Raw genomic sequence first — 56579 nt, 5'->3', positions numbered from 1 at the left:
GGCCGCTGGAGGATGAAGGCAAGCCGTTGCCGTTGACGGCGCTGGCCGATGCGCCCTTGATCGGGCTGTCCAGCGCCGACCCGCTGTCGGTCCGCCTCGACAGCTACCTGAAGGCGGTCGAACCGCCACCACGGGTGAGCATTGCGGTGCAGACCTATTCACTGGCCAGGGCGATGGTCGAGTCCGGCGCCGGGCTGGCAGTCATCGACCCGTTCACCGCACTTGGCGCATCACCCGGGGCCACCGCCATCCGCCCGCTGGCCCCGGCGTTGCCGATCACCCTGTATGCGGTGACCCGCACCGCTGAACCGCCACCGCATACCCTGCGCGAGCTGCTGGGCCTCTTCAGCAGCCGGGCGCAGGGGCAGCTGGATCGTTGGCGCTGATGGGAGGCTGAAATCGCAGGCACAAAAAAACCGACCATAAGGTCGGTTTTTCCGGATCTTGGTGCCCCGAGGGAGACTCGAACTCCCACTCCTTTCGAAAACGGATTTTGAATCCGCCGCGTCTACCAATTCCGCCATCAGGGCTTGTGGCGCGCAGTATAGAGAGGCGCCGCTGGTCGGTCAATCGGCTTTCATGGTCAATTTTCACGCATTGGGCTAAACTTCCCGGCCCTGCCGAACCGAACATCATCATGCGTGTCGCCGATTTTTCCTTCGAACTCCCTGATTCCCTGATCGCCCGCCACCCGTTGGCCGAGCGCCATGGCAGCCGTCTGCTGGTGCTCGATGGGCCAACCGGCGCGCTGGCGCACCGGCAATTTCCCGACCTGCTCGAGTACCTGCGCCCGGGCGACCTGATGGTGTTCAACAACACCCGGGTCATCCCGGCGCGCCTGTTCGGCCAGAAAGCTTCCGGCGGCAAGCTGGAAGTGCTGGTCGAGCGTGTGCTCGACAGCCACCGGGTGCTGGCGCATGTGCGTGCCAGCAAGGCGCCGAAAGAAGGCGCAGTGATCCTCATCGATGGCGGCGGCGAAGCCGAAATGGTCGCGCGCCATGACACGCTGTTCGAGCTGCGCTTCACCGAAGAGGTGTTGCCGCTGCTCGACCGTGTCGGCCATATGCCGCTGCCGCCTTACATCGACCGCCCCGACGAGGGCGCCGACCGTGAGCGCTACCAGACCGTGTACGCCCAGCGCGCCGGTGCGGTTGCCGCACCCACGGCGGGCCTGCACTTCGATGAAGCGCTGCTGGAAAAGATTGCCGGCAAAGGCGTCGAGCGGGCTTTCGTTACCTTGCACGTAGGGGCGGGCACCTTCCAGCCGGTGCGGGTCGACAAGATCGAAGACCACCACATGCATAAAGAGTGGCTCGAAGTGGGCCAGGATGTGGTCGATGCCATCGAAGCCTGCCGCGCCCGTGGCGGCCGGGTGATCGCCGTCGGCACCACCAGCGTGCGTTCGCTGGAAAGTGCGGCGCGCGATGGCGTGCTCAAGGCCTTCAGCGGCGACACCGACATCTTCATCTACCCAGGCCGGCCGTTCCATGTGGTCGACGCCCTGGTCACCAACTTCCACCTGCCCGAGTCCACGCTGCTGATGCTGGTCTCGGCGTTCGCCGGCTACCCCGAGACCATGGCCGCCTATGCGGCGGCGGTCGAGCAGGGGTACCGCTTCTTCAGTTACGGTGATGCCATGTTCATCACCCGCAATCCGGCGCCACGCGGGCCCGAGGATCAAGCATGAGTCGCACCTGTCGAATGTCCTTCGAACTGCTGGCCACCGACGGCAAGGCCCGTCGTGGTCGCATCACCTTCCCACGGGGCACCGTGGAAACCCCGGCGTTCATGCCGGTGGGCACCTATGGCACGGTCAAGGGCATGCTGCCACGCGATATCGAGGCCATCGGCGCCGAGATGATCCTCGGCAACACCTTCCACCTGTGGCTGCGCCCGGGCACCGAGGTGATCAAGAAGCACAACGGCCTGCACGACTTCATGCAGTGGAAAGGCCCGATCCTCACCGATTCCGGTGGTTTCCAGGTGTTCAGCCTGGGCGCCATGCGCAAGATCAAGGAAGAAGGCGTGACTTTCGCCTCGCCGGTCGATGGCGCCAAGGTGTTCATGGGCCCGGAAGAGTCGATGCAGGTCCAGCGTGACCTGGGCTCGGACGTGGTGATGATCTTCGACGAATGCACGCCGTACCCGGCCGAGCACGATGTCGCGCGGGCCTCCATGGAGCTGTCGCTGCGCTGGGCCCAGCGCTCGAAGAACGCCCACGCCGACAACACGGCGGCGCTGTTCGGTATCGTCCAGGGCGGTATGTACCAGGACCTGCGCATGCGCTCGCTGGAAGGCCTGGAAAACATCGGCTTCGACGGCCTGGCCATTGGCGGCCTGTCGGTGGGCGAACCCAAGCACGAGATGATCAAGGTGCTGGATTACCTGCCTGGCCAGATGCCTGCTGACAAACCTCGTTACCTTATGGGGGTAGGCAAACCGGAAGATCTCGTTGAGGGTGTGCGCCGCGGCGTCGACATGTTCGACTGCGTGATGCCGACGCGTAACGCGCGCAACGGTCATCTGTTCGTCGATACAGGGGTGATCAAGATCCGCAACGCGTTCCATCGCCACGATGATTCGCCGCTGGATCCGACCTGTGATTGCTACACCTGCAGCAACTTCTCGCGCGCCTATCTGCATCACCTGGACAAATGCGGTGAAATGCTGAGCAGCATGCTGAATACCATCCACAACTTGCGCCATTACCAGCGCTTGATGGCCGGTTTACGCGAGGCTATTCAACAAGGTAAATTGGCCGCCTTTGTCGACGCCTTCTACGCCAAGCGCGGGCTTCCCGTACCGCCTTTGGACTGACTGTCTGCATCCATTATTAGAAAATTACATTAGGAGTGCCCAATGAGCTTCTTGATCCCCGCCGCCTACGCGGACGCTGCAGCACCTGCCGCCGGCCCAGCCGGTACCGGCTTCGAGTGGATTTTCCTGGTCGGTTTCCTGGTCATCTTCTACCTGATGATCTGGCGCCCGCAGGCCAAGCGTGCCAAAGAGCAGAAGAACCTGCTGAGCAACTTGCAGAAGGGTGACGAAGTTGTCACCAACGGCGGTATCGCCGGCAAGATCGTCAAGGTTTCCGATGATTTCGTTGTGCTGGAAGTTTCCGACAGCGTCGAACTGAAGTTCCAGAAGGGTGCCATCGCGGCCACCCTGCCGAAAGGTACGCTCAAGGCTATCTGAGTTACCGGTTTTTCTTTCCAGTCGGGGCGCGCAACGCGCCCCGCGTCTTGAACGGGCGGCGTGATGCTGAACAAATACCCTCTGTGGAAATACGCACTGATCCTGGTGGTACTGGCGATCGGTTTTATTTATTCCGCTCCCAACCTCTATCCGGATGATCCGGCGGTGCAGATCAGCGGTGCCAGCTCGGCGCTGCAGGTTAACCAGGCCGACCTCGACCGCGTCAGCAAGGCGCTGGGCGATGCCAACATCGCCGTGAAGGGCGTGAGCCTGGGTGAGAAGGGCAGCGGGCTGATCCGCCTGACCAGTCAGGAAGACCAGCTGCCAGCCAAGGATGTAGTGCGCAAGGCACTGGGCGATGATTACGTCGTGGCCCTGAACCTGGCCCAGACTACCCCGCAATGGTTGCGCAACCTGGGTGCAAGCCCGATGAAGCTGGGCCTGGACCTGTCCGGTGGTGTGCACTTCCTGCTGGAAGTGGACATGGACAAGGCCATGAGTGCCCGCATGAAAGTCTACGAAGGCGAGGTCAAGACCTTGCTGCGCAAAGAGCGCATCCGCTACCGCAGCCTGCCTCAGCAGGATGGCGGCATCATGCTGGGCTTCGCTGACGATGCTACCCGCGAGCAGGCACGTGCCCTGATCCGCAAGAATTTCAATGATTTCGACCTGACCACCACCGAGCGTAACGAGCTGGCGGTGCTGCGTCTGGCGCTGACCCAGGCGAAAGTCGCCGAGATCCGCGAATACTCGATCAAGCAGAACCTCACCACCGTCCGCAACCGTGTCAACGAGCTGGGCGTGGCCGAGCCGCTGGTCCAGCGCCAGGGCGCCAACCGTATCGTGGTCGAGCTGCCAGGCGTGCAGGACACTGCCGAAGCCAAGCGTATTCTCGGCAAAACCGCCAACCTGGAGTTCCGTTTCGGTGCTGAGCCTGGCGCGTCCAAGGCCACCACCGAGGTGTTCGAGTTCCGTGAAGGCGGCCGTTCCGCCGCTGTCGAGCGCGGCCTGATCATCACCGGTGACCAGGTGACCGACGCCCAGGCCAGCTTCGACGAGCAGGGCCGCCCGCAGGTGAACATCCGCCTGGATGGCCACGGCGGCGAGCTGATGACCCGTGCCACCCGCAGCAACGTCGGCCGCAGCATGGCGGTGATCTTCATCGAGCAGAAGCCGATCACCCGCTACGTCAAGCAGACCGTCGATGGCGTCGAGAAGGACGTTGCCGTACAGAGCTTCCAGGAAGAGAAGAAGATCATCAGCCTGGCGACCATCCAGTCGCCACTGGGCAGCCAGTTCCGCATCACCGGCCTGAACGGCCAGGGCGAATCGTCTGAACTGGCCCTGCTGCTGCGTGCCGGTGGCCTGGCTGCACCGATGTACTTCGCTGAAGAACGTACCATCGGCCCAAGCCTGGGTGCCGACAACATCACCAAGGGTATCGATGCGTCGCTGTGGGGGATGCTGTTCGTCTCGCTGTTCATCATCGCCATCTACCGCGCCTTCGGTGTGATCGCCACCATCGCCCTGGCGGGCAACATGGTCCTGCTGCTGGCGCTGATGTCGCTGCTGGGCGCCACCCTGACCCTGCCGGGTATTGCCGGTATCGTGTTGACCATGGGTATGGCGGTGGACGCCAACGTGCTGATCTTCTCGCGTATTCGCGAAGAGCTGAACGCCGGCATGTCGGTGCAGCGCGCCATCCACGAAGGCTTCAACCGCGCCTACACCGCGATCATCGACGCCAACCTGACAAGCCTGCTGGTCGGCGGCATCCTGTTCGCCATGGGAACCGGCCCGGTCAAGGGCTTTGCGGTCACCATGTCCCTCGGGATTTTCACCTCGATGTTCACCGCCGTCATGGTGACCCGTGCAATGGTCAACCTGACCTGCGGCGGGCGTGACATCAAGAAGCTGTGGGTTTGAGGGAGCTGCGATGAAAACCATCAATTTCATGGGCGTGCGCAATGTCGCGTTCGCCATTACCGTGCTCCTCACCGTGCTGGCGCTGTTCAGCTGGTGGCAGAAGGGCCTGAACTTCGGCCTGGACTTCACCGGCGGTACGCTGATCGAGCTGACCTACGAGCGCCCGGCCGACCTCAAGGCGGTGCGTGCCGAGCTGGTCAATTCCGGCTTCCACGAGGCGGTGGTGCAGAGCTTCGGCGCCACTACCGACTTGCTGGTGCGCATGCCGGGCGATGACCCGCAGCTGGGCAACAAGGTGGCTGAAGCCCTGCAGAGGGCTGGCGGCGACAACCCGGCCAAGGTCAAGCGTGTCGAGTTCGTCGGGCCGCAGGTGGGTGAAGAACTGCGCGACCAGGGTGGCATGGGCATGCTCCTGGCACTGGGCGGCATCCTCATCTACCTGGCCTTCCGCTTCCAGTGGAAGTTCGCCGTGGGCGCGATCGTTTCGCTGATCCACGACGTGGTGGTGACCCTGGGTATCCTGTCGTTCTTCCAGATCACCTTCGACCTGACGGTACTGGCGGCAGTGCTGGCGATCATCGGCTACTCGCTGAACGACACCATCGTCGTGTTCGACCGGGTGCGCGAGAACTTCCGCGTCATGCGCAAGGCCTCGCTGATCGAGAACATCAACGTTTCCACCACCCAGACCCTGCTGCGCACCATCGCCACCTCGGTTTCGACCTTGCTGGCCATCGCCGCGCTGCTGTTCTTCGGTGGTGACAACCTGTTCGGTTTCTCGCTGGCGCTGTTCATCGGCGTCATGGCCGGTACCTACTCGTCGATCTACATCGCCAACGTGGTACTGATCTGGCTGAACCTGAGCAGCGAAGACCTGATTCCGCCGGCCAAGACCGACGGTGTGGACGACCGTCCGTAAGGCTTGCCTCACGCCGTTTGGCGGCAACCAAGGCGCAAGTGTTGAACTTGCGCCTTTTTTTTTGCTCCAAGGCTGGGAGAAGGCGGGTCGGACCCGCGGGTTGTGATCAGGAGGTTCATGTGAACAAATCAATGCTGGTGGGTGCGGTACTGGGTGCTGTCGGTGTGACTGCCGGAGGTGCTGTCGCGACCTACAGCTTGGTCAACAAGGGGCCTGAATATGCGCAGGTCACCGACGTGCAACCGATCAAACAGCAGGTGAAAACCCCTCGTGAGGTGTGCAAGGACGTCGCCGTGACGCGGCAGGCGCCGGTCAAAGACCAGCACCAGATCGCCGGCACCGTAGTGGGTGCCATTGCCGGTGGCCTGCTTGGTAACCAGATCGGTGGTGGCACCGGCAAGAAGATCGCCACCGTAGCCGGTGCGGTGGGTGGTGGTTATGCCGGTAACAAGGTGCAGGAAGGCATGCAGGAGCGTGACACCTACACCACCACGCAAACCCGCTGCAATACGGTCAACGACATCAGTGAGAAAGTGGTCGGCTACAACGTCAAGTACACCCTTGGCGACCAGGTAGGGCAGGTGAAGATGGACCGCGAGCCCGGGTCGACCATTCCGGTGGACAAGAATGGCAAGCTGATCCTGAGTGAAGCCGGCCAGTAATTTGAGTTGCCTGTACCGGCCTCTTCGCGGGTGAACCCGCTCCCACAGTGATCGCACAATCCTGTGGGAGCGGGTTTCCCCGCGAAGAGGCCGGTACAGGCAATGCAAAACTGTCAGGCACAAAAAAGCACCCCGAGGGGCCCCCGAGGGGTGCTTTTCTGTTTGCCGGCAATCCGCGCTTAGCGCTTCATGTTTTCTGGCAGGTGCGGCTGGATGGCCGTCAGCACAGCCTTGAAGCACTTGATGTTGCCCGCAACGATGTGGCCCTTCTCGAGGAAGTCGTGGCCACCGTTGAAGTCGCTCACCAAGCCGCCCGCTTCCTGGATCAGCAGCACGCCGGCGGCCATGTCCCATTCGGACAGGCCCGACTCCCAGAAGGCGTCGAAACGGCCAGCGGCGACGTAGGCCAGGTCCAGGCTGGCGGAACCGGCGCGACGGATGCCGGCGGTCTGGCCGGTCAGGGCGCGGAACATGCCCAGGTAGTTGTCCAGTTCGGCCATCTGGCTGTCACGGAACGGGAAGCCGGTGCCCAGCAGGGCGCCTTCCAGGCTGGTGCGCGAGCTTACACGCAGGCGGCGGCCGTTGAGTTGGGCGCCACGGCCACGGCTGGCGGTGAATTCTTCCTGGCGAACCGGGTCGACGATGACGGCGTGTTCAAGGCGGCCACGGTATTTGCAGGCGATGCTGACCGCGAAGTGGGGGATGCCGCGCAAGAAGTTGGTGGTGCCGTCCAGCGGGTCGATGATCCACAGGTAGTCCTTGCCTTCTTCGCCGCTACCCGCGTGCAGGCCGGTTTCCTCGCCCTGGATGGAGTGGTTCGGGTAGGCCTTGCGCAGGGCATTGACGATGCTCTGCTCGGCGGCGCGATCGACTTCGGAAACGTAATCCTTGGCCTCTTTCTCATCGACCTTGATGCTATCCAGGCGTTCGATGGAGCGGAAAATCAGTTCACTGGCGCTGCGAGCGGCGCGCAGGGCGATATTCAGCATAGGCTGCATGGGCGGGTCACCTGGAGATGTTAAAGAAGAAAGCCGATCATTCTAACAGAAAAGTTTGGCGGCAGAAGTGTCACATTTGCTTTCATGGCGTTACGTCTGTCGGTTCTGTAAGATCGAAGCCCCTGATTCCTGCATCTGTGAGCACAACACCTTGCTGCAAAATATTCGTGTTGTTCTGGTCAATACCAGCCACCCCGGCAACATCGGCGGCGCTGCACGAGCCATGAAAAACATGGGCTTGTCGCGTCTGGTGCTGGTGCAGCCGAAAGAGTTCCCAGCCGTGGATGCCAGTGCACGCGCCTCGGGCGCCGACGATGTGCTGGACAACGCCCAGGTGGTCGACAGCCTCGAGCAGGCGCTGGTCGGCTGCAACCTGGTGATGGGCACCAGCGCCCGCGAGCGGAGCATCCCCTGGCCGCTGATCGGCCCGCGCGAATGCGGGGCCAAGGCGGTGGAGCATGCCAACGGTGGCGAGGAAATCGCCCTGGTGTTCGGCCGCGAACACGCCGGCCTGACCAACGAAGAACTGCAGCGATGTCACTTCCACGTGCACATTCCCTCCAACCCCGACTTCAGCTCGCTGAACCTGGCGGCCGCTGTCCAAGTGCTCTCTTACGAGGTGCGCATGGCCTGGCTGGCCGCTGGTGAGGCGCCGGGCAAGGTCGAGAAGGTTGACGCCAGCGAGCTGGCGACCATGGACGAAATGGAGCTGTTCTACGACCACCTGGAAAAGACCCTGGTCGGCATCGGCTTCCTCGACCCCGACAAGCCCAAGCACCTGATGCCGCGCCTGCGCCGGCTGTATGGGCGGGTCGCGGTAGAACGTTCGGAAATGAGCATTTTGCGCGGCATCCTTACCGAGACCCAGAAAGTGGTCCGGGGCGAGCCGCATAAACGGAAGGACTGACAGATGTTCGAACGCCTGCGTGAAGATATTCAAAGCGTATTCCATCGTGACCCGGCCGCGCGCAACGCCTTCGAGGTGCTGACCTGCTACCCGGGCATGCACGCCATCTGGCTGCACCGCCTGGGCAATGCCCTGTGGAAGCGCGACTTCAAGTGGCTGGCGCGCCTGGTATCGAACTTCGGGCGCTGGCTGACCGGTATCGAGATCCACCCCGGCGCCACCATCGGTCGACGTTTCTTCATTGACCATGGCATGGGCATCGTCATCGGCGAAACCGCCGAGATCGGCGACGATGTCACCCTTTACCAGGGCGTGACCCTGGGCGGCACCAGCTGGAACAAGGGCAAGCGCCACCCCACCCTGGAAAACGGTGTGGTGGTCGGGGCAGGGGCCAAGGTGCTGGGCCCGTTCACCGTCGGTGCCGGCGCCAAGATCGGTTCCAATGCGGTGGTGACCAAGGCGGTACCGGCCGGCGCCACGGCGGTAGGCATCCCGGGGCGAATCATCGTCAAGAGCGAAGATGACGGTATCGAGGCCAAGCGCAAGGCCATGGCGGAAAAGATCGGTTTCGATGCCTATGGTGTCAGCGGCGACATGCCCGACCCGGTGGCGCGTGCCATTGGCCAGATGCTCGACCACCTGCAGGCAGTCGACGAGCGGCTGGAGGGCATGTGCGGCGCCCTGACCAGGATGGGTAGCGATTACTGTGCCAAGGAGTTGCCGGCGCTGCCGGAGGATGACTTCAAGGAAGTGGCGCAGGTGGCCCAGCGCGACACCCAGTCGCATTGATTGCGCCGCGCTGAAGGCCCGGTGACATACGGGGCGTGTGCTCACGCCCCTCGTCTGCTACAATCGCGCCCGCCTCCCGGATGCAAACCCGACTAAAGCACTAGGTCTAATAGTTGACTTAAATGCTCGGGAATCGCATACTCGCTCACATCCTGTAACTCCCGTGGTACCCAATAGCCATGCGACTGACTACCAAAGGCCGATACGCCGTGACCGCCATGCTCGACCTGGCGTTGCACGCGCAGCATGGGCCGGTGTCTTTGGCCGACATTTCCGAGCGCCAGGGCATTTCCCTTTCTTATCTGGAACAGCTGTTCGCCAAGCTGCGCCGCAGCAGCCTGGTCTCCAGCGTGCGTGGTCCAGGCGGTGGCTACCAGCTGTCGCGGGGTATGGAAACCATCCAGGTGGCCCAGGTCATCGACGCGGTCAACGAATCGGTCGATGCCACCCGTTGTCAGGGCCTCGGGGACTGCCATGCCGGTGACACCTGCCTGACCCACCACCTGTGGTGCGACCTCAGCCAGCAGATCCATGAATTCCTCAGCGGCATCAGCCTGGCCGACCTCGTCATGCGCCGCGAGGTGCAGGAAGTCGCCCAGCGCCAGGACCTGCGTCGTTTCGCCGGCCGGGCCGCCCAGCTGGACAAGATTGAGACGTCTGCCGTCGATTGAGCCCTCCGGGACGACGAGCGACGCCACCGCCTGATAGGAGAGACAAATGAAGTTGCCGATCTACCTCGATTACTCCGCGACCACTCCGGTCGACCCACGCGTGGCCCAGAAAATGGCCGACTGCCTGCTGGTCGACGGAAACTTCGGTAACCCGGCTTCGCGCTCCCACGTCTTTGGCTGGAAAGCCGAAGAAGCGGTCGAGAACGGTCGTCGCCAGGTTGCCGAGCTGATCAACGCCGATCCGCGCGAAATCGTCTGGACCAGCGGTGCCACCGAGTCCGACAACCTCGCACTGAAAGGCGTCGCGCACTTCTATCAGACCAAGGGCAAGCACATCATCACCTCCAAGATCGAGCACAAGGCGGTCCTCGACACCGCTCGCCAGCTGGAGCGTGAAGGTTTCGAAGTCACCTACCTCGAGCCAGGCGAAGACGGTATCGTCACCCCGGCCATGGTCGAGGCGGTGCTGCGCGATGACACCATCCTGGTGTCGCTGATGCACGTGAACAACGAAGTCGGCTCGATCAACGACATCGCTGCCATCGGTGAGCTGACCCGCTCGCGTGGCGTGCTGTTCCATGTCGATGCCGCCCAGTCGGCCGGCAAGGTCGAGATCGACCTGCAAAAGCTCAAGGTCGACCTGATGTCGTTCTCGGCGCACAAGGTCTACGGCCCGAAAGGCATCGGCGCGCTGTACGTCAGCCGCAAGCCGCGGGTACGCCTGGAAGCCATCATTCACGGCGGTGGCCATGAGCGCGGCATGCGTTCGGGTACCCTGCCGACTCACCAGATCGTCGGCATGGGCGAAGCCTTCGCCATCGCCAAGCAGGAAATGGCCGCCGAGAACGTGCGCATCAAGGCCCTGAGCGACCGCTTCTTCAAGCAGGTCTCGGACCTCGAAGAGCTGTACGTCAACGGCAGCAAGACTGCCCGCGTGCCGCACAACCTGAACCTGAGCTTCAACTACGTCGAAGGCGAATCGCTGCTGATGTCGCTGAAGGACATCGCCGTATCGTCCGGTTCGGCCTGCACCTCCGCTTCGCTCGAGCCGTCCTACGTGCTGCGCGCCCTGGGCCGCAACGACGAACTGGCGCACAGCTCGATCCGCTTCTCCTTCGGCCGCTTCACCAGCGAAGAAGAGGTCGACTACGCCGCGCAGAAAGTCTGCGAGGCAGTGAACAAACTGCGTGAGCTGTCGCCGCTGTGGGACATGTACAAAGACGGCGTTGACATCTCCAAGATCGAGTGGGCCGCCCACTAAGCAGTCGCCGGCAAGAGCGGCTCCCTGATGAGGAAGGAATTACACCATGGCATACAGTGAAAAGGTCATCGACCACTACGAAAACCCGCGCAACGTCGGCAAGATGAATGCCGAAGACCCGGACGTCGGTACCGGCATGGTCGGCGCCCCGGCGTGCGGCGACGTGATGCGCCTGCAGATCAAGGTCAACGAGCAGGGCGTGATCGAAGACGCCAAGTTCAAGACCTACGGCTGCGGTTCGGCCATCGCTTCCAGCTCCCTCGCCACCGAGTGGATGAAGGGCAAGACCCTGGACGAAGCCGAAACCATCAAGAACACCCAGCTGGCCGAAGAACTGGCGTTGCCGCCGGTCAAGATCCACTGCTCGGTACTCGCCGAGGATGCCATCAAGGCAGCCGTACGCGATTACAAGCAGAAGAAAGGCTTGATCTAAGTCGCCTGTTGCGAGGTAAGGAGTCCAGATGGCTATCAGCATGACAGAAGCCGCCGCCAACCATGTGCGGCGTTCCCTGGAAGGGCGCGGCAAGGGTGAAGGCATTCGCCTGGGCGTGCGCACCACCGGTTGCTCGGGCCTGGCCTACGTGCTGGAGTTCGTCGACGAGCTGGCGGACGAAGACCAGGTGTTCGAGAACCATGGCGTCAAGGTGATCATCGATCCCAAGAGCCTGGTCTACCTCGACGGCACCGAACTGGACTTCGTCAAGGAAGGGTTGAACGAAGGCTTCAAGTTCAACAACCCCAACGTGCGCGGTGAGTGTGGCTGCGGCGAAAGCTTCAACGTTTGAGGCTGGCTGTGGGTACTCCTTGTCATTTCGCATTGTTTGACCTCCAGCCAAGCTTCCGCCTGGATCTCGACAAGCTGGCCACTCGCTATCGCGAGCTGGCCCGCGAAGTCCATCCCGATCGCTTTGCCGACGCTTCCGAGCGCGAGCAGCGCGTAGCGCTGGAGAAGTCCGCAGCCCTCAACGACGCCTACCAGACCCTGCGCAGTGCGCCGCGTCGCGCCCGCTACCTGCTGGCCATCGGCGGCCACGAAGTGCCTCAGGAAGTCACGGTCCATGACCCGGACTTCCTGTTGCAGCAGATGCAGTGGCGCGAAGAGCTCGAAGAGCTGCAGGACGAAGCCGACCTCGATGGCGTGGCCGTGTTCAAAAAGCGCCTGAAGGCTGCCCAGGACACGCTGAACGAGGACTTTGCCGCCTGCTGGAACGCCCCAGGCGAGCGCGACAAGGCCGAGCGCCTGATGCGCCGCATGCAGTTCCTCGACAAGCTCGCCCAAGAAGTGCGCCAACTGGAAGAGCGCCTCGACGATTAACCCGGTGCTGTACGTGATGGCACCTAAGGTATTCAGATAAGCATGGCCCTACTGCAGATTGCCGAACCCGGTCAAAGCCCTCAGCCGCATCAGCGCCGCCTGGCGGTGGGGATCGACCTGGGTACCACCAACTCTCTGGTCGCTGCATTGCGCAGCGGCCGTAGCGAGCCCCTGCCCGACGCGCAGGGCAACGTCATTCTGCCGTCCGCGGTGCGCTACCTCGAAGGGCGTAACGAAGTGGGGCAGGCCGCGCGGGATGCCGCGTCCAGCGACCCGCTGAACACCGTGCTGTCGGTCAAGCGCCTGATGGGGCGCGGCCTGGCCGACGTCAAGCAACTGGGCGAACAACTGCCGTACCGCTTTGTCGGCGGCGAGTCGCACATGCCGTTCATCGACACCGTGCAGGGGCCGAAAAGCCCTGTGGAAGTGTCCGCCGATATCCTCAAGGTGCTGCGCGAGCGCGCCGAAGCCACCCTCGGCGGTGAGCTGGTGGGCGCGGTGATCACCGTGCCGGCCTATTTCGACGACGCCCAGCGCCAGGCCACCAAGGACGCTGCGCGCCTGGCCGGCTTGAACGTGCTGCGCCTGCTCAACGAACCGACCGCTGCTGCCGTGGCCTATGGCCTGGACCAGAACGCCGAAGGCGTGGTGGCCATCTACGACCTGGGCGGGGGTACCTTCGATATCTCCATCCTGCGCCTGACGGCCGGCGTGTTCGAAGTGCTGGCCACCGGTGGCGATACCGCCCTGGGCGGTGACGACTTCGACCATGCCATTGCCGGCTGGATCATCGAGCAGGCCGGGCTGTCGTCCGACCTCGACCCGGCCACCCAGCGCCAGCTGCTGCAAACCGCCTGCGCCGCCAAGGAAGCCCTGACCGACGCCGATGTGGTCGCCGTCAGCCATGGCGCCTGGCAGGGCCAGCTGAGCCGCGCCGGCTTCGAAGCCATGATCGAGCCGCTGATTGCCCGCAGCCTCAAGGCCTGCCGCCGCGCCGTGCGTGACAGCGGCGTCGAGCTGGAAGAGGTCAGTGCGGTGGTCATGGTCGGTGGTTCGACCCGTGTGCCGCGCGTGCGCGAAGCGGTCGGCACGCTGTTCGGGCGCGCCCCGCTGACCTCGATCGACCCCGATCAGGTGGTGGCTATCGGTGCTGCCATCCAGGCCGATACCCTGGCCGGCAACCGCCGCGAAGGTGGCGAACTGTTGCTGCTCGATGTCATCCCGCTGTCGCTTGGCCTTGAGACCATGGGCGGACTGATGGAGAAGGTGATCCCGCGCAATACCACCATCCCGGTGGCGCGTGCCCAGGAGTTCACCACTTATAAAGACGGCCAGACGGCCATGATGATCCACGTGCTGCAGGGTGAGCGCGAGCTGATCAGCGACTGCCGCTCGCTGGCGCGCTTCGAGCTGCGTGGCATCCCCGCCATGGTTGCCGGTGCGGCGAAAATCCGCGTCACCTTCCAGGTCGATGCCGACGGCCTGCTCAGCGTCGCCGCCCGCGAACTGGGTTCGGGCGTGGAAGCCAGCATCCAGGTCAAGCCGTCCTACGGCCTGACCGACGGCGAGATTGCCCGCATGCTCAAGGACTCCTTCGAACACGCAGGTTCCGACAAGCAGGCCCGTCAGCTGCGCGAGCACCAGGTCGACGGCGAGCGCCTGCTCGAAGCGGTACAGGGCGCCCTGGACGCCGACGGCGAGCGCCTGCTCAGCAATGACGAGCGCGACGCCATCGAATTCCAGATGCAGGAACTACGTGATTTGCTGGCCGGCACCGATGGCGCAGCCATCGAGCAACAGACCAAGCGTCTGTCGCAGGTGACCGACGCCTTCGCCGCCCGTCGCCTTGATTCGACGGTCAAAGCCGCACTGGCCGGGCGCAACCTGAATGAGATCGAGGAGTAACCGATGCCGCTGGTGACATTCCTGCCGCACGAGAAGTTCTGCCCGCAAGGGCTGACCGTGGAAGTCCAACCCGGGACCAACATCCTGGAGCTTGCCCACGACCATCACATCGAGATGGAAAGTGCCTGTGGCGGCGTCAAGGCCTGCACCACGTGCCACTGCATCGTGCGCAAGGGCTTCGATTCGCTCGAAGAAGCCGACGAGCTGGAAGAGGACATGCTGGACAAGGCCTGGGGCCTGGAGGCTCAATCGCGCCTCGGCTGCCAGGTGGTTGTCGCTGACCAGGACCTGGTCATCGAGATCCCCAAGTATTCGCTCAACCACGCCGCCGAAGCGCCGCACTGAGGTTTGCCCGATGAGCCTGAAATGGATTGATGTACTTGAGATCGCCATTCAGCTTGCAGAAAGCAAGCCGGAAGTCGATCCTCGTTATGTGAATTTCGTCGATCTGCACCGTTGGGTGCTGGCCTTGCCAGAATTCAGCGACGATCCGTCACGCGGCGGTGAGAAAGTGCTCGAGGCCATCCAGGCGGCCTGGATCGAAGAAGCCGACTGAACGCGTCCTGCAGGTTAGGCAATCCCCTGGAACCCGCGTATAATTCGCGGGTTTAATTTTTCGCAACACTCATATTTCTGGAGTTTTCCATGGCTGTTCAACGTACTTTCTCCATCATCAAGCCTGACGCCGTTGCCAAGAACGTCATCGGCGAGATCACCACTCGTTTCGAGAAAGCCGGCCTGCGCGTCGTCGCTTCGAAAATGAAGCAGCTGTCCAAAGCCGAAGCCGAAGGCTTCTACGCCGAGCACAAAGAGCGCGGTTTCTTCGCTGACCTGGTTGCCTTCATGACTTCCGGTCCGGTCATCGTTCAGGTTCTGGAAGGCGAAAACGCCGTTCTGGCCAACCGCGAGCTGATGGGCGCCACCAACCCGAAAGAAGCTGCTGCCGGCACCATCCGCGCCGACTTCGCCGTTTCCATCGACGAGAACGCTGTTCACGGTTCCGACTCGGAAGCTTCGGCTGCCCGCGAAATCGCTTACTTCTTCTCCGCTACCGAGCTGTGCGACCGCATTCGCTAAGCGAAGCAGGTCTTGGGTGATTCCATGAGTGACATGACTGGCAAGATCAACCTGTTGGGCCTGACCCTGCAGGAAATGGAAAAATTCTTCGAGTCGATCGGAGAGAAGCGTTTTCGTGCCGGTCAGGTCATGAAATGGATTCACCACTTTGGCGTCGATGATTTCGCCGCCATGACCAATGTCGGCAAGGCCTTGCGCGAAAAGCTCGAGGCCGTTGCCGAGATTCGGGGCCCGGAAGTGGTCAGTGAAGACATTTCCGCCGACGGCACCCGCAAGTGGGTGGTCCGCGTTGCCTCCGGCAGCTGCGTCGAAACCGTCTACATCCCCACCGACGATCGCGGCACCCTGTGCGTGTCGTCGCAAGCCGGCTGTGCCCTGGACTGCAGCTTCTGCTCCACCGGCAAGCAAGGCTTCAACAGCAACCTCACCGCCGCCGAAGTGATCGGCCAGGTGTGGCTTGCCAACAAATCCTTCGGGACCGTCCCGGCCAAGATCGACCGCGCCATTACCAACGTGGTCATGATGGGCATGGGCGAACCCCTGCTGAATTTCGACAATGTCATCGCCGCCATGAAGATCATGATGGAAGATCTGGGCTATGGCATTTCCAAGCGTCGCGTCACCCTGTCCACCTCGGGCGTGGTGCCGATGATCGACGAGCTGGCCAAGCACATCGATGTGTCGCTGGCCCTGTCGCTGCACGCACCGAACGATGAACTGCGCAACAAGCTGGTGCCGATCAACAAGAAGTACCCGCTGAAGATGCTGCTGGAATCGTGCATGGGCTATATGTCCACCCTGGGTGGCAAGCGCGTGCTGACCATCGAGTACACCCTGCTCAAGGACGTCAACGACCAGCCTGAGCATGCGGCGCAGATGATCGAGCTGCTGCGTGACGTACCGTGCAAGATCAACCTGATCCCGTTCAACCCGTTCCCGCACTCGGGTTACGAGCGGCCGAGCAACAACGCCATTCGCCGCTTCCAGGACCTGTTGCACCACGGTGGCTTCAACGTCACCACCCGCACCACCCGTGGTGAGGACATCGACGCCGCGTGTGGCCAGCTGGTCGGCCAGGTCAACGACCGCACCCGTCGCAGCGAGCGTTACATCGCCGTGCGCCAGCTGTCTGCGGACGTCGAGCTGCAAGACAGCCCCGCCAGCCACTGACCGGGACCTTGCCCATGAGCCTGCGCGCCGCGCTGTCGATCCTTGCGCTTTCGCTGCTGGCCGGCTGCGTGTCGGGCGGCGCGGGCGACCCCCTGGCCAGCCGCCAGGGCAGAGCAGAGGCGGGGCGGGCCTATGTGCAGCTTGGTCTGGGTTATTTGCAACAGGGTTTGACCGAGCAGGCCAAGGCGCCGCTGGGCAAGGCCCTGGCGCTGGATGACGCCGATGCCGACGCGCATGCCGCCCTGGCGCTGGTGTTCCAGGCTGAAGGCGAGCCGGCGCTGGCCGAAGGGCACTTTCGCAAGGCGCTGCAGGCCCGCGCGGGCGACACGCGAATTCGCAACAATTACGGCAGTTTCCTTTATGCTCAGGGGCGATTTGCCGAGGCCGGGCAGATGTTTCGCCTTGCCAGCGCCGATACCCTGTATCCTGAGCGTTCGCGCGTTTACGAGAACCTGGGCCTGACCGCTCTGAAGCTCGAGCGCCGCGACCAGGCGCATGCGTATCTGCTGAAAGCTTTGCAGCTCAACCAGCGGCAACCGAAAGCGTTGCTGGAAATGGCTGAGTTGTCCTACGAAAACAGGCATTATGTGGCGGCCCGGGACTACTACGATCGTTTCAGCCAGTTGAGCGACCACGATGCCCGTAGCCTGCTGCTGGGCAGCCGCCTCGCCCGGGTGTTCGACGAGCGGGGCACCCTGGCCGAGCTGGGCCAGCAATTACAACGACTTTATCCCGGTACGCCGGAATATCAGCAATACCTGTCGGAGCAACGATGAAAGCCGCGCATCCCGAAGTAGCAGTAGCGCCTGGCCAGAACCCCGGTGAGCTTTTGCGTCAGGCCCGTGAAAACCGGGGCTGGTCACAAGCCGAGGTGGCCCGCAAGCTCAACCTCACTGTCAGTTCGTTGAACCACGTGGAAACCGGTGCCTTCGACAAGCTGCCGGGGCATACCTTCGCCCGTGGCTACATCCGTGCCTATGCCAAGCTGATGGACCTGGACCAGGCTGCCCTGGTGGACGCCTTCGACCGCTACACCGGTACCCACGCCAAAGGCAGCGATGTGCATTCGCTGGGCCGTATCGAAGAACCGGTGCGCCTGTCGCACAATATCCTGCGTGGCGTCAGCTTGCTGCTGCTGGTGGCGGTGGTCGGCGGCGGCTTCGTCTGGTGGCAGGACCAGGGCAGCCTGCGTGGCAAGGACCTGGCCAAGATCGCCCTGGAGCATGTCGAAGTCGAAAGCGCCGACGGCACCACCCAGATTCACCCGCTCGATGAGCCTGAAGACCAGGCGGTTTCCGCAGGCCAGCAGGCCGAGAGCGCGCCGCTGCCACTGGAGCAGGGCGCTGCCGAGCAACCCGCTACTACCGCCGAGCAGGCACCGGCCAGCCCGGCACCTGCCGTAACCGCTGCGGCAGAGCCGTCACCGGCCCCGCAGGCGCCAGCCGCCAGCGCTGCTGCTGCGCCTGCGCCTGCGCCGGTAGTACCGGTTGCTCCGGCCCCGACCCCGGCAGCTGTTGCGCCCGTTGCACCTGCAGCGACCGTAGCCGCCGCCGAGCCGGTCGCGCCAGCCGTTGTACCGGCCGGCAGCGCCAAGGTCGCCATCCAGTTCACCGCCGATTGCTGGACCCAGGTCAGCGACGGCAATGGCAAGGTGCTGTTCAGCGCCATCAAGCGCAAGGGGGACAACCTCGAGCTGACCGGCAAGCCGCCGTTCGCGGTGCGCCTGGGCTTTGCCCGGGGTGCCCAGGTCAGCTACAACGGCCAGGCCGTCGATGTCGCCCCGTTCACCAGTGGCGAGACCGCTCGCCTGAAGTTGGGACAGTAAGTCATGCACGGCGAATCTCCGATCAAACGTCGCGAATCCCGCAAAATCTGGGTCGGCAATGTGCCGGTGGGTGGTGATGCCCCCATCGCGGTGCAGAGCATGACCAACACCGACACCAACGATGTGGCCGCCACCGTGGCGCAAATCCAGCGCCTGGTCGATGCCGGCGTGGACATCGTGCGCGTCTCGGTGCCGGACATGGACGCCGCCGAGGCGTTCGGCCGCATCAAGCAGCAGGTCAGCGTGCCACTGGTCGCCGACATCCACTTCGACTACAAGATCGCCTTGCGCGTAGCCGAACTGGGCGTCGATTGCCTGCGGATCAACCCGGGCAACATAGGCCGTGAAGACCGTGTGCGCGCGGTGGTCGACGCCGCCCGTGACCGCGGCATCCCGATCCGTATCGGCGTCAACGCCGGTTCCCTGGAAAAGGACCTGCAGAAAAAGTACGGCGAACCGACCCCGGCGGCGCTGGTCGAGTCGGCCCTGCGCCATGTCGAGCACCTCGATCGCCTGGACTTCCAGGATTTCAAGGTCAGCGTCAAGGCCTCCGATGTGTTCATGGCCGTCGAAGCCTACCGCCTGCTGGCCAAACAGATCGTGCAGCCGCTGCACCTGGGCATCACCGAAGCCGGTGGCCTGCGTTCGGGCACGGTGAAATCTGCGGTCGGCCTCGGTATGCTGCTGGCCGAAGGCATTGGCGATACCATCCGCATCTCGCTGGCGGCCGACCCGGTCGAGGAAGTGAAAGTCGGCTACGACATCCTCAAGTCGCTGCACCTGCGCTCGCGCGGCATCAACTTCATCGCCTGCCCGAGCTGCTCGCGGCAGAACTTCGATGTGGTCAAGACCATGAACGAGCTGGAAGGGCGCCTGGAAGACCTGCTGGTGCCGCTGGACGTAGCGGTGATCGGTTGCGTGGTCAACGGCCCGGGTGAAGCCAAGGAGGCGCATGTCGGCCTGACTGGTGGTACGCCGAACCTGATCTACATCGATGGCAAGCCGGCACAGAAACTGACCAACGACAACCTGGTCGACGAGCTGGAAAAGCTCATCCGCCAGAAAGCGGCCGAAAAGGCCGAAGCCGACGCGGCGCTGATCGTCCGTGGCTGACACACCGAATTCGTAAGGACTTTTCGTGAGCAAATCGCTGCAAGCCATCCGTGGCATGAACGACATCCTGCCAGAACAGTCGCCGCTTTGGCGCTACTTCGAAGGCACCGTGGCCGGGCTGCTGGACACCTACGGGTACAGCCAGATCCGCACGCCGATCGTCGAGTTCACCGAGCTGTTCAAGCGCTCGATCGGCGAAGTGACCGACATCGTCGAAAAAGAGATGTACACCTTCGAGGACCGCAATGGCGATTCGCTGACCCTGCGCCCCGAAGGCACCGCCGCCTGCGTGCGTGCCGTGCTCGAACATGGCATCACCGGCAACGGCCAGGTGCAGAAGCTGTGGTACATCGGCCAGATGTTCCGCCACGAACGCCCGCAAAAAGGCCGCTACCGCCAGTTCCACCAGATCGGCGTAGAAGTGTTCAACCTGGACGGCCCGGACATCGACGCCGAACTGATCATGCTGACCTGGCGCCTGTGGGGCCTGCTGGGTATCCAGGACGCGGTCAAGCTCGAACTCAACAGCCTGGGCACCAGCGAAGCCCGGGCGCGCTACCGTGACGCGCTGGTCGAGTTCCTCTCGGCGCGCCTGGAGCAGCTGGACGAAGACAGCCAGCGTCGCCTGAAGAGCAACCCGCTGCGCATCCTTGACAGCAAGGACCAGAACACCCAGGCGGTGCTGGTCGGTGCGCCGAAGCTGGAAGACTACCTGGACGAAGAATCGCGCGTGCACTTCGAGGGCCTCAAGGCCCGCCTGGACGCCGCCGGCATTCCGTTCGTGATCAACACCAAGCTGGTGCGTGGCCTGGATTACTACAGCAAGACCGTGTTCGAGTGGGTCACCGACAAGCTCGGCGCCCAGGGCACGGTCTGCGCCGGTGGCCGTTACGATGGCCTGGTCGAGCAGATGGGCGGCAAGCCGACCCCGGGCGTCGGTTTCGCCATGGGCATCGAGCGCCTGATTCTGCTGCTGGAAACCCTGGGCAAGGTGCCCGAGTCCATCAGCCGGCAGATCGACGTCTACCTGTGCGCCTTTGGCGAACAGGCCGAACTGGCCGGCCTGCGCCTGTCCGAAGCCCTGCGCGACCGCCTGCCGGGCCTGCGCCTGGCAGTCAACGCCGGTGGTGGCAGCTTCAAGAGCCAGTTCAAGAAAGCCGACAAGAGTGGCGCGCTGTTCGCCCTGATTCTTGGCGACGACGAGCTGGCCAAGCAAGAGATCGGCTTCAAGCCCCTGCGTGGTCAGGGCGAACAACAGAACATTGCCTGGGATGCTCTGGCTGAGCACCTGGAAACCGCGATCGCGCAGGCGTAACGCGGTTCAACAAGCGAATAGGCGAAAAGGAGTATTGGGGTGTCGAGTACCGATGATGAACTGGTAGGGGTCAAGGACTGGTGGAACCGCAACGGCAAGCCGCTGCTGACCGGTGCCCTGCTGGCTGGCGTGGTGGTGTTGGGCTGGAATACCTGGCACAAGTACCAGAACAATCAGTCGCAAGGCGCCTCGCAGCTGTACCAGGCTTTGCTGGAGACCAGCCTGACGCCGACCGGCCAGCCTGACGCGACCAAGGTCGCGGAACTGGCCGGCAAGCTCAAGAGCGACTTCGGCGGTACCGCCTACGCCCAGTACGGCAGCCTGTTCGTGGCCAAGGTCGCGGTCGAGAGCGGCAAGCTCGACGACGCTGCGGCCGAGCTGAAGGGCGTGCTGGACAAGCCGGCCGATGCCACCCTGGGCGAAATTTCGCGTCAGCGCCTGGCACGTGTGCTGGCTGCGCAGAACAAGGCCGAGGACGCGCTCAAGCTGCTCGACGGCGACGCCGACAAGGCCTTCCTGGCCAGCCGCGAAGAGTTGAAAGGTGACCTGCTGGTGCAACTGGGCCGTGCCGACGACGCGCACAGCGCTTACGAGAAAGCCAAGGCTGCGTTGTCCGATGAGGCGGCGGTCGGTGGCCTGCAATTGAAGCTGGATGACTTGGCCAAAGGGGACGCGTAAGTGATCGGTTGGAAACATGCAGCAGTGCTGACCCTGGCCGTTCTGGCCGCAGGTTGCAGCAGCAACAGCAAGAAGGAACTGCCCCCGGCCGAGCTGAGCAAGTTCACCGAGGAAGTGGTGCTGAAGAAGCAGTGGAGCCGTTCGATCGGTGACGGCCAGGGCGAGACCTACAACACCCTGGTACCGGCCATCGAAAACGACCGTATCTACGCCTCCGACGTCAACGGCGAAGTCTTCGCCCTCGACCGCATCACCGGTGATGTGGTGTGGAAGCAGGACCTCGAGTTGCCGGTGTCCGGCGCTGTCGGCGTGGGCTACGGCCTGGTCATGATCGGCACCCTCAAGGGTGAAGTCATCGCGCTGGATTCCAGCACCGGTGAGGAGCGCTGGCGCTCCCGCGTGACCAGCGAAGTGCTGGCGCCGCCTGCCAACAACGGTGATGTGGTGGTGGTGCAGACCCAGGACGATCGCCTGATCGGCCTGGATGCCGCTACTGGCGACCGCCGCTGGATCTACGAGAACACCCCGGCCGTGCTGACCCTGCGTGGTACCGGCGCGCCGATCGTGACCAACCGCCTGGCCGTCGCCGGCCTGTCCACCGGCAAGGTGGTGGCGGTGGACATCAACAACGGCGTGCCGGTGTGGGAAAGCCGCGTGGCGATTCCGCAGGGCCGTTCCGAGCTGGACCGTGTGGTCGATATCGACGGTGGCCTGCTGCTGTCGGGTGGTACCCTGTACGTCAGCACCTACCAGGGTCGCGTCGCGGGCCTGGACCTGGAAAGCGGCCGCGTGCTGTGGCAACGCGATGCCTCCAGCTATGTGGGTGTCGCCCAGGGCTTCGGCAACGTCTACGTCAGCGAAGCTTCGGGTACCGTCGAAAGTGTCGACGAGCGCTCTTCCAGCGCCCTGTGGACCAACGACAGCATGGCTCGCCGCCAGCTGACCGCGCCGGAAGTGTTCTCCAGCTACGTGGCGGTGGGTGACTTCGAGGGTTACCTGCACCTGCTGAGCCAGGTCGATGGCCGTTTCGTCGGCCGTGAGCGTATCGACAGCGATGGCCTGCGCGCCCGCCCACTTGTGGTCGGCGACACCATCTACGTCTTCGGCAACAGCGGCAAGCTCGAGGCACTGACCATCCGCTGAAGCTATGCTTGAAGCCTTGGGGGCTTCAAGCCGCGGCGTAGGACACGCCGCCCGAACTCCGGCCGCTGCCTTGCAGCGGCCTTTGCATTTTCAAGAATTCAAGAGTGGAGAGCCGAATGGTTCCCGTAATCGCCCTGGTGGGCCGGCCGAACGTCGGCAAATCCACCATGTTCAACCGCCTGACCAAAACCCGCGATGCCATCGTCGGTGACTTGTCGGGTCTGACCCGTGACCGCCAGTACGGTGATGCCAGCTGGCAGGGTCGTTCCTTCATCCTGATCGACACCGGTGGTATCACCGGTGACGAAGTGGGCATGGACGAGAAGATGGCCGAGCAGTCGCTCATGGCCATCGAAGAAGCCGACTATGTGCTGTTCCTGGTTGACGCCCGTGCCGGCATGACCGCCGCCGACCAAATGATCGCCGAGCACCTGCGCAAGCGGAACAAGGAAGCGATCCTGGTTGCCAACAAGATCGACAACATTGACGCCGACGTCGCCCGCGCCGAGTTCTCGCCGCTGGGCATGGGCAACGCCATTCCGGTGGCCGGCTCCCAGGGCCGTGGCATCAATGCGCTGATGGAGGCCGTGCTCGGCCACATCCCGCGTGACCAGGTCGAGGAAGCGCTGGACGCCGAAGTCGCCGAAGGCGAAGAAGCCGTGCGCATTCCGGGCCCGAGCGAGAAGGATGGCATCAAGATCGCCATCATCGGCCGCCCCAACGTGGGCAAGTCGACCCTGGTCAACCGCATGCTCGGCGAAGAGCGCGTGGTGGTATACGACCAGCCGGGCACCACCCGCGACAGTATCTACATCCCGTTCGAGCGTGATGACGAGAAGTACACCTTCATCGACACCGCCGGCGTGCGCAAGCGCGGCAAGATCCACGAGGAAGTCGAAAAGTTCTCGGTGGTGAAGACGCTGCAGGCGATCAAGGACGCCAACGTGGTGATCTTCGTCATGGACGCCCGCGAAGGCGTGGTAGACCACGACCTGAACCTGCTGGGCTTCGCCCTGGAGGCCGGCCGCGCCATCGTCATCGCCCTGAACAAGTGGGATGGCATGCAGCCGGGCGAGCGCGACTACGTGAAGACCGAGCTGGAGCGCCGGTTGTTCTTCGTCGACTTCGCCGACATCCACTTCATCTCTGCCCTGCATGGCACTGGCGTGGGCAACCTGTACAAGTCGGTGCAGGCCGCGTTCAAGTCGGCGGTAACCCGCTGGCCGACCAGCCGCCTGACGCAGATCCTCGAAGATGCCGTGAGCGAGCACCAGCCACCGCTGGTCAACGGCCGCCGCATCAAGCTGCGCTATGCCCACCTCGGTGGTGCCAACCCGCCGCTGATCGTGATCCACGGCAACCAGACCGACAAGATTCCGAAGTCGTACTCGCGTTACCTGGAGAACACCTACCGCCGCGTGCTGAAGCTGGTCGGCACGCCGATCCGCATCGAATACAAGGGCGGCGAAAACCCGTACGAGGGCAAGAAGAACACCCTCACCGACCGCCAGGTCAACAAGAAGCGCCGCCTGATGTCGCACCACAAGAAGGCCGAGAAGAAGCGCCGCGACAAGCGCTGATTTCGCGTCGGCCTCTTCGCGGGTAAACCCGCTCCCACAGGTCCCACACAGTTTTCGAATTCTGTGCAGTACCTGTGGGAGCGGGTTTACCCGCGAATGGGCCCTTTGATCCAGCGCAAATCCCCCTATTGTTTCAACCTTTTTCCTGACCGCTCGATCCGCTATGCTCGGACTCCAACCCGTGCCGGATACACCCCAGGAAAGAGGGCTCCATGATCCGCAGCAAACTGCCGAATGTCGGCACGACCATCTTCACCAGCATGTCCCAGCTCGCCGTGCAGACTGGCGCGTTGAACCTTTCGCAAGGTTTCCCCGACTTCAACGGCCCGCAGGCGCTGCTCGATGCAGTCGGCCGGCACGTGGCCGCCGGGCATAACCAGTATTCACCGATGACCGGCCTGCCGGCCCTGCGCCAGCAGGTGGCAGCCCAGGTCGCGCGGTTGTATGGCGCGCAGGTGGATGCCGACCAGGAAGTGACCATCACCCCGGGCGCCACCGAGGCGATCTTCTGCGCTATCCAGGCGGTGGTGCATGCCGGCGACGAGGTGATCGTCTTCGACCCTTGCTACGACAGCTACGAGCCGTCCGTGGAATTGGCCGGTGGCCGCTGCGTGCATGTGCAACTAAGCGACGGTGACTTCCGCATCGACTGGCAGAAGTTCAGCGATGCCCTGAGCCCGCGCACGCGCATGGTGATCCTCAACTCACCGCACAACCCAAGCGGTGCGCTGATCACCCGCGAAGACCTTGACCAACTGGCCCGGCTGATCGCCGAGCGCGATATCTACCTGGTCAGCGACGAAGTCTACGAACACCTGGTCTTTGACGGCGTGCGCCACGCCAGTGTGCTGGCCCACGAGCAGCTCTATCAACGCGCTTTCGTGGTTAGCTCGTTCGGCAAGACCTACCACGTCACCGGCTGGAAGACCGGCTACGTGATCGCCCCGCCGGCGCTGAGCGCCGAGCTGCGCAAGGTGCATCAGTACGTCAACTTCTGTGGCGTTACGCCCCTGCAATGCGCGCTGGCCGACTTCATGGCCGAGCACCCGGAGCATGTCGATGAACTGCCGGCCTTCTACCAAGCCAAGCGCGACCTATTCTGTGGTTTGCTGGAAGGCTCGCGCTTGCGTTTCACCCGCACGGCGGGCACCTATTTCCAGCTGGTGGACTATTCGCAGATCCGCCCGGACCTGAACGACGTCGACATGGCCGTGTGGCTGACCCGTGAGCACGGCGTGGCGGCCATCCCGGTGTCGGTGTTCTACCAGCAACCCATCCCCGCGCAACGCCTGGTTCGCCTGTGCTTTGCCAAACGAGAGGAGACGCTGCGTCAGGCAGCGGAACGACTATGCGCGATCTGAGTGAACTGCCGAACCTGAAAATCGCCCTGGTACAGACCGCCCTGGCCTGGCACGACCGCGAGGCCAATTACGCACACTTCGAGGAGTTGCTGGAGCAGGTGGGTGAAGTGGACCTGGTGATCCTGCCGGAAATGTTCACCACTGGCTTCTCGATGCAGTCCGAGAGCCTGGCCGAGCCGGAGAACGGCCCGACCTACAAGTGGCTGAAAGCCCAGGCGAAGAAGTACGACACGGTGATCACCGGCAGCGTGATCATCCAGGCCGCCGATGGCAGCCACCGCAACCGCCTGCTGTGGGCGCGCCCGGATGGCGAGATCCTGCACTATGACAAGCGCCACCTGTTCCGCATGGCCGGTGAGCACAAGCACTACACCCCGGGCGAGCGCCAGGTGCAGTTCGAACTCAAGGGCTGGCGGATTCGCCCGCTGATCTGCTACGACCTGCGCTTCCCGGTGTGGAGCCGTGATGCCCAGGATACCGACCTGCTGCTGTACACCGCCAACTGGCCGGCCGCGCGCCGCCAGCACTGGAACCGTTTGCTGCCAGCGCGCGGTATCGAGAACCTGTGTTACGTGGCAGCGGTGAACCGGGTGGGTACGGACGGTAAGGGCTTTGCCTATTCCGGCGACAGCCAGGTGCTGGATTTCCAGGGCGAGAGCCTACTCAGTGCCGGGGAGGCGGACGGGGTGTTCACTGCGGTGTTGAGTGCGGCGGAGCTTGCGGCGTACCGGGCCAAGTTCCCGGCCAACCTGGATGCCGATACCTTCGAGTTGCACTGATAGCCTGTACCGGCCCCTTCGCGGGTGAACCCGCTCCCACAGGATCTTCACAGATTGCGAATAGTGTGCAGTACCTGTGGGAGCGGGTTTACCCGCGAAGAGGCCGGCGCTGGTCACATCAATTTCCGATCAATACACATCCCGCCGGTACCGCCCATCCTCGATCAGCTGTTGCACTAGCGCTTCCCCGAGCATGCCATTGAGCGCCGCATCCACCCCGGCCGCCATCCCTTGCAGGCTGCCGCAGACATACACACAGGCGCCATCCGCGACCCAGCGCTTGAACTCTTCCGCCTGCTGCAGCAACACATCCTGCACATACACTTTCTCGGCCTGATCCCGCGAGAACGCCAGGTCCAGCCGCGCCAGGTCGCCGCTGGCGAGCCAACCCTGCAGTTCTGCGCCACACAGCAGGTCATGCGCGCGGTTACGTTCGCCGAACAGTAGCCAGTTGCGCTGCTCGCCAGCATTGATCCGTGCCCGAATGAGGCTGCGCAGGCCAGCCAGGCCGGTGCCGTTGCCGATCAGGATCATCGGTGCAGCCGTCTCCGGCAGATGGAAGCCACTGTTGCGGCGCAGGCGCAGGCTCAACGTACCGTGCAGCGGCAGGTACTCGGTCAGCCAGCCCGAACCCAGGCCCAGGGTGCCGTCGGCGTGGCGCTCCTGGCGCACGATCAGTTCCAGCACGCCATCACTGGCGACCGAGGCGATCGAGTACTCGCGGCTGCCGATCGGCACCAGGGCGTCGACCAGTGCTTGCGCCTGCAAGCCGATCAGGTGATCGCGACGGGTCGGCAACTGGCGACCGGCCAGCGCCTGCGCAAGGCTTTCGCTCAGACCATTCACTTGTACCGTGGCCCCAGCGTCCAGTGCCATGCCATCGAGGAAGGCCGCGATGCGAGGTTGGCCATTGAGCGGCAAGATTTCCACCAGATCGCCGGCTTGCCAACTGGCCGGCTCTTCCGGTTGCAAGCCGAGCAGGTACACCGGCTGGCCCTGGCTGCCCGGGTTGAGCAGCTGGCGATGTAGCAACGACCAATTGCCGAAGCTCGGCGGCTGCCAGGCAGCGACTGGCTGGGCACCGGTCAATTGCGCCAGTTCCTGTTGCCACTGTTGCAGGGCGGCCGGGTCGGCGTTATCCACTTCCACCGGGCTGAATGTGCTGCTGGCGCCGCGCTCACCCAGCCACGCTTGCAGTCGCCGGGCGAAGCCGCAGAAGTGCGGGTACTGGCGATCGCCCAGGGCGAGCAGCGCATAGCTGAGGTTGTTCAGCGCCCACGGCTGGCCGAGGATCTTGCGCTCGAAGCCACGGGCGCTGTCGGGCGCTTCGCCGTCGCCGAAGGTGCTGACCACGAACAGGGCGCGGCGAGCCTGGCGCAGATCTTCTTCTCTAAGTTCGGCCAGGGCGCGTACCTGCACCGGCAAGCCGGCCGCCTGCAATTGGCCGGCACTCTGCCAGGCCAGTTGTTCGGCAAGGCCGCTCTGGCTGGCAAAACCGATCAGCCAGCTGTCGCCGCTGCCGTTGCTGTTGGCAACGTTGCCACGGGCCGCACGCACCTGGCGCTGCTTGCGGCGGCGGTCGAGGTACAGCAGCCAGCCAGTGACGAAGAACAGCGGCATGGTCAGGCTGGCGAGGGTGACGATGATGCGCCCCGGCAGGCCGAAATATTCACCCACGTGAAGGGCATACACGCTCTGCAGCAGTTGCGCCTTGAAGGATTTTTCGCTGTAGCGGTCATGTTTTTTTACCTGGCCGGTGGCCGGGTCCAGCACCAGGGTGTTGAAGGCGCGCGGATGGTCGGCGTTGTCCAGCAGGTAGAACAGGTTGGCCGGCTGGCCGCCCACCGGTGGCAGGCGCAGGTTGTACATGGCCAGACCGGGCCCGGCAGCGTCCTTGAGGTTGGCCCAGATCGCGTCGTAGTCGACCACCAGCGGCGGGGCGTTCTTGTCGACCTTCTGCGGCCCGTGGCGCCCACGGCCTTCGCCGCGCTTGTGCTGCTGCCCTGCAGCGGGTTCGTCAGCCAGCAGCTTGTTCAAGCCCGAGCGGTACCACTCGTAAGACCAGAACAGCCCGGTCAGGGCGAACAGCAGGTAGAACAGCAGGCACCAGGTGCCGGCCACGGCGTGCAGGTCCCAGTTGAACGCACGGCCTTTCCTGGCCCAGTCGAGGGTCAGCCAGGTGCGCCAGGCCAGCGCCTTGCGCGGCCAGCGCAGGTACAGGCCGGAGAGGCAGAAGAACACCAGCATCAGGGTGCAGGCGCCGGTGATCTGCCGGCCGCTGTCACCCATGGCGAGGAAGCGGTGCAGGTTGAGCATGAGGTTGAAGAAGCCTTGGCCCGCGGCGTCGCCCTTGAGTTCGCCGGTATAGGGGTCGGCGTAGCGCAGTTGACCACGGCGTTCCCCCGGGGGCGGCGTGAAGAAGATGCGCGCGGCATTGCCTTCGCGCACATCGACCCACAGCATCGCCACCTTGTCGTGCTGCTGGGCCTCGACCCGGCGTACCAGTTCGGCCGGCGGCAGCACGCCTTCGGCGCGCACTTCAACCTTGAGTACGTCGGCATTGAACGCGCGCAGCAGCTCTTCCTGAAACGAGTACAGGGCCCCGGTGATCCCCATCAAGGCCAGCACCAGGCCCGCGGTGATGCCAAAGAACCAGTGCAATTGGAACAGCGTCTTCTTCACCACATGATCACCTTGTGTTTCTGCCGCATGCTGCGCGGCGTGCATTATGCCTTGATACGCAAACGCCCCGCTCACAGGGAATGAACGGGGCGCGGGCACTTTCGGCGCGTGCCTGTATTGGCCCCTTCGCGGGTGAACCCGCTCCCACAGGGGACTGCACGGCGTTTGATAGCTGTGTAAATCCTTGTGGGAGCGGGTTTACCCGCGAAAGGGCCGGCGCAGGCGCAGCCCTTTCAGAATCAGCCCCGTCCCGACATCAGAAGTGCACGCTGGTGGTCAACAATGCCGTCCGCCCCGCCGCCTGGTTGGCGAAGTGGGTGGAGAAGGCCTTGTCGTAGTACACCTCGTTGGTCAGGTTCTGCACGTTCAGCTGCAGGTCGACGTTCTTGGTCAGCTTGTAGGCGGCCATGGCGTCGTAGCGGACGTAGCTGTCGACCATGGTGGTGTTGGCCACGCTGCCGTACACGTCATCCACATAGAACGCCCCGCCACCAACGGTCAGCTTCGGTGTAATGGAATAGGTGGTCCACAGGCTGGCGCTGTTGTTCGGCGTGTTCGGCAGCTGGTTGCCGTCGTTGGCCTTGTTCACCGCGCCGCCGTCGATCTGGCGTGCTTCCATGTAGGTGTAGCCGGCGAATACCTGCCACTTGTCGGTGATCTTGCCGCTGGCCGACAGTTCGATGCCTTGCACGCGGGTTTCGCCGACGTTTTCGTAGGTGGTGGTGTCCACCTGAACGCGGGCGTTTTCCTTCTCGGTGCGGAACAGCGCGGCGGCCAGAGACAGGCGCTGGTCGAACAGGTCCCACTTGGTACCGATTTCGTAGTTGGTGGTTTCTTCCGGCTCCAGGTCGCTGCTCAGCAGGTTGCCGGCGCGGTCGGTGGTGTTGCCCAGCGGGTTGCCCTCGGTACCTTCGCCCAACATCGCCCCGGGTGGCGTTGCCGAGGTTGCGTAGGAAACATAGATGCTGCCGTTCTCGGCCGGCTTCCACACCAGGCCCAGCTGGCCGGTGACGAACTCGCTGGTATCCTTGCCTTTGGAAACCACGCCCTTGCTGTTGACCACGGTGGCGCCGGTGGCGTCGTAGGTGCGGTACTGGGTATCGAAGTGGTCGTAACGCAGGCCCATGTTCAACAGCCACTCGGGCGTCAACTCGAGCGTGTCGAACACGTAGATTGCACGGGTGTTGCTTTTGGTGTCGGTGCCCGCATAGTTGCGTGCAATGCTGCCGTTCCACGGATCGTCCGGGTTCGGGTTGCTCAGCGACGTGCAGTTGTAACCGCTGTTGGCACCGATCATGCCTGGGGTGCAGTTGGTGTTGGCGCTACCGCCCGGCACGGTGTCGGTATCGACGGTGTAGCTCGAACGCTTGCTCTCTTCACGGCTCAGCTCGATACCGGTGGAGAAGCTGTTCTTCATGCCGCCCAGATAGAACTCGCCGAACAGGTCGGTCTGGTTGGTGGTGGTGGCGGTGTTGCCGACGCGGCTGTTGGCACGGCGCCAGACGCTGCCGTTGTTGACGTTGCCCTTGCTGTCGTCAGGCTGGGTGAGGATGTAGTCCTGCATGCTGTTGCCGTGACGCAGGGTGTTCTTGATGGTCAGCGAGTCGGTCAGGTCGTGTTCGATGGCGAAGGTGGCGATGTCTACACGGCTCTTGCGGAAGTCGCGACCGGTCAGGCCATAGAAGTTGTCGCTGTCGCCGCCGTCGTATGGCTTGCTCGGGTGTGCCGAGGTGCGTGCGGCGCTGCCACCGGTCGGTATGGTGTACGGGATGCCGGAATCCGGCAGGTCGTCGCTTTCCAGGTGGTAGTAGTCGAGGTTGACGCGGGTCGGGGTGCCCAGGCCGAAGGCCAGCGACGGGGCGATCCCCCAACGGTCGTAGTTGACCTTGTCGCGGCCGGCGACGTTGCTTTCGTGGGTCATCAGGTTCAGGCGGCCGGCAACGCTGTCGCTGAACTGGTAGTTGCCATCGAAGGTGTAGCGCTGCGTCTGGTCGCTGCCCCAGGTCCAGGCGCCATCCAGCGAGTTGCCCAGGTGTGCGCGTTTGCTCACCAGGTTGATGCTGCCGCCGGCGGCACCACGGCCACCGATGGCCGAGTTCGGGCCCTTGGCCACTTCCACCGATTCGATGGCGAAGATTTCACGGGTTTGCGCGCCCGTGTCACGCACGCCGTCCAGGTAAGTGTCGCCCTGGGCGTCGAAGCCGCGGATGAACGGGCGGTCGCCTTGCGGGTTGCCGCCTTCGCCGGCACCGAAGGTGATGCCCGGCACGGTGCGCAGGGCATCCTGCAGGCTCAGGGCATTGGTGTCCTTGATCACCTGCTGCGGGATCACCGTGACCGAACGCGGGGTGTCCACCAGTGGCGCGGTGTACTTCTGCGAGGAGGCCTTGTCGACCTTGTAGTCGGTGCTGGCCTGTTCAGCCTTGCCGTTGACGCTGGTGGCGTCGAGGGTGATCGCGCTGCTGGCGGCCGGGTCGGCGGCGTAGGCCGACGAGGCGCTCAGGGCGACACCGATGGCGGACACGATCAGGCGTGGTGAACTGACTGCAGATGGTACGTACTGGCGCATTGCTTAGGACCTTCCCCAAGGTGACAAGGCGGCGGATGTTAATGTAAGCAATTGTGACTCACAATTGAGATTCGTTACCATTCGCTAAGAATTTACATTCTTTACAATTTGCCTTTACGGTTTCATCAAGCTGAAACGTCTTAAGCGGCGAATGGGGCTTGTGAAGCGCAAAAGGGAATCAATATCATTGACGCCTTTACATTTTCTGACGGTGCTGCTGCCATGCTGCTTCACATCCCCGGCGTGTTCGACGCCGATGAACTGGCCCGTATCCGCGAGGCGCTGGAGCAGGCCGACTGGGCCGATGGCAAGGTCACGGCCGGTTACCAGTCGGCCAAGGCCAAACACAACCTGCAGCTGGCCGAAGGGCACCCGCTGGCCAAGGAAATCGGCAGCGCGTTGATCGAGCGGCTATGGCAGAACCCGCGTTTCATGTCTGCGGCCTTGCCGCACAAGGTGTTTCCGCCGCTGATCAACTGTTACCGCGAAGGCGGCAATTTCGGCTTCCACATCGACAACGCCCTGCGCCAGCCCAAGGGCAGCCCGGAACGGGTGCGTACCGACCTGTCTTCCACCCTGTTCCTCAGCGACCCGGGCAGCTACGACGGCGGCGAGCTGGTAATCCAGGACACCTATGGCGTGCAGCAGGTGAAGCTGGCGGCCGGTGACCTGGTGCTGTACCCCGGCACCAGCCTGCACAAGGTCAACCCGGTGACCCGTGGCCAGCGCTACGCGGCGTTTTTCTGGACCCAGAGCCTGGTGCGCGAAGACAGCCAGCGGGCGCTGCTGTTCGAGATGGACAATGCCATCCAGCAGCTGACCGCCGATGTGCCGGACCACCCGTCACTGCTGCAGCTGACCGGCACTTACCACAACCTGCTGCGCCGCTGGGCCGAGGTCTGAGCCGTGTCCTATCAGTTGCGGCGTGAGGAAGTGCTGGATGTGGCCGGGTTGCAGGCCATGCTCGAAGCAAGCCCCGGCAAGGCCGCCCAGGCGATCCTGGCGGCGGCGGGGCAGGGCGCGGTCGAGGCGCAGTTGTTGCTGGGGCAGATCCTTCTCGACGGGCGTGGCATCGAAGCGGACGCCAGCGTGGCCCGGCGCTGGTTCGGCATTGCCGCCCAGGGCGGCAGCGCCATGGCGCACAACATGCTGGGGCGTTGCCTGGAGCATGGCTGGGGCGGCAGCGCAGACCTTTCGCAGGCCGCCATCCACTACGCCCAGGCCGCTGATGCCGGGCTGGACTGGGGGCTCTACAACCTGGGCAACCTGTTCGCCACCGGGCGTGGCCTACCGGCCAATCAGGCACAGGCACTGATGTGCTACGAGAAGGCCGCGCACATGGGGCATGCCAAGTCGATGAACCTGTACGGGCGCTACCTGGAGCAGGGCATCGCCACGGCGCCTAGCCCGGCCCGGGCGCTGCGCTGGTATCGGCGTTCGGCCGAGGCGGGGGATTTCCGTGGCATGTTCAGCTTGGCGCTGGTGTTGGTCGAGCGCGGTCAGGTCGCAGAGGCCGCGCCTTGGCTGGAGCGGGCGCGGGTCGAGGGCAACCTGAATTTCCTGCGCGCGGCGCTGGTGACCTTGCAGGGGGCGGGGCCGGTGTTGATGGCGTTTGCGGCGCGGTATGCCGAGGAGATCGAACGGCGCGGAGCTTGAGGTCGCCTGTGCCGGCCCTATCGCCGGCAAGCCAGCTCCCACAGGGATATCATTACCTGCCAGGCTTGCGCTGTACCTGTGGGAGCGGGCGTGCCCGCGAAGAGGCCGGTACAGGAAAGCACCAATGAAAACGGGGCCTTGCGGCCCCGTTCTGCATTACAGGTAGTAGGCTTTCAGCGGCGGGAAGCCGTTGAATTCCACGGCGCTGTAGCTGGTGGTGTAGGCGCCGGTCGACAGCCAGTACAGGCGGTCGCCGATGGCCAGGTTCAGCGGCAGGCCGTACTTGTAGTGCTCGTACATGATGTCGGCGCTGTCGCAGGTCGGGCCGGCGATGACCACTTCTTCGGTTTCGCCTTTCTTCTCGGTCCAGATCGGGAACTTGATGGACTCATCCATGGTTTCGATCAGGCCGGAGAACTTGCCAACGTCGGTGTAGATCCAGCGCTCGACGGCGGTGCGCGACTTGCGTGCCACCAGCACCACTTCGCTGACCAGAATACCGGCGTTGGCAATCAGCGAACGGCCTGGCTCGAGGATGATTTCCGGCAGGTCGTCACCGAAGTCTTCCTTCAGGAAGCGGATGATCTCTTCGGCGTAGGTTTCCAGGCTGTTGGTACGGGTGATGTAGTTGGCCGGGAAGCCGCCACCCATGTTGATCAGCTTCAGCTCGATGCCGTCTTCTTCCTTCAGGCGCTCGAAGATCACCTTGACCTTGGCGATCGCGGCATCCCAGACACTGATGTCGCGCTGTTGCGAGCCAACGTGGAAGGAAATGCCGTAAGGCACCAGGCCCAGGTCACGGGCAAGGATCAGCAGGTCCATGGCCATGTCGGTCTGGCAGCCGAACTTGCGCGACAGTGGCCAGTCGGCAGTGGTCGAGCCTTCGGTGAGAATGCGCACGTACACTTTCGAGCCCGGGGCGGCCTTGGCGATGTTGCGCAGGTCGGCTTCCGAGTCGGTGGCGTACAGGCGCACGCCCTTCTCGTAGAAGTAGCGGATGTCCTTGGACTTCTTGATGGTGTTGCCGTAGCTGATGCGGTCGGCAGTCACGCCGCGGCCGAGCACCTTGTCCAGCTCGTAGATCGAGGCGATGTCGAAGCTCGAACCTTTCTCCTTGAGCAGGTCGATGATCTCGACGGCCGGGTTGGCCTTGACCGCGTAGTACACCTTGGCGAACTCGAAGCCTGCGCGCAGGTCGTCGTAGGCCTGGCTGATCATCTGGGTGTCGATGAGTACGAACGGGGTTTCCTGCTTGTCGGCGAACGCCTTCATTTTCTGGAAGGTGTCACGCGCGAAATAGTCTTCGACCTGGATCGACATGCTCAGGGACTCCATGGGCAAACTGAAAATTTAAGTGGCTGCAAACTGAACGTCCTCCGTATCCCCACTTTGGTTCGCCTACTCAGTACTTGAGCCGGATGGATCGTTTCCAGCATGGACGTTCGGCGCGCACTTTAGGGCGTGAAGAATGCAGAATCAACAGGTAATCCGGGCCTGATCGGCGTGGATCGACGACCCGCCATTTGAATAACCGACTCGTGTGACCGGCTGATGTTCCCCGCAGTGTTTCAAGCGTAAAAAATTGTGGAATGGACGGTGTTGGGACCTTCGCGGGTAAACCCGCTCCCACAGGGTTCTCGTTGCTTCCTGTGGGAGCGGGTTTACCCGCGAAGGGGCCTGTGGTGTTCATATTTATGGCCACATTCCCTGGCACTGCCGTGCATGAAAAAGACGATAAATTTTTTGTTACCGACTGGCGGATTTGCCGGTTTTGATGAGAAACATTACTATTCGCACCCTTATCTGCCTCCCTGATGACCCTGACCGTGTCCGGACCCAAAGGCTTCCTCGACCACTACCATGAGCTGATCGGCACCTGGACGCGCAAGTTGCGCAGTCGACAGCAGGCCGAGGACCTCACCCACGACGCCTTTGTCCGGGTGCTGGAAAACCCGCGCGAGCAGGTTGAACAGCCGCGCGCCTACCTGCACCAGACTGCCCGCAATATTGCCGTGGACGGTTTCCGCCGTGAGGACCGGCGCCAGGCCATGGAGCTGCAAGCCTTCGAACAGTGCCCGGGCGGCGCTGGCGACCCCGAGGCCTACGTGCATGCCCTGGAGCTGGCCGATAGCGTCGAGCGGGCGCTGGCCGAGCTGCCGCTCAATTGCCGGCAGGTGTTCATCTGGCAGAAGCTCGAAGGCCTGACCCAGGCCGAGATTGCCGAGCGCATGGGGCTGAGCAAGAACATGGTCGAAAAGTATATGATCCGCACGCTCCGGCATCTGCGTGAGCACCTGGATGTGTCGGCATGATGAGTCAGGAGACCTTTTCGATGAAACAGCCCGGTACCGATCCCGTCCGCGAGCAGGCGGCGGCATGGTTCGCCCGTGTGCAGGATGCGCCTTGCGATGCCGGGCTGCGCGCGCAGTTGCACACCTGGCTGGAAGGCGATGCGCGGCACCGTGCCGAATACCAACAACTGGCCCGCTTGTGGCAGGCCGCCGACGCCATCCCGCGCCAGCGCCTGGAAGCACTGTGCCAGCCGGCCCCGCTGCGCCAGTTGCCGCGTCGGCGCTTTGTGCGCCAGGCCTTGGCCGCCAGTGTGGCGGCAGTGGCGGTGGCAGTGGCATTGGGCCTTGGCTGGGGCGGTTGGCATTATCAGCAGCTGAATCACCAGGACAGTGTGCACACCGCGTTCAACGAGCGCCGCCAGCTCGCCCTGCCGGATGGCTCGCAACTCGAACTCAATGGCGGCACGCAGCTGCAGGTCGACTTCAGTTCCGGCCAGCGGCATGTGCGGCTGAGTGCGGGCGAAGTGATGTTCACGGTCGCCCACGACAGCGCCAGGCCGTTCGTGGTCGACACTGCCCAGGGCAGCGTGACCGTCACCGGTACCCGTTTCGACGTCCGCCTCGACCCGGCCAGCACCCGCGTGGCGGTGGAGCAAGGCTCGGTACGGGTGCAGGGCAAGGGGCCTTCGCTGGCGCAACTCACGGCTGGCCAGGGTTCGCACATAAATGCACAAGGCCAGGTGGCCGCGCCTTATGCGGTCGATACTGCCGTGCTGACCGCCTGGCGGCAGGGCAAGCTGGTGTTCGACAACGCCACCCTGGCCGAAGTCGTGGCCGAAGTTTCGCGCTACCGCAGCCAGCCGCTGCGGGTCGCCCCCGGCAAAGTCGCCCGCTTGCGGCTGTCCAGCACCTTCAGTACCGACGACACCGACGCGTTGCTGCGGGCGCTGCCGAGCATCCTGCCGGTGGCCATCGAGGCTCACGAAGATGGCTCCCGCGAAATAATCGCGAAATAGATTCAGGTTTTTTTCCGCTCGTTCGTCTTCCCCGCCAGCTGCAACTGCCAAGCATTTTCATTTGCATGCGGTTGGCGTTTATTCGGTATCCCAGGAAGTCTCGACGACGTGAACAACAACAAGCCTTTCCCACGCTTCCGCGCCCTCGCGCTGGCCCTGGCGGTCAGTGCCGTGGCCGTCAACAGCCAGGCCGCAGAGGCCGACAGCTCCATCCAGATCCAGGCCCAGCCGTTGGCTTCGGCGCTGAACCAGCTGGGCCAGCAGACCAACCTGCAGCTGTTCTTCAGCCCCGAGTTGGTGGCGGGCAAGCAGGCCCCGGCGGTGTCTGGCCAGTTGCCCGCCGAACAGGCGCTGCAGCAGTTGCTGCAAGGCAGCGGCCTGACCTACGAGATGTCCCAGGGCACCGTGGTGGTCAAACCGGCCCAGGCGGATGGCACCTTGACCAGCGGTAGCCTGGAGCTGGCGCCTACCGACATCAAGGTGGTCGGTGACTGGCTGGGTGATGCCCAGCAGAGCGTGGTGCAGAACCACCCTGGCGCGCGCACCGTGGTGCGCCGCGAGGCCATGGTGGAGAAGGGCGCAATGAACGTGCGCGATGTGCTGCGCGGCATCCCCGGGGTGCAGGTGCAGGACTCCAACGGCACCGGCGGCAGCGACCTGTCACTGAACGTGGGCGTGCGCGGCCTGACGTCGCGCCTGTCGCCACGCTCCACGGTGTTGATCGATGGGATCCCCGCCGCCTTTGCGCCGTATGGCCAGCCACAGCTGTCGATGGCGCCGATCTCTTCGGGCAACCTCGACAGCATCGATGTGGTACGTGGCGCCGGCTCGGTGCGTTATGGCCCGCAGAACGTCGGTGGGGTGATCAACTTCGTGACCCGGGCGATCCCCGAGAAGGCCTCGGCCGAGCTGTCCACCACCCTGGAGACCTCCCAGCACGGCGGCTGGAAGCATACCGAGTCGGCCTTCGTCGGTGGTACGGCGGACAACGGCATGGGCGTGGCGCTGCTCTACACTGGCGTGAATGGCAACGGTTACCGTGAAAGCAACAACGGCAACGACATCGACGACGTCATCCTCAAGACCCACTGGGCGCCGACCGACGTCGACGAGTTCTGGCTCAACTTTCACTACTACGATGGCCGTGCCGACATGCCCGGCGGGCTGACCCAGGCCCAGTACGACAGCAACCCGTACCAGTCGCTGCGCGACTACGACTACTTCGCCGGCCGGCGCAAGGATGTGTCGTTCAAATGGCAACGGCAGCTCGATGACGCCACCCAGTTCGAAGTGCTGACGTACTACACCGACAGCTTTCGTGGCAGCAGCATTGCCTCGCGCGACATGAAGACCTTGTCGTCGTACCCGCGCAATTACCACACGTTCGCCATCGAGCCACGGCTGTCGCGGATCTTCTTCGCCGGCCCGACCACTCAGGAGGTCAGCGTCGGTTATCGCTACCTGAAAGAAGCGATGCGCGAACAGACGACCCGCCTGGCGCTGATCGACAACGTGCCAACGCCAACCCCGAGTTCCGACGGCCATGTGTTCCAGGACCGCAGTGGCGGTACCGAGGCCAGCGCCTACTACATCGACGACAAGATCGATGTGGGTAACTGGACCATCACCCCGGGCATCCGCTTCGAGCACATCAACACCGACTGGCGCGACCGCCCGGTGCTCGGCGCCAACGGCCAGCCGGTGGCGGAGAAGAAGCGCAGCATTACCAGCAACGAGCCGCTGCCGGCGCTGAGCGTCATGTACCACATTTCCGATGCCTGGAAGGTGTTCGCCAACTACGAGACATCGTTCGGCAGCCTGCAGTACTTCCAGCTGGGGCAGGGCGGTACCGGCAACAGCACGGCCAACGGCCTGGAGCCGGAAAAGGCCAAGACCTACGAAATCGGTACCCGCTATGACAATGGCGGTTTTGCCGGTGAGCTGACGGCGTTCTACATCAACTTCGATGACGAACTGCAGTACATCAGCAACGATGTGGGCTGGACCAACCTCGGCGCGACCAAGCACCAGGGTATCGAGGCCTCGGTGCGTTATGACCTGGACGGGCTGGACCCGCGCCTGGAAGGGCTGTCGGTGAGCGGCGGCTATACCTATACCCGCGCTACTTATGAAGGGGACATTCCTGGCTTCAAGGGCCGTGACCTGCCGTTCTATTCACGCCAGGTGGCCACTGCCGGCGTCCGTTACGCGGTCAACCACTGGACCTGGAACCTGGATGCCTACGCCCAGTCCAAGCAGCGCGCGCCAGGTACCGGGATCAATACCGATGGCAGCTTCAATGGCGACTACATCACCGAGCCGAGTGCCGATGGCCAGTATGGCGATATTCCGGGCTACGTGACCTGGCATGCGCGTGGCGGCTACGAGTTCGGGCCCGAGCTGTCCAACCTGAAGCTGGCGGCGGGGGTGAAGAACCTGTTCGACAAGCAGTATTTCACCCGCTCCAGCGACAACAACGCCGGCATCTATGTGGGTGAGCCGCGGACCTTTTATGTGCAGGCCAGTGTAGGGTTCTGACTTTGCGCAGCCTGCTTCGCGGGTGAACCCGCTCCCACAGGTACCGCGCAGGTATCGAGCCTTGCGCCGGCCCTGTGGGAGCGGGTTTACCCGCGAAGAGGCCGGTTCAGGAAATCACTGCCTCGGCCGGCGACACGATTGAGGTCTTCGCCCCGCGCGAGCGCCCCGAGCTCAGGTACGCCGCAATCGACTCCTGCGTCACCTCGCCCAGAAACACTTGTTCGGCATCCAGCACCGGCAACCACGCCCGGTTGAACTCGTACATGCGCGACAGCAGGATGCGCAAGTGTTCATCATGCGAGGCCGTGGCATTGAACGGCCGCAGGAAGTCGCCACAGGTCCCTTGCTGACGGTGCATGTCGCGTCGGCGCACGTACCCCAGCGCCTTGTTCTGCGCGTCGGTTACCACCACATAGCGGCGGTCGTGCTCGTCCAGCAGCTCCAGTGCCTCGCTTACCAGCGTCTGCGGGCTGACTGATGGCGCGTTGTCCGCGGCATCCTCGGCACGCACCAGCAGCAGGCGCTTCAAGGTGCTGTCCTGGCCGACGAAGTTACTGACGAACTCATCCGCCGGGTGCGCCAGCAGGGTATCCGGATGGTCCAGTTGCAGCAGCTTGCCGGCGCGGAAGATGGCAATCTTGTCGCCCAGCTTGATCGCCTCGTCGATGTCGTGGCTGACCATGATCACAGTCTTGTTCAGCGCCCGCTGCATCTCGAAGAACTCGTTCTGAATCATCTCGCGGTTGATCGGGTCGACCGCGCCGAACGGCTCGTCCATCAGCAGTACCGGCGCTTCTGCCGCCAACGCGCGAATCACGCCGATGCGCTGCTGCTGGCCACCGGACAGCTCGCGTGGGTAGCGTTGCAGGTACTGCTTGGGCTCCAGCTTGATCATGTGCATCAGCTCGCGGGCGCGTTCATGGCATTTGTGCTTGTCCCAGCCAAGCAGGCGCGGCACCACGGTGATGTTCTCCTCGATGGTCATGTTGGGGAACAGGCCGATCTGCTGGATCACGTAGCCGATGTGCCGGCGCAGGGTGACTTCGTCCAGCCCGGTGGTGTCGTCACCATTGATGAACACCTGGCCGGAAGTGGGGGTGATCAGGCGGTTGATCATTTTCAGCGTGGTGCTCTTGCCGCAGCCCGAAGGGCCGAGGAACACGCAGATTTCCCCTTCGTTGACGGTGAGGCTTACCGCGTCGACGGCTTTGACTTCTTTGCCGTTGACGTTGAAGGTCTTGCTGAGGTTCTTCAGTTCGATCATGGGCGCAGTCCTTTTGGGGTCAGGGCACGTTGCAGGGTTTGCAGGAGCAGGTCGGCGATGATCGCCAGCAGGCTGACCAGCACGGCGCCGACCAGCAGCATCGACATGTCGCTGCGGCTGATGGAGGTAAGAATGAGTACGCCAAGGCCGCCGGCGCCGATGGTGGCGGCGATGGTCATGACGCCGATGTTCATCACCACGGCGGTGCGCACGCCGGCAAGAATCACCGGCACCGCGATGGGCAGTTCGACCATGCGCAGGCGCTGGCCGAAGGTCATGCCGATGCCGCGCGCGGCTTCACGGATGCCGGGCTCGACGTTGGTCAGGGCCAGGTAGGTATTGCGCATGATCGGCAACAGCGAATAGAGAAACACGGCGGTGATCGCCGGCAGCGGGCCGAGGCCTTGGCCGAACCTGGAGTAGAACGGCAGCAACAGGCCGAACAGGGCGATGGACGGAATGGTCAGCAGCACGGTGGCACTGGCCTGCAGCGGGCCGGCGAAGGCCGGGAAGCGGGTCATCAGGATACCCAGTGGCACCCCGACCAGAATCGCCAGGCCCACGGCCACGCCGACCAGCATGATGTGTTGCCAGGTCAGTTGCAGTACCTGCGCCCAGTCCAGGTGGTTGAACGTATCGATCAGGTTCATGGCTGGCCCTCGCTGTTCATTGGGTGCTCGCGCAAGAAGGCAGCGGCGACGGCGGTCGGGTTCTGGTGCTCGACATCGACCTTGGCGTTGAGCTGGCGCATGGTCTCGTCGTCCAGTTGCTCGGCCAGTGGCTTGAGCAGGGCGGCCAGCTGCGGGTTGGCATCGAGCACGGCTTTGCGCACCACCGGCGCGGCGGTGTAGTCGGGGAAGTAGTGCTTGTCGTCTTCCAGCAGCTTGATATCGAACGCGTTCAGGCGGCCGTCAGTGGTGTACACCAGGCCGGCGAACACCTGGTTGTTGTGCATGGCGGTGTAGACCAGGCCGGCATCCATCTGACGGATGTTGCGCCGGTCCAGCGGCAGGCCGTACATCTCGCGCAGGCCGACCAGGCCATCGGGGCGGTTGGCGAACTCGGTGTCCAGCGCGACCAGGTGGGTGCGCTGGCTTTCGTTGCGCAATACCTGGTCGAGGTCGCTGATGGTGTTGACCTGCGGGTAGTCCTCGGCCACCTGCCTGGGCAGGCCCAGCGCGTAGGTGTTGCTGAATTTCGACGGCGTCAGCCAGACCAGGTCCTTCTTCGCATCCAGCGCTTTCACCCGGGCGAAGGTGGCCGCGGCATCGGGCAGGCGTTCTTCGATGTGGTTGTACGACACCAGCGACACGCCGGTGTATTCCCACATCAGGTCGAGCTGGCCGGTTTCCTGGGCCTGGCGCGCGATGTTGCTGCCAAGGCCGGTGGTCACGCGGACGTCGAAGCCGTTGGCGCGCAGGTACTGCGCGGTGATTTCGGCGAGTACGGCCTGTTCGGTGAACACCCGCGCACCGATGCGTACCAGCGGTTTTTCGGCCGCTTGGGCAAATCCGGCGAACAGCAGGGCCGCGCCCAGCAGCAAGGCGATTGTCTTGTTCATGGGTTTCCTATCCTCGTTGGGCCAGGCCACGTTCCAGCCAGCGCTTGCTGGAGAAACTCACTGCGGCATCCAGCACCAGTGCCAGCAGGGCGGTGCAGGCAGCCCCCAGCAACAGCTGTGGCTGGTTGTTCAGGGCGATGCCGGGGAAGATCAGGCTACCCAGGCTGTTGGCGCCGATCAGGAATGCCAGCGGTGCGGTGCCCACGTTCAACGCCAGGGCCACGCGCACACCGCCGACGATGATCGGCACGGCGTTGGGCAGCTCCACCTGCCAGAGCTGCTGGCGCGGGGTCATGCCGATGCCGGTGGCGGCTTCCTTGAGCGAGGCGGGGACGTTTTTCAGGCCCTCGTAGGTGTTGCGCACGATGGGCAGGAGCGAGGCGAGGAACAGCGCGAAGATCGCAGGCCCGGCGCCGATGCCCAGGATACTCAGGGCGATGGCCAGAACGGCCAGGGGAGGGATGGTGTTGCCAACGTTGAACAGCTGCATGAAGCGCTCGGCTTTGTCGACCCTGTGCGGTCGACTCAAGGCAATGCCGGCGGGGATGCCCACGGCCAGCGCCGCCGCCATCGAAGCCAGCACCAGGACCAGGTGCGCTTGCAGGTAGAACCCAAGATCGTCGCGATAACGCGCGATCGTGTCGATGCCGATCCAGTGGACCAGCAGGGCCAGGATGACGAGCACGGTGGCCCATCCCAACAGCCCTTTTCCGTAGCGTTCAGCCACAGCGGACTCCTTGTATTGTCGGCGAGCACACTTCTTGGTTGCCGGCCAATGCTGGCGGCGGGTGGTGTGTTCGCGAGTAGCAGCGTGATGCATGCCGAAGGCTGCGATCAGGCCATGAGCCGAACCCCGTCGGGCTCGAAATTGCTGATGAAACCAGTCCCCAAGCGAAGCGGGTTGCAGGGGAGTGGACGTCTCCGTGGGGGTAAAGGTTCCCATCTGAAGCGGCATTTGGCCAGCGTTAATCACTGGCGGCTTTGGAATATCACGCGAAAAATAAGGGCATTTCCTACATGAAGGCGTTGAATTACCTGCTGTCGAGCCATTTGTCCCGCCAAGCAATATCTGTTTTGAAAATCTCTCGGTAATCTACTTGAGGGAATATTCCTTCGGGGGTATTTTGGCTGTGTGGACTATTAGGATGTGCCCAGAATTCAGGATCGAGTTCAAGGCCTTGGCAATGGAGGTTCAAGATGAACTGCTGGCTCAACTCCATTTGCTAGCCTATCGCGGCCCGGCGCTTGGGCGGCCTCGTGTGGACTCCTTGAAAGGCTCAAGGCATTCGAACATGAAAGAGTTGCGATTCAGTGTCGGCGATGGCGTGTGGCGGGTAGCGTTCGCCTTCGATCCATCACGTTGTGCGCTGCTGTTGGTTGCTGGCGATAAAGCGGGCATCAGTGAGCGTAGGTTTTACCGCAGCCTGATCGGTCGTGCTGACGCGCGTTTCGAACGGCACCTGTGTAGAGATTGAATGATGAAAACACTTGATGAGGTTATGAACGAGCTTTCGCCTGAGCGTAGAGCCAGGGTTGAAGCACGCGGTCGTGAACTGATCCGTGAAGAAATGACATTGCAAGCCTTGCGCAGGCAACTGGCAATCACCCAGGAAGGGTTGGCGGAGCGTCTGGATATCCGTCAGGGTAATGTTTCAAAAGTGGAGAAGCGTAGTGACATGTTGATTTCCACCTTGCGCAGCTATGTGGAGGCTCTGGGCGGGACTTTGGAGTTGGTTGCGCATATTCCAGGTCGTCCCCCCGTCACGCTTGACGGTTTCCTAGAGGAGCAGGAACAACGCGCTTAGCTCCTGCGATGGACCGGTTGCGGGAGATCAAATTTTGGTCCAGGCCCAATTTCAGGTATGATATCGCCCCTTTTTAATCCCCCAGTCAGGCGATTTCCCATGACCAACCAGGCCGCCGAAGTCGCGAAGCGCCGCACTTTCGCAATCATTTCCCACCCCGACGCCGGTAAGACCACCATCACCGAGAAGTTGCTGCTGATGGGCAAGGCCATTGCCGTCGCCGGTACCGTGAAGTCGCGCAAGTCCGACCGCCACGCCACCTCCGACTGGATGGAAATGGAGAAGCAGCGCGGCATCTCCATCACTACCTCGGTGATGCAGTTCCCGTACCGCGAGCACATGATCAACCTGCTCGACACCCCCGGCCACGAAGACTTTTCGGAAGACACCTACCGCACCCTGACCGCAGTGGACTCGGCGCTGATGGTGCTCGACGGCGGTAAAGGTGTAGAGCCGCGCACCATCGCCCTGATGGACGTATGCCGCCTGCGCGACACGCCGATCGTCAGCTTCATCAACAAACTCGACCGGGACATCCGCGACCCGATCGAACTGCTCGACGAGATCGAAGCCGTGCTGAAGATCAAGGCCGCGCCGATCACATGGCCGATCGGTTGCTACCGCGACTTCAAGGGCGTGTACCACCTGACCGGCGACTACATCGTGGTCTACACCCCGGGCCATGGCCACGAGCGCACCGAAGCCAAGATCATCGAGAAGCTGGACTCGGACGAGGCCCGCGCGCACCTGGGCGACCAGTACGACGCGTTCGTCGAGCAACTGGAGCTGGTGCAGGGTGCCTGCCACGAATTCAACCAGGAAGAATTCATCAACGGCCAGCTGACCCCGGTGTTCTTCGGTACCGCACTGGGCAACTTCGGTGTCGATCACGTGCTCGACGCGGTGGTCGACTGGGCGCCGCGCCCGCTGGGCCGTGTCGCCCACGAGCGCACCGTGGAGCCTGTGGAAGAGAAATTCACCGGTTTCGTGTTCAAGATCCAGGCGAACATGGACCCGAAGCACCGCGACCGCATCGCCTTCATGCGCATCTGCTCGGGCAAGTACGAGAAGGGCATGAAGATGCGCCATGTGCGTATCAACAAGGACCTGCGTATCGGCGATGCGCTGACCTTCTTCTCCTCCGAGCGTGAGCAACTGGAAGAGGCCTATGCCGGCGATATCATCGGCCTGCACAACCACGGCACCATCCAGATCGGCGACACCTTCACCGAAGGCGAGGCGCTGGGCTTCACCGGTATCCCGCACTTCGCCCCGGAACTGTTCCGCCGCGTGCGCCTGAAGGACCCGCTGAAATCCAAGCAACTGCGCCAGGGCCTGCAACAGCTGGCCGAAGAGGGCGCGACCCAGGTGTTCTTCCCGGAGCGTAGCAACGACATCATCCTCGGTGCGGTCGGTGTGCTGCAGTTCGACGTGGTCGCCAGCCGCCTGAAGGAAGAATACAAGGTCGAGTGCGCCTACGAGCCGATCACCGTATGGTCGGCGCGCTGGATCGGCTGTGACGACAAGAAGAAGCTCGAGGAATTCCAGAACAAGGCCATGGAAAACCTGGCCATCGACGGCGGCGGCCACCTGACCTACCTGGCGCCGACCCGGGTCAACCTGTCGCTGATGGAAGAACGCTGGCCGGACATCAAGTTCCGCGCTACCCGCGAGCACCACTGATTTCGCAAGCCCTCACCGGCCCCCTGTGGGAGCGGGTTCACCCGCGAATGCGATGTTGCATCTATCGACGCATTCGCGGGTGAACCCGCTCCCACAGAGATCGTGTAACGCCAGAAATCAATTCCCGGCTTTGATGCTGGTCCAGATCCGTGTCCGAATACGGTCGATCTTGGCCGGCATTGCCTCCAGCGCATACAGCTTGCCCATCACTTCCTCGCTCGGGTAAATCATGGTGTTGCCCTTCATCGCCGGCTCAACCAACCCGTCCGCCCCGAGGTTGCCGTTGGCGTACTGCACAACGGATGCGCGCCAACGGCGTACGCACCTCACCCGGCTGCCAGTCGATGGCTGGGGTGTTTTCGTAGAGGGGGACGCCCAGCGCTTCTACAGCCCGGGCCAGGCCACGCGCCAGCTTGGCGGGTTGAATGGTCGCGGTGTGCGGGCTGTAGATGGCGCCATAGGCGTTGCTGACTCGCGGTTGCGCGTCCAGCTGCTCGGGGCGCAGCCAACGGTAGTCGTCCTCGGTCATGCCCTGACGGTAAAGGTCGTCGAGGTAGGCGCGCAGGCTGCGGCGACAGGGTGGCCAGCAGGCGGTCTTCGCCGAGCAGGTTGCCCATCAGCCAGCCGCCGTTGCGCCCGGAGGCGCCGAAGCCGGCAATGTTGGCATCGACCACAACGATGTTCAGCTGCGGCGCCTGGCGCTTGAGGTAGTACGCGGTCCACAAACCGGTTGCGCCTGATAGTGCATTGCAGAACACCCAGCTGCAAGGGGGCGAATCCGGCATCTTGCACGGTCTTTCCAAGCGGCTTACCAAGTAAGCCATTGATTCATATGGCTGTAATTTTTTGCTACAGATGGCATGGCGAGTGCACTGGTCTGTTCACCATCGAACAAGGAGAAAGGCCATGCGCTCGATACTGCTGTGGATGATCGGGGTACCTATTCCGGTGATTATCCTGATCTGGTTCTTCATGCATTGAAAAAGCCGGGGCCGCTGTGCGGCCCATCGCGGGTGAACCCGCTCGCACAGGGACCGCACAGATTTGAACACTGTGTAGAACCTGTGGGAGCGGGTTTACCCGCGAAGAGGCTCACGTCGATCTAGAGAAACTGCTCGGCATAGTGACAAGCCACCAGCCGGGTGCTCACTTGCCTGAACGCCGGCACCTCCTTGGCACAGCGCTCCGTCGCATACGGGCAGCGCTTGTGAAACGCACAGCCATCCGGCGGGTTCAGCGGGTTGGGCAGCTCACCGGCAATGCGTATCTTCGGCTTCAGCGGGTCCGGGTGAATCGCCGGGGTCGCCGACAGCAGCGCCTGGGTATACGGGTGCAGTGGCTTCTCGTAGATATCCGCCTTGGGCCCCATCTCCGCCGGCCGGCCGAGGTACATCACCAACACCTGATCAGCGACATGCCGCACCACCGCCAGGTTGTGCGAGATGAACACATAGGCGGTGTTGAACTCTTTCTGCAAATCCATGAACAGGTTCAGTACCTGAGCCTGGATCGACACATCCAGCGCCGAAGTCGGTTCGTCCGCCACCAGCACCTTGGGCTGCAGCATCATCGCCCGGGCCAGAGCGATGCGCTGGCGCTGGCCACCTGAGAACATGTGCGGGTAGCGCTGGTAATGCTCGGGGCGCAGGCCGACCTGCTCCATCATCTTCTGCACCTTTTCGCGCCGCTCGGCCTTGCTCAGCGAGGTGTTGATCAACAGCGGCTCGGCCAGCTGGTCGCCGATCTTCTGCCGTGGGTTGAGCGAGGCGTAGGGGCTCTGGAAGACCATCTGTACATCACGGCGCAGTTGCTTGCGCTCGCTTTTGCTGGCGCCTGTTACCTCGGTGCCGGCGATCTGCAGCGAGCCGGACGACGGCTCTTCGATCAGGGTCAGGGCGCGGGCCAGGGTCGACTTGCCACAGCCGGACTCGCCGACCACGGCCAGGGTCTTGCCGGCCTCCAGTTCGAACGACACACCATTCAGCGCGCGGACCAGAGCGTGGCCTTTGAACAGCCCGCGGGAGACTTCGTAATGCCGGGTCAGCTCCCGGGCGGATAGAACGACGGCCATCACGCCACCTCCTGGTTCAACGGGTAGAAGCAACGCACCAGGCCATGGGCCTGCGGATCGAGGGGCGGGCGCTGGCGCCTGCAATTGTCCTGCACGTATGGGCAGCGCGGTGACAGCAGGCAACCGGCGGGGCGGTCGTAGCGGCCGGGGACGATGCCGGGCAAGGTAGCCAGGCGTTCGGCGCCGAAGCTGTGCTCGGGGATCGCTGCCAGCAACGCCTCGCTGTAGGGGTGGGCGGGCACATCGAACAGCTGCGGTACCTGGCCCACTTCCACGGCCTGGCCGGCATACATCACGCACACCCGCTTGGCCGTTTCGGCGACCACGGCGAGGTCGTGGGTGATCAGGATGAGCGCCATGCCGCGCTCCTTCTGCAGGTTGACCAGCAGCTCCATGATCTGCGCCTGGATGGTCACATCCAGCGCGGTGGTCGGTTCGTCGGCAATCAGCAGCTTGGGCTCGCCGGCAATCGCCATGGCGATTGCCACGCGCTGGCTCATGCCGCCGGACAGCTGGTGCGGGTAGGCATCCAGGCGGCTTTCCGCCGCCGGGATCTCGACTTTCTTCAGCAATTCCAGAGCACGCTGGCGCGCGGCCTTGCCCTTCAGGCCCAGGTGCTGACGCAGCACTTCCTCGATCTGGTAGCCCACGGTATAGCTGGGGTTGAGCGCGGTCATCGGGTCCTGGAAAACCATGGCGATGTCCTTGCCCACCACCTTGCGCCGCTGGCGGCCGCTGAGCTTGAGCATGTCGGTGCCATCGAAGGTGAGCGAATCGGCGGTGATGCGCCCCGGGGCGTCGATCAGGCCCATCAGGGCCATCATGGTCACCGACTTGCCCGAGCCGGATTCGCCGACGATGGCCAGGATTTCCCCGGCTTCCACTACCAAGTCCAGGCCATCGACCACCGGTACTGCATGGGCGTCGCCGAAGCGCACGTTCAGGTTGTTGATCTGCAACAGTGACATGGCGTTCTCCTCAGGCGGCGTTCTTGAGTTTCGGGTCCAGCGCATCGCGCAGGCCGTCGCCCATCAGGTTGATTGCCAGCACACTGAGCAGGATGGTCAGGCCCGGCAGGCTCACCACCCACCAGGCGCGCTCGATGTAGTCACGGGCCGAGGCCAGCATGGTGCCCCATTCGGGGGTTGGCGGTTGCACGCCGAGGCCGAGGAAGCCCAGCGCGGCGGCGTCGAGAATGGCCGAGGAGAAACTCAGGGTGGCCTGTACGATCAGCGGCGCCATGCAGTTGGGCAGCACGGTGACGAACATCAGCCGTGGCAGCCCGGCACCGGCCAGGCGTGCGGCGGTGACGTAGTCGCGGTTCAGCTCGCCCATCACCGCCGCGCGGGTCAGGCGCACATAGGACGGTAACGAGACGATGGCGATGGCGATCACTGTGTTGATCAGGCCAGGGCCGAGGATGGCGACGATGGCCACCGCCAGCAACAGCGAGGGCAGGGCCAGCATCACATCCATCAGGCGCATGATCGACGGGCCGAGCAAGTGCGGGAAGAAACCGGCCAGCAGGCCGAGCAGAATGCCCGGGATCAGCGACATCACCACCGACGACAGGCCGATCAGCAGCGACAGCCGCGCGCCCTGGATCAGCCGCGAAAGCAGGTCGCGGCCGAGTTCGTCGGTGCCGAGAATGAACTGCCAAGTGCCGCCTTCGAGCCACACCGGCGGGGTCAGCAGGAAGTCGCGGTACTGCTCGCTCGGGTCGTGCGGGGCGACCCATGGCGCGAACAGCGCGCAGAACACCACCAGGCACATGAAGGCCAGGCCCATCACCGCGCCCTTGTTGCGCGCGAAGGCTTGCCAGAATTCTTTGTACGGCGAGGGGTAGAGCAGGCTCTGGTCCACCGGGCTGGCCGGCGTCACGGATTTTGGAATCGGGCTAGTCATGGCGAGGGCCTCAGCGCTGGTGACGGATGCGTGGGTTGGCCAGGCCGTAGAGGATGTCCACGACGAAGTTGACCAGGATCACCAGGCAGGCGATCAACAGGATGCCGTTCTGGACCACGGGGTAGTCACGGGCACCGATGGCTTCGATCAGCCATTTGCCGATGCCCGGCCAGGAAAAGATGGTTTCGGTCAGCACCGCACCGGCCAGCAACGTGCCGACTTGCAGGCCGAACACGGTCAGTACCGGGATCAGCGCGTTGCGCAGGCCGTGCACGAACACCACGCGGGCCGGCGACAGGCCTTTGGCGCGGGCGGTGCGGATGTAATCCTCGCGCAGCACTTCGAGCATCGACGAGCGGGTCATGCGTGCGATCACCGCCAACGGGATGGTGCCGAGCACGATGGCCGGCAGGATCAGGTGCATCAGTGCATCCTTGAACGCGCCTTCTTCGTCACTGAGCAGGGTGTCGATGAGCATGAAGCCGGTCTTCGGCTCGATGTCGTAGAGCAGGTCGATGCGCCCGGACACCGGGGTCCAGCCCAGGCTGACCGAGAAGAACATGATCAGGATCAGGCCCCACCAGAAGATCGGCATCGAGTAGCCGGCCAGGGATATGCCCATCACCCCGTGGTCGAACAGCGAACCGCGCTTGAGCGCGGCGATCACACCGGCCAGCAGGCCGACGATGCCGGCGAACAGCAGGGCGGCGAAGGCCAGTTCGAGGGTGGCCGGGAACAGCGTGAGAAACTCGTTCCACACGCTTTCGCGGGTGCGCAGCGACTCACCGAGGTCGCCCTGGGCCAGCTTGCCGACGTAATCCAGGTACTGGACCGGCAGCGGCTTGTTCAGGCCCAGGCGTTCCATGGCCTGGGCGTGCATTTCGGGGTCGACCCTGCGCTCGCCCATCATCACTTCCACCGGGTCGCCGGGGATCAGGCGTATGAGCGCGAAGGTCAGCAAGGTGATGCCGAAAAAGGTCGGTATCAGCAGGCCAAGGCGCCGGGCAATAAAACTCAACATTGTCGGGGTTACCTCATCAGGCCGTGGGGCGATCAGCCCGGTACGGCAGTGCCGCCGGTCCCCGTGTGGGTTGCCGGCGGTCGTTGTTGTTCTACTTCACCTTGGTGGTGGCGAAGTTGTTGTTGGTCAGAGGGTTGATCACGTAGCCCTCCACGTTGTCACGCATGGCGGTAAACATCTTTGGATGCGCCATGCTGATCCAGGGTTGGTCGTCATCGTACACTTTCAATGCCTCGTTATAGAGCCTCGCACGCTCGTCGTTGTCGATCACTTCGCGGGCGCGGCTGATCAGCTCCTGAAACTTAGGGTTGCACCAGCGCGCATAGTTCTCGCCGCTTTTGACGGCATCGCAACTGAGCAGCGGGCTGAGGAAGTTGTCCGGGTCGCCGTTGTCCCCGGCCCAGCCAGTGGACACCAGGTCGGCCTCGCCCTTCTTGGCGCGGCGCAGCATTTCGGCCCACTCCATCACGCGGATGTCCAGCTTCAGGCCGATCTGCTTGAGGTCCGCCTGCAGCATCTCGGCAGACAAACGCGGGTTGGGGTTGGTCGGGCCGCCGCCGTTGCGGGTGAACAGGGTGATGACCGTACCTTCGGGCACGCCCGCCTGCTTGAGCAGATCGCGCGCCTTGGCCAGGTCGCGGGGCGGGTTCGTGTTCTCGCTGTTGTAGCCGATCATGGTCGGCGGGTACGGGTTCACGCCGAGCAGCGCGTTGCCTTTGCCGAACAACTGGTCGACATGGGTCTGGCGGTCGAAGGCCATGTTGATGGCTTTGCGCACGCGCACATCGCTTAAGTATTTGTGTTCGGTGTTCATCGAGATGTAGCCGGTGACCAAGGCCTCGATCTCCTCGACCTTGAGTTTCGGGTCTTGCTTGATCGACGGCACATCGTCGGGTTTGGGATAGAGCGCCACCTGGCATTCATTGGCGCGCAGTTTCTGCAGGCGTACATTGCTGTCGGTAGCGATGGCGAAGACCAGCGCATCGGCCGGCGGCTTGCCGCGGAAATAGTCCGGGTTGGGCTTGAAGCGAACCTGGGCGTCCTTGTTGTAGCGCTGGAAGATGAACGGGCCAGTGCCGATCGGCTTGCTGTTCAACTCGGCAGCCTTGCCCGCCTTGAGCAACTGGTCGCCGTATTCGGCAGAGTAGATCGAGGTGAAGGCCATGGCCATGTCGCGCAGGAACGGCGCTTCCGGTCGGGTAAGGGTAATCACCACGGTGTGCTCGTCGGCCTTGCTGACCGACTTGAGCAGGTCCTTGAAGCCCATGCTCTCGAAGTATGGGTAGCCGACGCTGGTCTTGTCATGCCAAGGATGGTTCGGGTCCAGCTGGCGGTTGAGGCTCCACAGCACGTCATCGGCGTTGAGGTTTCGGGTGGGCTTGAAGTAGTCGGTGGTGTGGAACTTCACGCCTTGACGCAGGTGGAAGGTGTAGGTCAGGCCGTCGGCTGAAATGTCCCAGCGCTCGGCCAGGGCCGGCTGGATCTCGGTGGTACCGGGCTTGAAGTCGACCAGGCGGTTGAACACCGTCTCGGCCGAGGCGTCGGCGGTGACCGCAGTGGTGTACTGGACGATGTCGAACCCTTCCGGGCTGGCTTCGGTGCACACCACCAGCGGTTTGGCTGCCAGCTGCGTGGCGCCGCTCAGAAGCAGCGCGGTCAGGGCCAGGCGCAGTGGCCGCGATTTCATGAAAGCTCTCTGCATGGGTTGAAACTCCCTGCTTGCATTGGTTCCAGCGTAGCCGCCACGGCCCGAGATGAAGCGGGCCGTGGCATCGACGGTCAGAGAATGTTGAACGGAATGGTGGTCACCACCCGGAACTCGTCCAGGCTGCCGTCGCCCTGGGCCTTGCTGGCGCGGTGCGCGGTGTAGGTGGCGCGGATGCTGGTGTCTTTCAGTGGCCCGCTCTGCACCGCATAGCTGGTACCGAAGCCCCACTCGTAGTGGTTTTCGCCGTCCAGGCCGTTCACGTCATAGGCGGTGCCGCGGTAATGGGTACCGTCGATACCCCAGCCGCGCGCGTTGTACAGGTTGAACTTCAGGCCCGGCACGCCATAGGGCGCCATGTTCAGCACGTAGGAAATCTGCAGCGATTTCTCGTTGGGGCCGTTGAAGTCCGACAGCAGCGAGTTGGCCAGGTAGATGCCGTTGGTTTCGTGCAGGTAGTCGAAATACTCGTTGCCGTTGACCTGCTGCCAGGAGGCGCTGAGGGTATGCGCCTGGTGCGTCAGGCCGAACGACAGGCTGTAGGTGTCGTTGTCGATTTCACCCATCTTCTGGCTGCCGGCATCGACGGTCTTGTAGTAGTTCAGGCCGGTGCTCAGGCTGAGCACGGCGCTGTCGCCGAGTACGTGGTTGGCGCCGAAGTAATACTGGTTCCAGAAATCGTCGACCTTGGTGGCGTACAGGCTGGTGGTCAGGCTCTTGAACGGCTGGTAGTTGATGCCGGCGGTGCTGGCGCGGTCGGTTTCCACGCCGGTGGCGCTGTACTCGCTGCGGAACTTGCTGAGGCTCTGTTCGGTACGTGGCGAGACGCGGTCGAAGGTGCCCAGGTCGAAGCTCAGGTTGTCGAATTCGGCGCTGTGCAGGAATGCCCCCTGGAAGCTCGATGGCAGGGCGCGGTTACCGATGTAGGCGATCATCGGTGTGTCCACCGATTGGCGGCCGACGGTGAGGGTGGTGTTGGACACCCGTGCCTTGATGTTGCCCAGACCCATCTTGCTCCACTGGCCGACCGGGTCGCCGTCGCTGTGGGTGAGGGTGCGGTTGTTCGGCCCGGCGATCGCGGCACGGCCTTGTTCGAGGGCGATGGCGTTGTAGCCAGCGGCTTCGACGGCGAAACCGACGGTGCCCTGGGTGAAGCCGGAGCTGTAGTTGAGGATGCTGCCCTGTACCCAGTTGTCACGGCTGTGGGTGTCGTGGCGGGTGCCGTCGCTTTTGTAGTACTTCCACAGCGGCGCACGGGTGGCGCGTTCGCGGGCGTACCAGTTGCGGGTGCTGCCGGACAGGCTCTGGCCATCGACGAAACCGCTGGCCTGTTCCTGTTCGCTGCTGCTTTTGAGGGTGATGGGGACGTAGTCCTGGCTTTGCGGGTCGGCCTGGGCCACGGTGGATAAGGCACTGATGGATAACGCCAGTGCGGTCAAGGTGAACATTTTCAAGGTTGAAGCTCCCTTTCTTTTCTAGTTATGCCGGCCTTGTGGGTCGGGTTTCTTGCTGCGGTGTTGCCAGGGTGGCCCGGGGTGACCGGGCTGAATCGGGAAGTGGTGCTGGCTGTGCCGGCCTTTTCGCGGGCTTGCCCGCTCCCACAGGTGCCGTGAACCTGAGGAAATCCCTGTGGGAGCGGGCAAGCCCGCGAAGAGGCCGGTACCGGTTAACGCTTAATCAACACTCACACCGGAAAAATCATTGCGCCCGAACGGGCTGACCTTGAATTCGGAGACCTTGACGCTCAATGGCTGGTTGACCGTGGAATGCGCCACCGGGGTAATCGGCACCTGTTGCTTGAGGCGCTGCTGGGCTTGCTGGTACAGGGCGGTACGCTGCGTGCGGTCGGTGACCTGCTTGGCCTGCTTGACCAGGCTGTCGTACTGCGGGTCGCACCACAGCGAGTAGTTGTTGCTGCCGATGGCATCGCAGTTGTAGAGGGTGCCCAGCCAGTTGTCTGGGTCGCCGTTGTCACCGGTCCAGCCGATCAGGGCGATGTCGTGCTCGCCGCTCTTCATGCGTTTGAGGTACTCGCCCCATTCGTAACTGACGATGCGGACCTTGAAGCCGAGCTTGCTCCAGTCGGCCTGGAGCATTTCGGCCATCAGCTTGGCGTTGGGGTTGTAGGGGCGCTGCACCGGCATGGCCCACAGGGTGATCTCGGTGCCCGGCTTGACCCCAGCCTGCTGCAGCAGCTGCCTGGCCTTTTCCGGGTCGAAGGGGGCGTCCTTGATGCTGTCGTCATAGGACCACTGGGTCGGCGGCATGGCGTTGACCGCCAGCTGGCCGGAATCCTGGTACACCGCCTGGATGATTGCCTGTTTGTTCACCGCCATGTCCATCGCCTGGCGCACTTCCAGGCGGTCGAAGGGCGGGTGCTGGGTGTTGTAGGCGATATAGCCGAGGTTGAAGCCCGGCTGCTGCAGCACTTGCAGTTTGCTGTCGGCCTTGAGCGCCGGCAGGTCGGCGGGGCGCGGGTGCAGCGTGACCTGGCATTCGTTGCGGCGCAGCTTCTGGATGCGCACCGAAGGGTCGACGTTGATCGAGAACACCAGGTTGTCGATCTTCACCTCCTGCGGTGCCCAGTAGGCCTTGTGGCCCTTGTAGCGGATCTGCGAATCCTTCTGGTAACGCTGGAACACGAACGGCCCGGTGCCGATCGGCTGCTGGTTGATGTCGCTGGGGCGCCCGCTGTTCAGCAGCTGCTCGGCGTATTCGGCCGAGAGGATGGACGCGAAGCTCATGGCCAGGTTCTGAATGAACGCGGCATCGACCTTGTTCAAGGTGAACACCACGGTCATGGGGTCGGCTTTTTCGACCCGGGCGATGTTCTTGTCCAGGCCCATGCTGATGAAGTAAGGGAACTCGGTCGGGTAGGCCTGGCGGAACGGGTGGGCCTTATCGAGCATGCGGTTGAAGGTGAACAGCACATCGTCGGCGTTGAAATCGCGGCTTGGGGTAAAGGCCTTGTTGCTGTGGAACTTCACCCCTTCGCGCAGGTGGAAGGTGTAGCGCAGGCCATCCTCCGACACCTCCCAGCGAGTCGCCAGCGCGGGTTGCACGGCGGTGCCGCCGCGCTCGAACTCGACCAGGCGGTTATACAGCGGTTCGGCCGCGTCGTTGTCGGTGGCACTGGTGTACTGGGCAGTATCGAAGCCGGCGGGGCTGCCTTCGGAGCAGAACACCAGGTTGTTGGCCAGCACGGCCGGGGCCTGGCCAATCAGGCCCAGGGCCAGCAGGGCGGAAAGACGAGTGGTGTGGCGCATGGCAAGTCCTTTTACGTCTGTTGGCGCCGCCTCTCGGTACGAATGGCGGCAACAGTTCGCCGACCCCGCCACGGGTAGCGGCGGGGCGACATGAAGGGGTGGTCAGGTTGGGGGAGCACCCGCCGCTCAGCGGGTGCCCTGGCTAGCCTATTTGTCCACGCTGACGCCGTAGAAGGAGTTCAGTCCGAACGGGCTGATCTTGAAGTCCTTCACCTTGACGCTCATGGGCTGGTACACCGTGGAGTGGGCGATCGGGGTGATCGGCACCTGCTCCTTGAGGATGTGCTGCGCCTGCTGGTACAGCTCGGTGCGTTTGGCCTGGTCCGGGGTGGCCTTGGCCTGCTTGATCAGGTCGTCGTAGGGCTTGTAGCACCACTTGGAGAAGTTGTTGCCGCTCATGGCATCGCAGCCGTACAGGGTGCCCAGCCAGTTGTCCGGGTCACCGTTGTCACCGCTCCAGCCAATCAGCATGGCGCCCTGTTCGCCACCTTTGGAGCGTTTGATGTACTCACCCCATTCGTAGCTGACAATTTTCGCCTTGATGCCGACCTTGGCCCAGTCGGACTGCAGCATCTCGGCCATCAGCTTGGCATTGGGGTTGTACGGGCGTTGTACCGGCATGGCCCACAGGGTGATTTCGGTGCCTTCCTTGATACCGGCTTCCTTGAGCAGTTGCTTGGCCTTTTCCGGGTCGAATGGCGCGTCCTTGATGCTGTCGTCGTAGGACCACTGGGTCGGCGGCATGGCATTGACTGCCAGCTGGCCGGCGCCCTGGTAGACCGACTCGATGATCTTCTTCTTGTCCACGGCCATGTCCAGCGCCTGGCGCACTTTCAGCTGGGCCAGCGGGTTGGCCTCGTTGCTGCCCTTGACCTTGTCCATCACGTTGTAGGCGATGTAGCCGAGGTTGAAACCAGCCTGGTCAGGCATCTGCAGCTTGGCGTCCTGCTTCAGCGG

Annotated in this window: 52 protein-coding genes, 1 tRNA gene and 2 pseudogenes (2 of these 55 only partly in view); 36 read left to right on the top strand and 19 right to left on the bottom strand. The window is 63.3% G+C overall.

Annotated elements, in window-relative coordinates:
- Positions 1-386, top strand: the 3' portion of a protein-coding gene (locus C6A77_RS01805; protein WP_114167768.1) for a LysR substrate-binding domain-containing protein. The gene continues 520 nt to the left of window position 1, outside the view; 386 of the gene's 906 nt are visible here — the last part of the coding sequence; its start codon lies beyond the left edge, outside the window; its stop codon occupies positions 384-386.
- Between the two features lie 59 nt (positions 387-445).
- Here C6A77_RS01805 and C6A77_RS01800 read toward each other — a convergent pair.
- Positions 446-530: transfer RNA gene (locus C6A77_RS01800), tRNA-Leu, on the bottom strand.
- Between the two features lie 107 nt (positions 531-637).
- On the opposite strand from C6A77_RS01800, the gene queA reads away from it, so the two are divergent.
- The 6 genes from queA (at position 638) to C6A77_RS01770 (ending at position 6702) form a co-directional block, all read left to right on the top strand.
- Positions 638-1687: a tRNA preQ1(34) S-adenosylmethionine ribosyltransferase-isomerase QueA gene (gene queA, locus C6A77_RS01795; protein ID WP_114167767.1), complete on the top strand. Its 1050-nt coding sequence runs from the start codon at positions 638-640 to the stop codon at positions 1685-1687.
- A gap of 14 nt (positions 1688-1701) precedes the next feature.
- Positions 1702-2817, top strand: coding sequence for a tRNA guanosine(34) transglycosylase Tgt (gene tgt, locus C6A77_RS01790; protein ID WP_161959640.1), 1116 nt, complete (start codon positions 1702-1704; stop codon positions 2815-2817).
- Positions 2818-2859: 42 nt separating this feature from the next.
- Positions 2860-3195 carry a preprotein translocase subunit YajC gene (gene yajC, locus C6A77_RS01785; protein WP_085623861.1) on the top strand — a complete coding sequence of 112 codons (336 nt, stop codon included), beginning with the start codon at positions 2860-2862 and terminating at the stop codon, positions 3193-3195.
- Positions 3196-3258: 63 nt separating this feature from the next.
- Positions 3259-5121, top strand: coding sequence for a protein translocase subunit SecD (gene secD, locus C6A77_RS01780; protein ID WP_114167765.1), 1863 nt, complete (start codon positions 3259-3261; stop codon positions 5119-5121).
- 10 nt (positions 5122-5131) lie between these two features.
- Positions 5132-6040 (top strand): protein translocase subunit SecF, encoded by a 909-nt coding sequence (secF, locus tag C6A77_RS01775; RefSeq protein WP_114167764.1) that lies wholly within the window; start codon positions 5132-5134, stop codon positions 6038-6040.
- 119 nt (positions 6041-6159) lie between these two features.
- Entirely contained in the window at positions 6160-6702 is a 543-nt protein-coding gene (locus C6A77_RS01770; protein WP_114167763.1) for a glycine zipper 2TM domain-containing protein, read from the top strand.
- Positions 6703-6881: 179 nt separating this feature from the next.
- Here C6A77_RS01770 and suhB read toward each other — a convergent pair whose 3' ends face one another.
- Positions 6882-7700, bottom strand: coding sequence for an inositol-phosphate phosphatase (gene suhB, locus C6A77_RS01760; RefSeq protein ID WP_114167761.1), 819 nt, complete (start codon positions 7698-7700; stop codon positions 6882-6884).
- Between the two features lie 151 nt (positions 7701-7851).
- Between suhB and trmJ the strand changes: the two genes are divergently transcribed.
- The 21 genes from trmJ to C6A77_RS01655 all read left to right on the top strand — a co-directional run bounded on the left by trmJ (position 7852) and on the right by C6A77_RS01655 (position 26589).
- Positions 7852-8607, top strand: a complete 756-nt coding sequence (trmJ, locus tag C6A77_RS01755; protein WP_114167760.1) for a tRNA (cytosine(32)/uridine(32)-2'-O)-methyltransferase TrmJ — start codon at positions 7852-7854, stop codon at positions 8605-8607.
- A gap of 3 nt (positions 8608-8610) precedes the next feature.
- Positions 8611-9396 carry a serine O-acetyltransferase gene (gene cysE, locus C6A77_RS01750; RefSeq protein WP_114167759.1) on the top strand — a complete coding sequence of 262 codons (786 nt, stop codon included), beginning with the start codon at positions 8611-8613 and terminating at the stop codon, positions 9394-9396.
- Between the two features lie 179 nt (positions 9397-9575).
- A complete protein-coding gene (gene iscR, locus C6A77_RS01745) occupies positions 9576-10067 on the top strand; it encodes a Fe-S cluster assembly transcriptional regulator IscR (protein WP_114167758.1) in 492 nt (163 codons plus the stop codon).
- A 46-nt stretch (positions 10068-10113) separates the two neighbouring features.
- Positions 10114-11328 (top strand): IscS subfamily cysteine desulfurase, encoded by a 1215-nt coding sequence (locus C6A77_RS01740; RefSeq protein ID WP_114167757.1) that lies wholly within the window; start codon positions 10114-10116, stop codon positions 11326-11328.
- A 46-nt stretch (positions 11329-11374) separates the two neighbouring features.
- Positions 11375-11761 carry a Fe-S cluster assembly scaffold IscU gene (iscU, locus tag C6A77_RS01735; RefSeq protein WP_003248539.1) on the top strand — a complete coding sequence of 129 codons (387 nt, stop codon included), beginning with the start codon at positions 11375-11377 and terminating at the stop codon, positions 11759-11761.
- Positions 11762-11789: 28 nt separating this feature from the next.
- Complete coding sequence (iscA, locus tag C6A77_RS01730) at positions 11790-12113, top strand: iron-sulfur cluster assembly protein IscA (protein ID WP_003257854.1); 324 nt, start codon at positions 11790-11792, stop codon at positions 12111-12113.
- An 8-nt stretch (positions 12114-12121) separates the two neighbouring features.
- A complete protein-coding gene (gene hscB, locus C6A77_RS01725) occupies positions 12122-12643 on the top strand; it encodes a co-chaperone HscB (RefSeq protein ID WP_114167756.1) in 522 nt (173 codons plus the stop codon).
- Positions 12644-12685: 42 nt separating this feature from the next.
- Entirely contained in the window at positions 12686-14548 is a 1863-nt protein-coding gene (gene hscA, locus C6A77_RS01720; RefSeq protein WP_114167755.1) for a Fe-S protein assembly chaperone HscA, read from the top strand.
- Positions 14549-14551: 3 nt separating this feature from the next.
- On the top strand, positions 14552-14893 hold the full coding sequence (gene fdx / locus C6A77_RS01715) for an ISC system 2Fe-2S type ferredoxin (protein WP_114167754.1): 342 nt from the start codon (positions 14552-14554) through the stop codon (positions 14891-14893).
- A gap of 10 nt (positions 14894-14903) precedes the next feature.
- Positions 14904-15104, top strand: a complete 201-nt coding sequence (gene iscX / locus C6A77_RS01710) for a Fe-S cluster assembly protein IscX (protein ID WP_003257859.1) — start codon at positions 14904-14906, stop codon at positions 15102-15104.
- An 89-nt stretch (positions 15105-15193) separates the two neighbouring features.
- Entirely contained in the window at positions 15194-15625 is a 432-nt protein-coding gene (ndk, locus tag C6A77_RS01705; protein ID WP_023382208.1) for a nucleoside-diphosphate kinase, read from the top strand.
- Positions 15626-15649: 24 nt separating this feature from the next.
- The gene (rlmN, locus tag C6A77_RS01700) at positions 15650-16795 is read left to right on the top strand and encodes a 23S rRNA (adenine(2503)-C(2))-methyltransferase RlmN (protein WP_114167753.1); all 1146 of its coding nucleotides are present in this window, start codon (positions 15650-15652) and stop codon (positions 16793-16795) included.
- A gap of 14 nt (positions 16796-16809) precedes the next feature.
- Positions 16810-17571 (top strand): type IV pilus biogenesis/stability protein PilW, encoded by a 762-nt coding sequence (gene pilW / locus C6A77_RS01695; protein WP_114167752.1) that lies wholly within the window; start codon positions 16810-16812, stop codon positions 17569-17571.
- On the top strand, positions 17568-18620 hold the full coding sequence (locus C6A77_RS01690) for a RodZ family helix-turn-helix domain-containing protein (protein WP_114167751.1): 1053 nt from the start codon (positions 17568-17570) through the stop codon (positions 18618-18620). The genes pilW and C6A77_RS01690 overlap by 4 nt, the downstream gene beginning before the upstream one ends.
- 3 nt (positions 18621-18623) lie before the next feature.
- Complete coding sequence (gene ispG, locus C6A77_RS01685) at positions 18624-19733, top strand: flavodoxin-dependent (E)-4-hydroxy-3-methylbut-2-enyl-diphosphate synthase (protein WP_003257869.1); 1110 nt, start codon at positions 18624-18626, stop codon at positions 19731-19733.
- A gap of 25 nt (positions 19734-19758) precedes the next feature.
- Positions 19759-21048 (top strand): histidine--tRNA ligase, encoded by a 1290-nt coding sequence (gene hisS / locus C6A77_RS01680; RefSeq protein WP_114167750.1) that lies wholly within the window; start codon positions 19759-19761, stop codon positions 21046-21048.
- 39 nt (positions 21049-21087) lie between these two features.
- Complete coding sequence (locus C6A77_RS01675) at positions 21088-21726, top strand: tetratricopeptide repeat protein (RefSeq protein WP_114167749.1); 639 nt, start codon at positions 21088-21090, stop codon at positions 21724-21726.
- Positions 21727-22869, top strand: a complete 1143-nt coding sequence (gene bamB / locus C6A77_RS01670) for an outer membrane protein assembly factor BamB (protein WP_114167748.1) — start codon at positions 21727-21729, stop codon at positions 22867-22869.
- A 116-nt stretch (positions 22870-22985) separates the two neighbouring features.
- The gene (gene der / locus C6A77_RS01665; RefSeq protein WP_114167747.1) at positions 22986-24449 is read left to right on the top strand and encodes a ribosome biogenesis GTPase Der; all 1464 of its coding nucleotides are present in this window, start codon (positions 22986-22988) and stop codon (positions 24447-24449) included.
- Between the two features lie 212 nt (positions 24450-24661).
- Complete coding sequence (locus tag C6A77_RS01660; protein WP_114167746.1) at positions 24662-25810, top strand: pyridoxal phosphate-dependent aminotransferase; 1149 nt, start codon at positions 24662-24664, stop codon at positions 25808-25810.
- On the top strand, positions 25798-26589 hold the full coding sequence (locus tag C6A77_RS01655; RefSeq protein WP_114167745.1) for an amidohydrolase: 792 nt from the start codon (positions 25798-25800) through the stop codon (positions 26587-26589). Before C6A77_RS01660 ends, C6A77_RS01655 begins: the two co-directional genes overlap by 13 nt.
- A 129-nt stretch (positions 26590-26718) precedes the next feature.
- Here C6A77_RS01655 and C6A77_RS01645 read toward each other — a convergent pair whose 3' ends face one another.
- Entirely contained in the window at positions 26719-29274 is a 2556-nt protein-coding gene (locus C6A77_RS01645; protein ID WP_114167744.1) for a sulfite reductase flavoprotein subunit alpha, read from the bottom strand.
- Between the two features lie 253 nt (positions 29275-29527).
- Entirely contained in the window at positions 29528-31840 is a 2313-nt protein-coding gene (locus tag C6A77_RS01640) for a TonB-dependent siderophore receptor (RefSeq protein WP_114167743.1), read from the bottom strand.
- A 222-nt stretch (positions 31841-32062) separates the two neighbouring features.
- Between C6A77_RS01640 and C6A77_RS01635 the strand changes: the two genes are divergently transcribed.
- Positions 32063-32743 carry a Fe2+-dependent dioxygenase gene (locus C6A77_RS01635; RefSeq protein WP_114167742.1) on the top strand — a complete coding sequence of 227 codons (681 nt, stop codon included), beginning with the start codon at positions 32063-32065 and terminating at the stop codon, positions 32741-32743.
- Between the two features lie 3 nt (positions 32744-32746).
- Positions 32747-33496, top strand: coding sequence for a tetratricopeptide repeat protein (locus C6A77_RS01630; RefSeq protein WP_114167741.1), 750 nt, complete (start codon positions 32747-32749; stop codon positions 33494-33496).
- A 156-nt stretch (positions 33497-33652) separates the two neighbouring features.
- Here C6A77_RS01630 and C6A77_RS01625 read toward each other — a convergent pair whose 3' ends face one another.
- Positions 33653-34816 (bottom strand): type III PLP-dependent enzyme, encoded by a 1164-nt coding sequence (locus tag C6A77_RS01625; RefSeq protein WP_043208127.1) that lies wholly within the window; start codon positions 34814-34816, stop codon positions 33653-33655.
- A gap of 494 nt (positions 34817-35310) precedes the next feature.
- Here C6A77_RS01625 and C6A77_RS01615 point away from each other — a divergent pair, with 494 nt between their 5' ends.
- The 3 genes from C6A77_RS01615 (at position 35311) to C6A77_RS01605 (ending at position 39341) form a co-directional block, all read left to right on the top strand.
- Positions 35311-35808, top strand: a complete 498-nt coding sequence (locus C6A77_RS01615) for a sigma-70 family RNA polymerase sigma factor (protein ID WP_114167739.1) — start codon at positions 35311-35313, stop codon at positions 35806-35808.
- Between the two features lie 20 nt (positions 35809-35828).
- Complete coding sequence (locus tag C6A77_RS01610; protein ID WP_114167738.1) at positions 35829-36803, top strand: FecR family protein; 975 nt, start codon at positions 35829-35831, stop codon at positions 36801-36803.
- Between the two features lie 108 nt (positions 36804-36911).
- Positions 36912-39341, top strand: coding sequence for a TonB-dependent receptor (locus C6A77_RS01605; RefSeq protein WP_114167737.1), 2430 nt, complete (start codon positions 36912-36914; stop codon positions 39339-39341).
- Positions 39342-39447: 106 nt separating this feature from the next.
- On the opposite strand, the gene C6A77_RS01600 is transcribed toward C6A77_RS01605, so the two are convergent.
- From C6A77_RS01600 to C6A77_RS01585, 4 genes are read right to left on the bottom strand one after another with little or no spacing between them, the layout of a single operon-like run.
- On the bottom strand, positions 39448-40605 hold the full coding sequence (locus tag C6A77_RS01600) for an ABC transporter ATP-binding protein (protein WP_114167736.1): 1158 nt from the start codon (positions 40603-40605) through the stop codon (positions 39448-39450).
- Positions 40602-41255 carry an ABC transporter permease gene (locus C6A77_RS01595; RefSeq protein ID WP_114167735.1) on the bottom strand — a complete coding sequence of 218 codons (654 nt, stop codon included), beginning with the start codon at positions 41253-41255 and terminating at the stop codon, positions 40602-40604. Before C6A77_RS01595 ends, C6A77_RS01600 begins: the two co-directional genes overlap by 4 nt.
- Complete coding sequence (locus tag C6A77_RS01590) at positions 41252-42166, bottom strand: glycine betaine ABC transporter substrate-binding protein (RefSeq protein WP_114167734.1); 915 nt, start codon at positions 42164-42166, stop codon at positions 41252-41254. Before C6A77_RS01590 ends, C6A77_RS01595 begins: the two co-directional genes overlap by 4 nt.
- A gap of 7 nt (positions 42167-42173) precedes the next feature.
- Positions 42174-42893: an ABC transporter permease gene (locus C6A77_RS01585; RefSeq protein WP_114167733.1), complete on the bottom strand. Its 720-nt coding sequence runs from the start codon at positions 42891-42893 to the stop codon at positions 42174-42176.
- 418 nt (positions 42894-43311) lie between these two features.
- Between C6A77_RS01585 and C6A77_RS01580 the strand changes: the two genes are divergently transcribed.
- The 3 genes from C6A77_RS01580 to C6A77_RS01570 all read left to right on the top strand — a co-directional run bounded on the left by C6A77_RS01580 (position 43312) and on the right by C6A77_RS01570 (position 45654).
- Complete coding sequence (locus C6A77_RS01580) at positions 43312-43641, top strand: type II toxin-antitoxin system RelE/ParE family toxin (RefSeq protein ID WP_114167732.1); 330 nt, start codon at positions 43312-43314, stop codon at positions 43639-43641.
- Positions 43642-43971 (top strand): XRE family transcriptional regulator, encoded by a 330-nt coding sequence (locus tag C6A77_RS01575; protein ID WP_114167731.1) that lies wholly within the window; start codon positions 43642-43644, stop codon positions 43969-43971. It abuts the gene before it with no gap.
- A gap of 99 nt (positions 43972-44070) precedes the next feature.
- Positions 44071-45654: a peptide chain release factor 3 gene (locus C6A77_RS01570; RefSeq protein ID WP_114167730.1), complete on the top strand. Its 1584-nt coding sequence runs from the start codon at positions 44071-44073 to the stop codon at positions 45652-45654.
- A gap of 117 nt (positions 45655-45771) precedes the next feature.
- On the opposite strand, the pseudogene C6A77_RS01565 reads toward C6A77_RS01570, so the two are convergent.
- The 10 genes and pseudogenes from C6A77_RS01565 to C6A77_RS01520 form a co-directional block, all read right to left on the bottom strand.
- Positions 45772-45960 (bottom strand): annotated as a pseudogene (locus C6A77_RS01565) (spermidine/putrescine ABC transporter substrate-binding protein PotF); the annotation flags it as partial.
- A pseudogene (locus C6A77_RS01560) lies at positions 45950-46394 on the bottom strand (FAD-dependent oxidoreductase); the annotation flags it as partial. The pseudogenes C6A77_RS01565 and C6A77_RS01560, both read right to left, overlap by 11 nt.
- 362 nt (positions 46395-46756) lie before the next feature.
- On the bottom strand, positions 46757-47725 hold the full coding sequence (locus C6A77_RS01555; RefSeq protein ID WP_114167729.1) for a peptide ABC transporter ATP-binding protein: 969 nt from the start codon (positions 47723-47725) through the stop codon (positions 46757-46759).
- Complete coding sequence (locus tag C6A77_RS01550) at positions 47725-48693, bottom strand: ABC transporter ATP-binding protein (protein ID WP_114167728.1); 969 nt, start codon at positions 48691-48693, stop codon at positions 47725-47727. Before C6A77_RS01550 ends, C6A77_RS01555 begins: the two co-directional genes overlap by 1 nt.
- Before the next feature lie 10 nt (positions 48694-48703).
- Complete coding sequence (locus tag C6A77_RS01545; protein ID WP_114167727.1) at positions 48704-49630, bottom strand: ABC transporter permease subunit; 927 nt, start codon at positions 49628-49630, stop codon at positions 48704-48706.
- A 10-nt stretch (positions 49631-49640) separates the two neighbouring features.
- Positions 49641-50651, bottom strand: coding sequence for an ABC transporter permease subunit (locus C6A77_RS01540; protein ID WP_114167726.1), 1011 nt, complete (start codon positions 50649-50651; stop codon positions 49641-49643).
- Between the two features lie 91 nt (positions 50652-50742).
- Complete coding sequence (locus tag C6A77_RS01535) at positions 50743-52353, bottom strand: ABC transporter substrate-binding protein (RefSeq protein ID WP_178082367.1); 1611 nt, start codon at positions 52351-52353, stop codon at positions 50743-50745.
- A 77-nt stretch (positions 52354-52430) separates the two neighbouring features.
- Entirely contained in the window at positions 52431-53810 is a 1380-nt protein-coding gene (locus C6A77_RS01530) for an OprD family porin (protein ID WP_114167724.1), read from the bottom strand.
- Between the two features lie 219 nt (positions 53811-54029).
- Entirely contained in the window at positions 54030-55622 is a 1593-nt protein-coding gene (locus tag C6A77_RS01525) for an ABC transporter substrate-binding protein (RefSeq protein ID WP_114167723.1), read from the bottom strand.
- 147 nt (positions 55623-55769) lie between these two features.
- Positions 55770-56579: the final stretch of an ABC transporter substrate-binding protein gene (locus C6A77_RS01520; protein ID WP_114167722.1), read on the bottom strand. The gene runs 816 nt beyond the window's last position; only the last 810 of its 1626 coding nucleotides appear in the window; the start codon falls outside the window, past its right edge; its stop codon occupies positions 55770-55772.

The organism is Pseudomonas sp. AFG_SD02_1510_Pfu_092 (assembly GCF_003331055.1).
Classification (GTDB): domain Bacteria; phylum Pseudomonadota; class Gammaproteobacteria; order Pseudomonadales; family Pseudomonadaceae; genus Aquipseudomonas.
This window is presented reverse-complemented; position numbering and strand designations above follow the sequence as displayed.

What these genes read in the sequence shown, in the direction of transcription:
- queA (WP_114167767.1), top strand. Translation starts at nt 638, where the DNA reads ATGCGTGTCGCCGATTTTTCCTTCGAACTCCCTGATTCCCTGATCGCC.
- tgt (WP_161959640.1), top strand. Translation starts at nt 1,702, where the DNA reads ATGTCCTTCGAACTGCTGGCCACCGACGGCAAGGCCCGTCGTGGTCGC.
- yajC (WP_085623861.1), top strand. Translation starts at nt 2,860, where the DNA reads ATGAGCTTCTTGATCCCCGCCGCCTACGCGGACGCTGCAGCACCTGCC.
- secD (WP_114167765.1), top strand. Translation starts at nt 3,259, where the DNA reads ATGCTGAACAAATACCCTCTGTGGAAATACGCACTGATCCTGGTGGTA.
- secF (WP_114167764.1), top strand. Translation starts at nt 5,132, where the DNA reads ATGAAAACCATCAATTTCATGGGCGTGCGCAATGTCGCGTTCGCCATT.
- suhB (WP_114167761.1), bottom strand. Translation starts at nt 7,700, where the DNA reads ATGCAGCCTATGCTGAATATCGCCCTGCGCGCCGCTCGCAGCGCCAGT.
- cysE (WP_114167759.1), top strand. Translation starts at nt 8,611, where the DNA reads ATGTTCGAACGCCTGCGTGAAGATATTCAAAGCGTATTCCATCGTGAC.
- iscR (WP_114167758.1), top strand. Translation starts at nt 9,576, where the DNA reads ATGCGACTGACTACCAAAGGCCGATACGCCGTGACCGCCATGCTCGAC.
- C6A77_RS01740 (WP_114167757.1), top strand. Translation starts at nt 10,114, where the DNA reads ATGAAGTTGCCGATCTACCTCGATTACTCCGCGACCACTCCGGTCGAC.
- iscU (WP_003248539.1), top strand. Translation starts at nt 11,375, where the DNA reads ATGGCATACAGTGAAAAGGTCATCGACCACTACGAAAACCCGCGCAAC.
- iscA (WP_003257854.1), top strand. Translation starts at nt 11,790, where the DNA reads ATGGCTATCAGCATGACAGAAGCCGCCGCCAACCATGTGCGGCGTTCC.
- hscA (WP_114167755.1), top strand. Translation starts at nt 12,686, where the DNA reads ATGGCCCTACTGCAGATTGCCGAACCCGGTCAAAGCCCTCAGCCGCAT.
- fdx (WP_114167754.1), top strand. Translation starts at nt 14,552, where the DNA reads ATGCCGCTGGTGACATTCCTGCCGCACGAGAAGTTCTGCCCGCAAGGG.
- iscX (WP_003257859.1), top strand. Translation starts at nt 14,904, where the DNA reads ATGAGCCTGAAATGGATTGATGTACTTGAGATCGCCATTCAGCTTGCA.
- ndk (WP_023382208.1), top strand. Translation starts at nt 15,194, where the DNA reads ATGGCTGTTCAACGTACTTTCTCCATCATCAAGCCTGACGCCGTTGCC.
- rlmN (WP_114167753.1), top strand. Translation starts at nt 15,650, where the DNA reads ATGAGTGACATGACTGGCAAGATCAACCTGTTGGGCCTGACCCTGCAG.
- pilW (WP_114167752.1), top strand. Translation starts at nt 16,810, where the DNA reads ATGAGCCTGCGCGCCGCGCTGTCGATCCTTGCGCTTTCGCTGCTGGCC.
- C6A77_RS01690 (WP_114167751.1), top strand. Translation starts at nt 17,568, where the DNA reads ATGAAAGCCGCGCATCCCGAAGTAGCAGTAGCGCCTGGCCAGAACCCC.
- ispG (WP_003257869.1), top strand. Translation starts at nt 18,624, where the DNA reads ATGCACGGCGAATCTCCGATCAAACGTCGCGAATCCCGCAAAATCTGG.
- der (WP_114167747.1), top strand. Translation starts at nt 22,986, where the DNA reads ATGGTTCCCGTAATCGCCCTGGTGGGCCGGCCGAACGTCGGCAAATCC.
- C6A77_RS01660 (WP_114167746.1), top strand. Translation starts at nt 24,662, where the DNA reads ATGATCCGCAGCAAACTGCCGAATGTCGGCACGACCATCTTCACCAGC.
- C6A77_RS01655 (WP_114167745.1), top strand. Translation starts at nt 25,798, where the DNA reads ATGCGCGATCTGAGTGAACTGCCGAACCTGAAAATCGCCCTGGTACAG.
- C6A77_RS01640 (WP_114167743.1), bottom strand. Translation starts at nt 31,840, where the DNA reads ATGCGCCAGTACGTACCATCTGCAGTCAGTTCACCACGCCTGATCGTG.
- C6A77_RS01635 (WP_114167742.1), top strand. Translation starts at nt 32,063, where the DNA reads ATGCTGCTTCACATCCCCGGCGTGTTCGACGCCGATGAACTGGCCCGT.
- C6A77_RS01625 (WP_043208127.1), bottom strand. Translation starts at nt 34,816, where the DNA reads ATGTCGATCCAGGTCGAAGACTATTTCGCGCGTGACACCTTCCAGAAA.
- C6A77_RS01615 (WP_114167739.1), top strand. Translation starts at nt 35,311, where the DNA reads ATGACCCTGACCGTGTCCGGACCCAAAGGCTTCCTCGACCACTACCAT.
- C6A77_RS01610 (WP_114167738.1), top strand. Translation starts at nt 35,829, where the DNA reads ATGAAACAGCCCGGTACCGATCCCGTCCGCGAGCAGGCGGCGGCATGG.
- C6A77_RS01600 (WP_114167736.1), bottom strand. Translation starts at nt 40,605, where the DNA reads ATGATCGAACTGAAGAACCTCAGCAAGACCTTCAACGTCAACGGCAAA.
- C6A77_RS01595 (WP_114167735.1), bottom strand. Translation starts at nt 41,255, where the DNA reads ATGAACCTGATCGATACGTTCAACCACCTGGACTGGGCGCAGGTACTG.
- C6A77_RS01590 (WP_114167734.1), bottom strand. Translation starts at nt 42,166, where the DNA reads ATGAACAAGACAATCGCCTTGCTGCTGGGCGCGGCCCTGCTGTTCGCC.
- C6A77_RS01580 (WP_114167732.1), top strand. Translation starts at nt 43,312, where the DNA reads ATGTGCCCAGAATTCAGGATCGAGTTCAAGGCCTTGGCAATGGAGGTT.
- C6A77_RS01575 (WP_114167731.1), top strand. Translation starts at nt 43,642, where the DNA reads ATGATGAAAACACTTGATGAGGTTATGAACGAGCTTTCGCCTGAGCGT.
- C6A77_RS01570 (WP_114167730.1), top strand. Translation starts at nt 44,071, where the DNA reads ATGACCAACCAGGCCGCCGAAGTCGCGAAGCGCCGCACTTTCGCAATC.
- C6A77_RS01555 (WP_114167729.1), bottom strand. Translation starts at nt 47,725, where the DNA reads ATGGCCGTCGTTCTATCCGCCCGGGAGCTGACCCGGCATTACGAAGTC.
- C6A77_RS01550 (WP_114167728.1), bottom strand. Translation starts at nt 48,693, where the DNA reads ATGTCACTGTTGCAGATCAACAACCTGAACGTGCGCTTCGGCGACGCC.
- C6A77_RS01545 (WP_114167727.1), bottom strand. Translation starts at nt 49,630, where the DNA reads ATGACTAGCCCGATTCCAAAATCCGTGACGCCGGCCAGCCCGGTGGAC.
- C6A77_RS01540 (WP_114167726.1), bottom strand. Translation starts at nt 50,651, where the DNA reads ATGTTGAGTTTTATTGCCCGGCGCCTTGGCCTGCTGATACCGACCTTT.
- C6A77_RS01535 (WP_178082367.1), bottom strand. Translation starts at nt 52,353, where the DNA reads ATGCAGAGAGCTTTCATGAAATCGCGGCCACTGCGCCTGGCCCTGACC.
- C6A77_RS01525 (WP_114167723.1), bottom strand. Translation starts at nt 55,622, where the DNA reads ATGCGCCACACCACTCGTCTTTCCGCCCTGCTGGCCCTGGGCCTGATT.